General features: G+C 45.5%; 66 protein-coding genes (1 of these 66 only partly in view). 41 read left to right on the top strand and 25 right to left on the bottom strand.

All coding sequences use genetic code 11. From position 1 onward, the window contains the following. Together B1A98_RS06535 and B1A98_RS06530 are read left to right on the top strand one after the other, a co-directional pair. Positions 1 to 174: the final stretch of a spore coat protein gene (locus B1A98_RS06535; protein WP_087903742.1), read on the top strand. 456 nt of this gene lie to the left of the window's left edge; 174 of the gene's 630 nt are visible here — the last part of the coding sequence; its start codon lies beyond the left edge, outside the window; its stop codon occupies positions 172 to 174. A 173-nt stretch (positions 175 to 347) separates the two neighbouring features. Next, positions 348 to 1,565: a DEAD/DEAH box helicase gene (locus B1A98_RS06530; protein WP_063384803.1), complete on the top strand. Its 1,218-nt coding sequence runs from the start codon at positions 348 to 350 to the stop codon at positions 1,563 to 1,565. A 65-nt stretch (positions 1,566 to 1,630) separates the two neighbouring features. Here B1A98_RS06530 and B1A98_RS06525 read toward each other — a convergent pair whose 3' ends face one another. After that, the gene (locus tag B1A98_RS06525; protein WP_063384804.1) at positions 1,631 to 3,781 is read right to left on the bottom strand and encodes an MMPL family transporter; all 2,151 of its coding nucleotides are present in this window, start codon (positions 3,779 to 3,781) and stop codon (positions 1,631 to 1,633) included. Positions 3,782 to 3,943: 162 nt separating this feature from the next. Here B1A98_RS06525 and B1A98_RS06520 point away from each other — a divergent pair, with 162 nt between their 5' ends. The 8 genes from B1A98_RS06520 (at position 3,944) to B1A98_RS06485 (ending at position 10,007) form a co-directional block, all read left to right on the top strand. After that, the gene (locus tag B1A98_RS06520; RefSeq protein WP_063384805.1) at positions 3,944 to 4,459 is read left to right on the top strand and encodes a DUF3231 family protein; all 516 of its coding nucleotides are present in this window, start codon (positions 3,944 to 3,946) and stop codon (positions 4,457 to 4,459) included. Positions 4,460 to 4,900: 441 nt separating this feature from the next. Further along, complete coding sequence (locus B1A98_RS06515) at positions 4,901 to 5,851, top strand: ABC transporter permease (RefSeq protein WP_041094716.1); 951 nt, start codon at positions 4,901 to 4,903, stop codon at positions 5,849 to 5,851. Beyond that, complete coding sequence (locus B1A98_RS06510; RefSeq protein WP_063384806.1) at positions 5,844 to 6,794, top strand: iron chelate uptake ABC transporter family permease subunit; 951 nt, start codon at positions 5,844 to 5,846, stop codon at positions 6,792 to 6,794. The genes B1A98_RS06515 and B1A98_RS06510 overlap by 8 nt, the downstream gene beginning before the upstream one ends. Then, entirely contained in the window at positions 6,788 to 7,546 is a 759-nt protein-coding gene (locus tag B1A98_RS06505) for an iron ABC transporter ATP-binding protein (protein ID WP_041094711.1), read from the top strand. Before B1A98_RS06510 ends, B1A98_RS06505 begins: the two co-directional genes overlap by 7 nt. 18 nt (positions 7,547 to 7,564) lie before the next feature. Then, positions 7,565 to 8,521 (top strand): siderophore ABC transporter substrate-binding protein, encoded by a 957-nt coding sequence (locus B1A98_RS06500; protein ID WP_063384807.1) that lies wholly within the window; start codon positions 7,565 to 7,567, stop codon positions 8,519 to 8,521. 209 nt (positions 8,522 to 8,730) lie between these two features. Continuing rightward, positions 8,731 to 9,555: a manganese catalase gene (locus tag B1A98_RS06495; RefSeq protein ID WP_063384808.1), complete on the top strand. Its 825-nt coding sequence runs from the start codon at positions 8,731 to 8,733 to the stop codon at positions 9,553 to 9,555. Positions 9,556 to 9,578: 23 nt separating this feature from the next. After that, the gene (locus B1A98_RS06490) at positions 9,579 to 9,743 is read left to right on the top strand and encodes a DUF1540 domain-containing protein (RefSeq protein ID WP_065849524.1); all 165 of its coding nucleotides are present in this window, start codon (positions 9,579 to 9,581) and stop codon (positions 9,741 to 9,743) included. Between the two features lie 108 nt (positions 9,744 to 9,851). Then, positions 9,852 to 10,007 carry a DUF1540 domain-containing protein gene (locus tag B1A98_RS06485; RefSeq protein ID WP_065849525.1) on the top strand — a complete coding sequence of 52 codons (156 nt, stop codon included), beginning with the start codon at positions 9,852 to 9,854 and terminating at the stop codon, positions 10,005 to 10,007. Between the two features lie 81 nt (positions 10,008 to 10,088). Here the strand turns inward: B1A98_RS06485 and B1A98_RS06480 are convergent, their stop codons facing one another. The 3 genes from B1A98_RS06480 to B1A98_RS06470 all read right to left on the bottom strand — a co-directional run bounded on the left by B1A98_RS06480 (position 10,089) and on the right by B1A98_RS06470 (position 12,629). Then, entirely contained in the window at positions 10,089 to 11,510 is a 1,422-nt protein-coding gene (locus tag B1A98_RS06480) for a HAMP domain-containing sensor histidine kinase (RefSeq protein WP_063384881.1), read from the bottom strand. Beyond that, on the bottom strand, positions 11,497 to 12,186 hold the full coding sequence (locus B1A98_RS06475) for a response regulator transcription factor (protein ID WP_063384809.1): 690 nt from the start codon (positions 12,184 to 12,186) through the stop codon (positions 11,497 to 11,499). The genes B1A98_RS06480 and B1A98_RS06475 overlap by 14 nt, the downstream gene beginning before the upstream one ends. 80 nt (positions 12,187 to 12,266) lie before the next feature. Next, positions 12,267 to 12,629 (bottom strand): hypothetical protein, encoded by a 363-nt coding sequence (locus B1A98_RS06470; RefSeq protein ID WP_041094703.1) that lies wholly within the window; start codon positions 12,627 to 12,629, stop codon positions 12,267 to 12,269. A gap of 301 nt (positions 12,630 to 12,930) precedes the next feature. Between B1A98_RS06470 and B1A98_RS06465 the strand changes: the two genes are divergently transcribed. From B1A98_RS06465 to B1A98_RS06455, 4 genes are all read left to right on the top strand, one after another. Further along, positions 12,931 to 13,986 (top strand): S-layer homology domain-containing protein, encoded by a 1,056-nt coding sequence (locus B1A98_RS06465; protein ID WP_063384810.1) that lies wholly within the window; start codon positions 12,931 to 12,933, stop codon positions 13,984 to 13,986. A 179-nt stretch (positions 13,987 to 14,165) separates the two neighbouring features. Then, on the top strand, positions 14,166 to 14,336 hold the full coding sequence (locus tag B1A98_RS20390) for a hypothetical protein (protein ID WP_156136528.1): 171 nt from the start codon (positions 14,166 to 14,168) through the stop codon (positions 14,334 to 14,336). A 79-nt stretch (positions 14,337 to 14,415) separates the two neighbouring features. Beyond that, positions 14,416 to 14,838, top strand: coding sequence for a GlcG/HbpS family heme-binding protein (locus B1A98_RS06460; protein WP_063384811.1), 423 nt, complete (start codon positions 14,416 to 14,418; stop codon positions 14,836 to 14,838). Between the two features lie 28 nt (positions 14,839 to 14,866). After that, complete coding sequence (locus B1A98_RS06455; RefSeq protein WP_063384812.1) at positions 14,867 to 15,844, top strand: S66 family peptidase; 978 nt, start codon at positions 14,867 to 14,869, stop codon at positions 15,842 to 15,844. A gap of 66 nt (positions 15,845 to 15,910) precedes the next feature. On the opposite strand, the gene B1A98_RS06450 is transcribed toward B1A98_RS06455, so the two are convergent. Then, positions 15,911 to 16,459: a methylated-DNA--[protein]-cysteine S-methyltransferase gene (locus B1A98_RS06450; protein ID WP_063384813.1), complete on the bottom strand. Its 549-nt coding sequence runs from the start codon at positions 16,457 to 16,459 to the stop codon at positions 15,911 to 15,913. A gap of 2 nt (positions 16,460 to 16,461) precedes the next feature. After that, on the bottom strand, positions 16,462 to 17,040 hold the full coding sequence (locus tag B1A98_RS06445; protein ID WP_063384814.1) for a bifunctional transcriptional activator/DNA repair enzyme AdaA: 579 nt from the start codon (positions 17,038 to 17,040) through the stop codon (positions 16,462 to 16,464). A 352-nt stretch (positions 17,041 to 17,392) separates the two neighbouring features. Between B1A98_RS06445 and nagB the strand changes: the two genes are divergently transcribed. The 3 genes from nagB (at position 17,393) to adh (ending at position 21,035) form a co-directional block, all read left to right on the top strand. Continuing rightward, positions 17,393 to 18,139 (top strand): glucosamine-6-phosphate deaminase, encoded by a 747-nt coding sequence (nagB, locus tag B1A98_RS06440; protein ID WP_063384815.1) that lies wholly within the window; start codon positions 17,393 to 17,395, stop codon positions 18,137 to 18,139. Positions 18,140 to 18,452: 313 nt separating this feature from the next. Beyond that, complete coding sequence (gene adhP, locus B1A98_RS06435; RefSeq protein ID WP_063384882.1) at positions 18,453 to 19,463, top strand: alcohol dehydrogenase AdhP; 1,011 nt, start codon at positions 18,453 to 18,455, stop codon at positions 19,461 to 19,463. Positions 19,464 to 19,517: 54 nt separating this feature from the next. Next, on the top strand, positions 19,518 to 21,035 hold the full coding sequence (gene adh / locus B1A98_RS06430; RefSeq protein ID WP_063384816.1) for an aldehyde dehydrogenase: 1,518 nt from the start codon (positions 19,518 to 19,520) through the stop codon (positions 21,033 to 21,035). Between the two features lie 36 nt (positions 21,036 to 21,071). Here the strand turns inward: adh and B1A98_RS06425 are convergent, their stop codons facing one another. The 4 genes from B1A98_RS06425 to B1A98_RS06410 all read right to left on the bottom strand — a co-directional run bounded on the left by B1A98_RS06425 (position 21,072) and on the right by B1A98_RS06410 (position 26,008). Beyond that, entirely contained in the window at positions 21,072 to 22,493 is a 1,422-nt protein-coding gene (locus B1A98_RS06425) for a sigma-54-dependent transcriptional regulator (RefSeq protein WP_063384883.1), read from the bottom strand. Between the two features lie 8 nt (positions 22,494 to 22,501). Next, the gene (locus tag B1A98_RS06420; protein WP_063384817.1) at positions 22,502 to 24,136 is read right to left on the bottom strand and encodes a sensor histidine kinase; all 1,635 of its coding nucleotides are present in this window, start codon (positions 24,134 to 24,136) and stop codon (positions 22,502 to 22,504) included. 9 nt (positions 24,137 to 24,145) lie between these two features. Then, a complete protein-coding gene (locus B1A98_RS06415; protein WP_041094687.1) occupies positions 24,146 to 25,288 on the bottom strand; it encodes an iron-containing alcohol dehydrogenase in 1,143 nt (380 codons plus the stop codon). Between the two features lie 120 nt (positions 25,289 to 25,408). Beyond that, positions 25,409 to 26,008 (bottom strand): nitroreductase family protein, encoded by a 600-nt coding sequence (locus B1A98_RS06410; protein ID WP_082821738.1) that lies wholly within the window; start codon positions 26,006 to 26,008, stop codon positions 25,409 to 25,411. Positions 26,009 to 26,209: 201 nt separating this feature from the next. Between B1A98_RS06410 and B1A98_RS06405 the strand changes: the two genes are divergently transcribed. Together B1A98_RS06405 and B1A98_RS20385 are read left to right on the top strand one after the other, a co-directional pair. Beyond that, positions 26,210 to 26,521, top strand: a complete 312-nt coding sequence (locus tag B1A98_RS06405) for a winged helix-turn-helix transcriptional regulator (protein WP_041094683.1) — start codon at positions 26,210 to 26,212, stop codon at positions 26,519 to 26,521. A gap of 161 nt (positions 26,522 to 26,682) precedes the next feature. Beyond that, positions 26,683 to 26,820: a hypothetical protein gene (locus B1A98_RS20385; RefSeq protein WP_158286020.1), complete on the top strand. Its 138-nt coding sequence runs from the start codon at positions 26,683 to 26,685 to the stop codon at positions 26,818 to 26,820. 177 nt (positions 26,821 to 26,997) lie between these two features. Here B1A98_RS20385 and B1A98_RS06400 read toward each other — a convergent pair whose 3' ends face one another. Beyond that, positions 26,998 to 28,311, bottom strand: a complete 1,314-nt coding sequence (locus B1A98_RS06400; protein ID WP_158286019.1) for a globin-coupled sensor protein — start codon at positions 28,309 to 28,311, stop codon at positions 26,998 to 27,000. 196 nt (positions 28,312 to 28,507) lie between these two features. Here B1A98_RS06400 and B1A98_RS06395 point away from each other — a divergent pair, with 196 nt between their 5' ends. Then, positions 28,508 to 28,909, top strand: a complete 402-nt coding sequence (locus B1A98_RS06395) for a hypothetical protein (RefSeq protein ID WP_063384819.1) — start codon at positions 28,508 to 28,510, stop codon at positions 28,907 to 28,909. Between the two features lie 125 nt (positions 28,910 to 29,034). Here B1A98_RS06395 and B1A98_RS06390 read toward each other — a convergent pair whose 3' ends face one another. Further along, positions 29,035 to 29,349, bottom strand: coding sequence for a thioredoxin family protein (locus B1A98_RS06390; protein WP_041094679.1), 315 nt, complete (start codon positions 29,347 to 29,349; stop codon positions 29,035 to 29,037). A gap of 166 nt (positions 29,350 to 29,515) precedes the next feature. Between B1A98_RS06390 and B1A98_RS06385 the strand changes: the two genes are divergently transcribed. Continuing rightward, positions 29,516 to 29,983, top strand: a complete 468-nt coding sequence (locus B1A98_RS06385; RefSeq protein ID WP_063384820.1) for a hypothetical protein — start codon at positions 29,516 to 29,518, stop codon at positions 29,981 to 29,983. A gap of 133 nt (positions 29,984 to 30,116) precedes the next feature. Then, positions 30,117 to 31,286: an FtsW/RodA/SpoVE family cell cycle protein gene (locus B1A98_RS06380; protein WP_063384821.1), complete on the top strand. Its 1,170-nt coding sequence runs from the start codon at positions 30,117 to 30,119 to the stop codon at positions 31,284 to 31,286. A gap of 207 nt (positions 31,287 to 31,493) precedes the next feature. Here B1A98_RS06380 and B1A98_RS06375 read toward each other — a convergent pair whose 3' ends face one another. Next, positions 31,494 to 31,934 carry a universal stress protein gene (locus tag B1A98_RS06375; RefSeq protein ID WP_063384822.1) on the bottom strand — a complete coding sequence of 147 codons (441 nt, stop codon included), beginning with the start codon at positions 31,932 to 31,934 and terminating at the stop codon, positions 31,494 to 31,496. A 184-nt stretch (positions 31,935 to 32,118) separates the two neighbouring features. Here B1A98_RS06375 and B1A98_RS06370 point away from each other — a divergent pair, with 184 nt between their 5' ends. Both B1A98_RS06370 and B1A98_RS06365 read left to right on the top strand, forming a co-directional pair. Continuing rightward, entirely contained in the window at positions 32,119 to 32,439 is a 321-nt protein-coding gene (locus B1A98_RS06370) for a YnfA family protein (protein WP_063384823.1), read from the top strand. Positions 32,440 to 32,512: 73 nt separating this feature from the next. Beyond that, positions 32,513 to 32,644 (top strand): YfhE family protein, encoded by a 132-nt coding sequence (locus B1A98_RS06365; protein ID WP_087903741.1) that lies wholly within the window; start codon positions 32,513 to 32,515, stop codon positions 32,642 to 32,644. 40 nt (positions 32,645 to 32,684) lie between these two features. On the opposite strand, the gene B1A98_RS06360 is transcribed toward B1A98_RS06365, so the two are convergent. Both B1A98_RS06360 and B1A98_RS06355 read right to left on the bottom strand, forming a co-directional pair. Beyond that, positions 32,685 to 33,563: an alpha/beta fold hydrolase gene (locus tag B1A98_RS06360; protein WP_063384824.1), complete on the bottom strand. Its 879-nt coding sequence runs from the start codon at positions 33,561 to 33,563 to the stop codon at positions 32,685 to 32,687. Positions 33,564 to 33,616: 53 nt separating this feature from the next. Continuing rightward, on the bottom strand, positions 33,617 to 34,486 hold the full coding sequence (locus tag B1A98_RS06355; RefSeq protein ID WP_063384825.1) for an alpha/beta fold hydrolase: 870 nt from the start codon (positions 34,484 to 34,486) through the stop codon (positions 33,617 to 33,619). Between the two features lie 204 nt (positions 34,487 to 34,690). Between B1A98_RS06355 and B1A98_RS20380 the strand changes: the two genes are divergently transcribed. Beyond that, complete coding sequence (locus B1A98_RS20380) at positions 34,691 to 34,990, top strand: DUF3888 domain-containing protein (protein ID WP_158286018.1); 300 nt, start codon at positions 34,691 to 34,693, stop codon at positions 34,988 to 34,990. Positions 34,991 to 35,196: 206 nt separating this feature from the next. Here the strand turns inward: B1A98_RS20380 and B1A98_RS06345 are convergent, their stop codons facing one another. The 3 genes from B1A98_RS06345 to B1A98_RS06335 form a co-directional block, all read right to left on the bottom strand. Then, positions 35,197 to 35,607: a DUF3021 domain-containing protein gene (locus B1A98_RS06345; RefSeq protein WP_063384827.1), complete on the bottom strand. Its 411-nt coding sequence runs from the start codon at positions 35,605 to 35,607 to the stop codon at positions 35,197 to 35,199. Further along, the gene (locus B1A98_RS06340; protein WP_063384828.1) at positions 35,604 to 36,062 is read right to left on the bottom strand and encodes a LytTR family DNA-binding domain-containing protein; all 459 of its coding nucleotides are present in this window, start codon (positions 36,060 to 36,062) and stop codon (positions 35,604 to 35,606) included. The genes B1A98_RS06345 and B1A98_RS06340 overlap by 4 nt, the downstream gene beginning before the upstream one ends. Before the next feature lie 285 nt (positions 36,063 to 36,347). Then, a complete protein-coding gene (locus B1A98_RS06335; RefSeq protein ID WP_063384829.1) occupies positions 36,348 to 36,803 on the bottom strand; it encodes an OsmC family protein in 456 nt (151 codons plus the stop codon). A 187-nt stretch (positions 36,804 to 36,990) separates the two neighbouring features. Between B1A98_RS06335 and B1A98_RS06330 the strand changes: the two genes are divergently transcribed. Next, positions 36,991 to 37,125 carry an FbpB family small basic protein gene (locus B1A98_RS06330; RefSeq protein WP_082027987.1) on the top strand — a complete coding sequence of 45 codons (135 nt, stop codon included), beginning with the start codon at positions 36,991 to 36,993 and terminating at the stop codon, positions 37,123 to 37,125. A gap of 5 nt (positions 37,126 to 37,130) precedes the next feature. Here the strand turns inward: B1A98_RS06330 and B1A98_RS06325 are convergent, their stop codons facing one another. Beyond that, on the bottom strand, positions 37,131 to 37,595 hold the full coding sequence (locus B1A98_RS06325) for a nucleoside deaminase (protein ID WP_063384830.1): 465 nt from the start codon (positions 37,593 to 37,595) through the stop codon (positions 37,131 to 37,133). Between the two features lie 164 nt (positions 37,596 to 37,759). Here B1A98_RS06325 and B1A98_RS06320 point away from each other — a divergent pair, with 164 nt between their 5' ends. Continuing rightward, the gene (locus tag B1A98_RS06320) at positions 37,760 to 39,046 is read left to right on the top strand and encodes a glycoside hydrolase family 18 protein (RefSeq protein WP_063384831.1); all 1,287 of its coding nucleotides are present in this window, start codon (positions 37,760 to 37,762) and stop codon (positions 39,044 to 39,046) included. Positions 39,047 to 39,078: 32 nt separating this feature from the next. Further along, positions 39,079 to 39,594: a ferritin gene (locus B1A98_RS06315; protein ID WP_041094651.1), complete on the top strand. Its 516-nt coding sequence runs from the start codon at positions 39,079 to 39,081 to the stop codon at positions 39,592 to 39,594. Positions 39,595 to 39,666: 72 nt separating this feature from the next. Here B1A98_RS06315 and B1A98_RS06310 read toward each other — a convergent pair whose 3' ends face one another. Both B1A98_RS06310 and B1A98_RS06305 read right to left on the bottom strand, forming a co-directional pair. Next, positions 39,667 to 40,293, bottom strand: coding sequence for an FMN-dependent NADH-azoreductase (locus B1A98_RS06310; protein ID WP_041094649.1), 627 nt, complete (start codon positions 40,291 to 40,293; stop codon positions 39,667 to 39,669). Positions 40,294 to 40,497: 204 nt separating this feature from the next. Further along, entirely contained in the window at positions 40,498 to 40,716 is a 219-nt protein-coding gene (locus B1A98_RS06305) for a hypothetical protein (protein ID WP_063384832.1), read from the bottom strand. 162 nt (positions 40,717 to 40,878) lie between these two features. Here B1A98_RS06305 and B1A98_RS06300 point away from each other — a divergent pair, with 162 nt between their 5' ends. From B1A98_RS06300 to B1A98_RS20885, 5 genes are read left to right on the top strand one after another with little or no spacing between them, the layout of a single operon-like run. Beyond that, positions 40,879 to 41,682, top strand: coding sequence for a formate/nitrite transporter family protein (locus tag B1A98_RS06300; protein ID WP_063384833.1), 804 nt, complete (start codon positions 40,879 to 40,881; stop codon positions 41,680 to 41,682). Between the two features lie 2 nt (positions 41,683 to 41,684). Beyond that, a complete protein-coding gene (gene fdhF, locus B1A98_RS06295) occupies positions 41,685 to 44,666 on the top strand; it encodes a formate dehydrogenase subunit alpha (protein ID WP_063384834.1) in 2,982 nt (993 codons plus the stop codon). After that, the gene (locus B1A98_RS06290) at positions 44,641 to 45,138 is read left to right on the top strand and encodes a helical membrane plugin domain-containing protein (RefSeq protein ID WP_063384835.1); all 498 of its coding nucleotides are present in this window, start codon (positions 44,641 to 44,643) and stop codon (positions 45,136 to 45,138) included. The genes fdhF and B1A98_RS06290 overlap by 26 nt, the downstream gene beginning before the upstream one ends. Positions 45,139 to 45,156: 18 nt before the next feature. Next, positions 45,157 to 45,372 (top strand): heavy-metal-associated domain-containing protein, encoded by a 216-nt coding sequence (locus B1A98_RS06285; protein WP_063384836.1) that lies wholly within the window; start codon positions 45,157 to 45,159, stop codon positions 45,370 to 45,372. 24 nt (positions 45,373 to 45,396) lie between these two features. Continuing rightward, positions 45,397 to 45,528, top strand: coding sequence for a hypothetical protein (locus tag B1A98_RS20885; protein WP_256682625.1), 132 nt, complete (start codon positions 45,397 to 45,399; stop codon positions 45,526 to 45,528). Between the two features lie 82 nt (positions 45,529 to 45,610). On the opposite strand, the gene B1A98_RS20880 is transcribed toward B1A98_RS20885, so the two are convergent. Then, positions 45,611 to 45,742 carry a hypothetical protein gene (locus B1A98_RS20880; RefSeq protein ID WP_256682624.1) on the bottom strand — a complete coding sequence of 44 codons (132 nt, stop codon included), beginning with the start codon at positions 45,740 to 45,742 and terminating at the stop codon, positions 45,611 to 45,613. A 138-nt stretch (positions 45,743 to 45,880) separates the two neighbouring features. Next, positions 45,881 to 46,657 (bottom strand): DUF7225 domain-containing protein, encoded by a 777-nt coding sequence (locus B1A98_RS06280; RefSeq protein ID WP_063384837.1) that lies wholly within the window; start codon positions 46,655 to 46,657, stop codon positions 45,881 to 45,883. A gap of 140 nt (positions 46,658 to 46,797) precedes the next feature. Between B1A98_RS06280 and B1A98_RS06275 the strand changes: the two genes are divergently transcribed. The 5 genes from B1A98_RS06275 (at position 46,798) to B1A98_RS06255 (ending at position 49,649) form a co-directional block, all read left to right on the top strand. Continuing rightward, on the top strand, positions 46,798 to 47,193 hold the full coding sequence (locus B1A98_RS06275) for a secondary thiamine-phosphate synthase enzyme YjbQ (RefSeq protein ID WP_063384838.1): 396 nt from the start codon (positions 46,798 to 46,800) through the stop codon (positions 47,191 to 47,193). Positions 47,194 to 47,320: 127 nt separating this feature from the next. Beyond that, a complete protein-coding gene (locus B1A98_RS06270) occupies positions 47,321 to 47,935 on the top strand; it encodes a copper amine oxidase N-terminal domain-containing protein (protein ID WP_063384839.1) in 615 nt (204 codons plus the stop codon). 13 nt (positions 47,936 to 47,948) lie between these two features. Then, positions 47,949 to 48,206 (top strand): hypothetical protein, encoded by a 258-nt coding sequence (locus B1A98_RS06265; RefSeq protein ID WP_125474354.1) that lies wholly within the window; start codon positions 47,949 to 47,951, stop codon positions 48,204 to 48,206. After that, on the top strand, positions 48,172 to 49,101 hold the full coding sequence (locus B1A98_RS06260) for an FAD:protein FMN transferase (RefSeq protein WP_158286017.1): 930 nt from the start codon (positions 48,172 to 48,174) through the stop codon (positions 49,099 to 49,101). The genes B1A98_RS06265 and B1A98_RS06260 overlap by 35 nt, the downstream gene beginning before the upstream one ends. Further along, positions 49,098 to 49,649, top strand: coding sequence for a ferric reductase-like transmembrane domain-containing protein (locus B1A98_RS06255; RefSeq protein WP_063384842.1), 552 nt, complete (start codon positions 49,098 to 49,100; stop codon positions 49,647 to 49,649). Before B1A98_RS06260 ends, B1A98_RS06255 begins: the two co-directional genes overlap by 4 nt. Positions 49,650 to 49,678: 29 nt before the next feature. Here B1A98_RS06255 and B1A98_RS06250 read toward each other — a convergent pair whose 3' ends face one another. Together B1A98_RS06250 and B1A98_RS06245 are read right to left on the bottom strand one after the other, a co-directional pair. Then, positions 49,679 to 50,908, bottom strand: coding sequence for a sensor histidine kinase (locus tag B1A98_RS06250; protein WP_063384885.1), 1,230 nt, complete (start codon positions 50,906 to 50,908; stop codon positions 49,679 to 49,681). Beyond that, positions 50,901 to 51,578 (bottom strand): response regulator transcription factor, encoded by a 678-nt coding sequence (locus tag B1A98_RS06245; protein ID WP_063384843.1) that lies wholly within the window; start codon positions 51,576 to 51,578, stop codon positions 50,901 to 50,903. Before B1A98_RS06245 ends, B1A98_RS06250 begins: the two co-directional genes overlap by 8 nt. A gap of 315 nt (positions 51,579 to 51,893) precedes the next feature. On the opposite strand from B1A98_RS06245, the gene B1A98_RS06240 reads away from it, so the two are divergent. The 3 genes from B1A98_RS06240 to B1A98_RS06230 all read left to right on the top strand — a co-directional run bounded on the left by B1A98_RS06240 (position 51,894) and on the right by B1A98_RS06230 (position 53,308). Beyond that, positions 51,894 to 52,187: an SAV0927 family protein gene (locus tag B1A98_RS06240; RefSeq protein ID WP_063384844.1), complete on the top strand. Its 294-nt coding sequence runs from the start codon at positions 51,894 to 51,896 to the stop codon at positions 52,185 to 52,187. 106 nt (positions 52,188 to 52,293) lie between these two features. Further along, a complete protein-coding gene (locus tag B1A98_RS06235; RefSeq protein ID WP_063384845.1) occupies positions 52,294 to 52,749 on the top strand; it encodes a GNAT family N-acetyltransferase in 456 nt (151 codons plus the stop codon). 118 nt (positions 52,750 to 52,867) lie between these two features. Further along, positions 52,868 to 53,308 (top strand): GNAT family N-acetyltransferase, encoded by a 441-nt coding sequence (locus B1A98_RS06230; RefSeq protein WP_063384846.1) that lies wholly within the window; start codon positions 52,868 to 52,870, stop codon positions 53,306 to 53,308. Positions 53,309 to 53,439 lie beyond the last annotated feature (131 nt).

Genomic DNA, 53,439 nt, shown 5'->3' with positions numbered 1-53,439 from the left:
CGCGTGTTGGCTGATTCGATCCCGAACTGTATTGAGATGGCGTACGAGCTTTCCATTTACCAAAACAAACATCATTATTACCAAGTACCGCAATTTGCCCAGCAGGACATGCAGCAAATAATGCAGTCATATGCGCCGGCAACTGGTACACCAGGAAATATGTCAGCTCATTAAAAGAGAGAGCGCCATCTCGATCAGGAGATGGCGCTTTATGCTTTCTGGAAAACGGTTTTTCTCCTCGTCTTACTCCTTCAACTTGAAATATATTCATAAGTCAGCAGAGCCGTGTATAATGGAAAGACTCTGTTCATTAGCATATAGAGAAAATAAAGAAAGAGGTGAATGGCTTGTCATCATTTATACAATTAGGAGTAAACCCGGCATGGGCCGGAAAATTAAAGGAAAAGAGCATAGAATCGCCCACCCCTGTGCAAGAAAAAGCAATTCCGCTTTTGATGAAGGGAGAAGATGTTATTGCCCAGGCAAAAACAGGAACAGGAAAGACGTTTGCCTTTTTACTGCCAATGCTTGAAAAAATAACAGAAGAAAAGCAGGAGGTTCAGGGATTGATCGTCACGCCAACGCGAGAGCTTGCGCTGCAAATAACCGAAGAGCTGAGAGGCCTGTTGGAAGCAGAGAGCGGCATACATGTGCTGGCAGCTTATGGAGGCCAAGATGTAGAGCAGCAAATTCGGCGGCTTGATAAGCAAGTTCATATTGTGGTCGCCACGCCTGGGCGGCTTCTTGATCATGTGCGCCGCGGAACGATTGATTTAACTGAAGTGTCAATGCTCGTGCTTGATGAAGCGGATCAAATGCTTCACATCGGATTTTTAGATGAAGTGGAGGCCATTATAAAGGAAACTCCTTTTACGAGACAGACAGCTTTGTTTTCAGCAACCATGCCAAAAAACGTCCGCCAGCTGGCAAAAAAATATATGAAAAACCCGCAGTCAGTACATATCAAGAGCAAAGAGGTGACAGTCGAGCAAACGAAGCAATTTGTAGTTGAAACGACGGATCGACGCAAGCAGCTGGCGCTTTGTGAGGTAATTGATGAGGTGCAGCCGTTTTTAGGCATTATTTTTTGCCGGACAAAACGCCGTGTCAGCAAGCTGTGCGATGAGTTAAAGGCGAAAGGCTACAACATTGATGAACTGCACGGGGACTTGTCACAGGCAAAGCGGGAACGGGTAATGAAAAGATTTCGCGAAGCGGAGCTGCATCTGCTGGCTGCAACAGATGTCGCCTCCCGCGGACTCGATGTGGAAGGAGTCACTCACGTATTCAACTATGATATTCCTCATGATATGGAGAGCTACATTCACCGGATCGGGCGCACGGGGAGAGCCGGCGAAGACGGAGTGGCGTATACCTTTGCGGCTTTGAAGGATAAAGAATTTCTCCGCCTCATCGAAAAAGAGCTGGGCCGGCCGCTTGAACGGAAAACCGTTGCGAATGGCGTTTCATCTGCGGAAGATCAACAAGAGCGGGAAGGCCGTGAACGGCTGAAGCCGGAAAGAACTTCGGCAAGAAGAAGACCAATGAACAAGAAAAGAAAATGAAACAAGGGGCTGGCCCAAATGGTCATGAAACATGACTTTTGGTCCAGCCCCTCTTTTTAGTTAGATTAAAGTTCCTTTGTCTGCTTGCTTTTTGTGCGGAACGGATACCACCAATTCCAATCGCCAAGCAGCTTCATCAAGCTCGGCACAAGCAGCAGGCGAATAATAGTGGCATCAATCGCGATGGCAAGGGCGATGCCGATGCCAATCTGCTTAACAGGCACGACACCGGTAAAGGCAAATGCTCCGGTAATGACGATCATAATGAGGGCAGCAGCCGTAATCACCTTGCTCGTATTAGCCAGGCCCTCCACAGTAGAATAAGTGTTATCTCCCGTTTCCAGGTAGTATTCACGGATGCGGGAAATTAAAAAGACTTCATAATCCATGCTTAAGCCAAAGACAAGACTAAAGACGAGCACAGGCAAGAGCAGAGAAATGTCCATCTCATGAAGGCCAAAGTGACCGCCTTGGAATAGCCAGACGAGAATGCCGAATGTGGAGGTAAGTCCAAGAACATTCATTAAAATGGCTTTGAGCGGAATAATAATCGAACGGAAGGCGAACATTAGAATCACAAACGTTGATAACAAAATGATCGCGAGAATCACACCGATTTTATCGAAAATTTCATCATAAATTTCTTGGTTGAATTTTGGATGCCCTCCAAATTGAATCGAGACAGGCCAGTTTTTATCGCTCCATTGACGGGCCAGCGTTTGGGCAGCGTCCGAATTCGCTTCCACATCTAAATGAATCGGGATCATCAGCTTTTCCCCGCGCACGAACGGCTTGATGGCCGGCCGAAGCTGTTCCTTCATTTGCGGCTGTTTCAGGGCGGCCGCCAGCTGCTCCGGTTCTTTTATATTGCTGGCAGAAAAAACAGTATCCACTTCATTCACATGTTTTTCAGAGAGAAAGGAAGCCGTGAGCTTTTTCATTTGTTTTAATCCGGCTTCGGTCAGCCAGCCATCTTTTCGTTCAGCAATCGCATAAATGGTGCTTTTGTTTTCTCCCATAAATTCCTGTTCGATTTTTTCATAAGCGATCCGCGAATCAAAGGTTTTTGGCAAAGCGTCGGCCGTTGGAATGGCGAGCTTCATGTCCTTGACAGGGAGGACTCCGGCAATCAAAATGGCGATCGCTGCAATGGTGATTAATACAGGCCGCTTCATTACAGCAGCCGCAAATGCCCGCCAGCGTCCGCTGGTGTCTTTATCTGTACGCAGCAGCCGCCATTTATAAATCCGCTTATCCAGCACATATAGAAGGGCTGGAAGCAATGTAAGAGATCCAAGCACAGCGATGGCAATAACCACCATTCCGCCGATGGCCACATTTTTGAAAATATCAATATCGATCAGCAGCATAGAACCAAGGCCGATAAATACACAGACAGCGGAGAAGAGAATTGAATGGCCGGCTGTCGTAATGGTTGTGATTAAGGCGTCTGTCTTTGTTTGTTTTTGAAACTCTTCCTTATAGCGGTTGATAAATAAAAGCGAAAAGTCAATCGACAAAGCCAGGCCAACCATCGGCGCGATGTTTAAAATGAAAATTGCGAGATCTACTTCCTTGCCGATCAAGGCAAGCAATCCAAAACCAATGACGATAGTAATGCCGCCAACAATCAATGGCAGAACAGAAGCCGTAACGGTGCCAAAGGCAAGCAAAAGCACGAGCAAGGCAACCGGAAGGCCAATGAGCTCTGCTTGTTTCAAATCATTCTGGCTCGCTTCGTTAATATCTTCCGAAATGACAGGCTGCCCTGTTAATTTGATTCCTTCCTTGCCTTTGATTTGCTGCTTTAAATCATCAATCACAGCTGCCGCATCTTCCGCTTTATCATCTATGTGTATAAGACCGTAAGCGGTATCTGCTTTCAAAAGCGACGGGTTGTTTAAAGGAGACTCAATGGCAGAAACAGCTTTTAAGCTGTCGGCTTTAGCGAGCGTTTGGCCGATGGTTTCTTTAAAGTCCGCTTCTGATTGGCTTTTCTCTTTTTCAAACAGCATCATAATAGTGGATTCCGGGAAATCAAAGGTGCTCGTCAGCTCTTTTTCAACTTGTTCATATTCTCCGTCCATCCGAAATCCATCGCCTTCAAGCAGAGAGGGCAGCTTAAGGGCGAACATGCCCATAATCACTGCGGCTGCCAGCCACAACACAAGAATGACTTTATGAAAACGGACGAGGAAAGAAGCAATTGTCTTCATGGTGAATCGTCCTCCTAATTTTTTTTCATACATATAATCATACGATACTGCCTTTCATTTTTGAAATGAAAAATCATTGCCGGCACATAAGACGGAGCGTTCGGGTGAAACTATATTTGTGTGCTGAGACACACAAGCAATCGATAAGTCAGGGGGATGAATATGGGAATTCTAAGCGGAAATCCGAAAAATGAGCCGATGCATTACGGAGAAGTAATGAGCGTATGGTCTTCCTTATTTGCAGCAAATGGCATGATCGGCAGTTACCAGACATTGCTGAATCATGCAGGGGATAAACAATTGAAAGAGCTCATAGAAGAGTCTATCCAGCAAGCACAGATGGAAGCAGAGCAGCTTGCACAGCTATTGAAAGCGAATGGCATTGGACTTCCTCCGGGCCCGATGGAGCGGCCGCTTGCGGATGTTAACAGCATTCCTGATGGTGCCCGTTTCCAAGACCATGAGATATCCACGATCATCTCCAGCAATATCGCAGCGGGATTGGCTGCCTGCAGCCAGGTGATTGGCCAATGTATCCGCGAAGATATTGCAGCGATGTTTTTGCAATTTCATAACCAGAAAGCGGCATTGGGCGGCCGTTTTCTTCAATTGAATAAAAATAACGGCTGGCTTGTGCCTCCGCCGCTGCATCACGGCGAACCGGTTGTAACGGGCTAAAGAAGTACAGGGGACTGTCCAATACGGCTTTAAAATAAAACCAGGTAGAGAAAAAGCCGGATCTTTCTCCGCTGATTGAGGTGAAGAGGGCGGCTCAAAAAGTCATGTGTCATGACTTTTGGGTCGCTCTTATTTTTAATGAACGGAAACAAGCCGAACAGGGGGGCGTTAACTTGCTAATTACCAGAACTGCCAATTAGCTATTGACAATGATAAGCATTATCATTTAACATTATTAATGAGAATAAATATCAGTTAACAGAAAAGGCGAGCAATGAATATTCGTGACTGCTTTTGTTGAAATATACGAGCGGCGTTCGGCCATTTTACTGGAGAGCCTGTTCCACAATTAATAAGGCTTATTTTTTTAACCCTTATTGATAATGAATTTCATTTTCGCTTTTCTTTTGAACTGACAGCTTTTATGTAGGGAATGTGGTTATGAAAAAAAGATACTTAGTGATGGCGCTGATCGTTTTGTCCATTGGTTCTTTATTTATTGGAGTGACGCATATTTCTCCGCTTCATTTATTTAATCTGACAGATGATCAAACGCAGATTGTATGGAAGAGCCGGATTCCGCGCCTTGTCAGCATTATTATTGCCGGAATGAGCCTGAGCATCAGCGGTCTGATCATGCAGCAATTAAGCAGAAACCGGTTTGTTTCACCGACTACAGCAGGAACGCTTGATTCCGCCCGGCTTGGGATTTTAGTCTCGCTTATTTTATTTACAGCCGCAAGCCCAATTGAAAAGATGGTGGTTGCATTCCTTTTTGCACTGGCCGGCACCTTTTTATTTATGAAAATCCTGGATAAGATCAAATTTAAAGATACGGTGTTTATTCCGCTTGTTGGATTAATGTTCGGGAATATTTTAACATCGATTGCTACTTTCTTTGCTTATAAATATGATTTGATCCAGAATATGGCCGCCTGGCTGCAAGGGGATTTCTCCATGGTGATCTCTGGACGATACGAATTGCTTTATATTAGTATTCCGCTTTTAGTCATTGCATACATATATGCGGAACGCTTTACCTTGGCCGGCATGGGGGAGGATTTCGCCATGAATCTCGGCTTAAATTATAAGCGTGTCGTCAATATTGGCCTCGTTATCGTAGCCTTGTCCGCTACATTAGTCGTATTAACGGTCGGCATGATTCCTTTCTTAGGATTAATCATTCCGAACATCGTTTCGATTTACCAGGGAGACCATTTGAAAAAGAGTTTATCCCACACCGCGCTGCTTGGGGCAGTTTTTGTTCTGTTTTGCGACATCATCGGCCGTGTGATCATTTATCCATATGAGATTCCGATCGGACTGACTGTCGGGGTCATCGGCAGCGGCATCTTTTTATATTTGCTGATGAGGAGAAAGGCGTATGAGTAATGGGAAAAAACTGATCCTCCTGTCGGCAATGGCTGTCCTGTTGATTGTTGCCTTTTTGTTCACTGGACTGGGAAACAATTGGGATTATGCTTTGCCGCGCAGAGGAATGAAGATTTTCGCTATTGTTTTGACTGGAGCGGCGATTGCCTTTTCCACATTGGTGTTCCAGACCATCACCAATAATCGGATTTTAACGCCGAGCATTTTGGGCTTGGATTCGCTTTACATGCTAATCCAGACAGTGTTAATTTTCGTATTCGGCTCCGCCAACTTAACTTTAATGAACAAGCAGTTGAACTTTGTGATTTCAGTGATCCTGATGGTGGTGTTTGCCGGCATTCTCTATAAGATCCTGTTTAAGCGCGAAGGAGAGAATATTTATTTTCTTTTATTGATTGGCTTGATTTTTGGCACGTTCTTTCAAAGCTTTACGTCTTTTATGCAAGTGCTCATTGACCCGAATGAGTTCCAAATCATTCAGGACCGAATGTTTGCCAGCTTCAATAATGTTCAGACTGACGTTTTGACGATTGCGGTCATTGTGCTCGCGTTCACATCCCTTTATTTTATTCGCTTTATGAAATACTTGGATGTCCTGTCACTTGGCAAAGAGCAGGCGATCAACCTTGGTGTGGATTATGATTATACGGTTAAGCGCTTGCTGATTGTCGTCGCTGTTCTCATTTCTGTATCAACTGCGCTGGTAGGCCCGATTACCTTTCTTGGGCTGCTCGTCGTGAACGTGGCTTACGAAATGTTTCGGACGTTTAAGCATTCCTATTTATTGGCTGGTTCGATCTTAATTAGCATTATCGCTCTTGTCGGCGGCCAGCTGATCGTTGAACGGGTGTTTACATTCAGCACGACATTGAGCGTCATCATTAACTTTGTCGGTGGCATCTACTTTATCTACTTATTATTAAAGGAGAATAAAAAATGGTAGAGGTTAAAAATGTATCAAAAAGATATGGAAACAAGGCTGTGATTGACCAGGTTTCCGTATCGATTCCGAAAGGAAAGATTACTTCTTTTATCGGGCCGAATGGGGCAGGGAAAAGCACCCTTCTATCCATGATTAGCCGGCTGATTGCTAAAGACGACGGAGAGATATTGATTGACGGAGAGCATGTTAACCAGGCGAAAAGCAAAGAGCTGGCTAAGAAAGTGGCGATTTTAAAACAATCTAACCATCTAAATCTGCGCTTAACCATTCGCGAGCTGGTTTCATTCGGACGCTTTCCTTATTCTCAGGGGAAGTTGTCCCGGGAAGACTGGAAGCATGTAGATGAAGCCATTCGTTATATGGAGCTTGGCGACATTCAAAATAAGTATATTGATCAGCTAAGCGGCGGTCAGCGCCAGCGGGCATTTATTGCTATGGTCATCGCCCAGGATACAGAATATGTGCTGTTGGACGAGCCTTTGAATAACCTTGATATGAAGCATTCAGTGCAAATTATGAAAGTGCTGCGCCGCCTGGTCAATGAACTTGGAAAAACAGTCGTGATTGTGATCCATGATATTAACTTCGCTTCCTGTTATTCCGATTACATCGTTGCGTTGAAGGACGGCAAGGTTGCCAAAGAAGGTACGGTTGATGAAATGATGGAGTGCCAGGTTTTGAAGGAAATTTATGAAATTGATATGAAAATTGAAACAGTCAATAATGAAAAAATTTGTGTGTATTTTAAGTAAAAGACAGAGGAGAAGAGAATGATGTGGAAGAAATTATCTTTATTATTCATGATGGCACTGGTTGCCATGATTATGGCGGCCTGCGGTTCTAGTAACGAAAAAGAAACAGGCAGCAAGCCGGAAAAAGAAGCGGAAGAAGTAACTGTCAACCATGAACTGGGTGAAACGAAGGTAAAGAAAAACCCGGCAAAAGTAGTGGTATTTGATTTTGGTTCCCTTGATACGCTGGACAAGCTGGGTGTGGAGGTAACGGGCCTTCCGAAAGAAAATATTCCTAAGTATTTGTCCAAGTATGAAGAGGATAAGTATGAGAACACAGGGAGCTTGAAAGAGCCTGATTTTGAGAAGGTCAATGAATTGTCGCCAGATTTAATTATTATTTCCGGACGCCAGGCTGAATTGTATGATCAATTTGCGGAAATCGCTCCGACTATTTACTTAGGGGTGGATCCGGCTGATTATATGAATTCATTCAAAAACAATGCAACAACAATAGGTGAAATTTTCGGGAAAGAAGAGGAAGTAAAAACAGAATTGGCAAAAGTGGAAGAAGAAATCGGTCAATTGAAGGAACAGGCATCGAAGGAAGATAAAAAAGCTTTAGTTGTGTTAGCAAATGACGGAAAGGTCAGCGCTTACGGTCCAGGGTCCCGCTTTGGCTTGATCCATGATGTATTCGGAGTCCAACCGGCTGATGAAAATATCGAGGTGTCTACTCACGGACAAAGCATTTCCTTTGAATATATCGTGGAGAAAAATCCTGATTACTTGTTTGTTGTTGATCGGGGCGCAGTTGTTGCAGAGGGCGGCGGTTCCTCTGCCAAACAAGTGATTGAAAATGACTTGGTGAAGAATACAAACGCCTATAAAAACGATAATATTGTTTACCTCGACCCTGGTTATTGGTACTTATCCGGCGGCGGATTGCAATCCGTTTCTGAAATGGTGAAGGAAGTACAAGCAGGATTGAAGTAAGAGACATAACCTCCAGCAAAGCCTTGCTTTTGCGGAGGTTATTTTTTATTCTCAAGCCCCCGGTTGGAATTTCATCCTAAGAAGGTGAAATATCAAGGTCATTTTTATCTTAAGGGTTGTTTAAAAAAGGAAAAGCGTGGAATAACATACTATCTTGACAATAGCCGGATCTCATCGGCAGCTTACTAAAACAGCAAAGGTGGTAGTGTATGTTTTTCCATAAGAAAGAACTTCAATTCCACGCAAAACCAGATAAGCCGGATCCAGTATATGCAAAGCAATTGCAGGAAATTCTCGGCGGGCAGTTCGGTGAAATTTCAGTGGCTATGCAATATCTTTTTCAAGGATGGAACACAAGAGGCAACGAAAAGTATAAGGATTTGATTTTAGATACAGGAACAGAGGAGCTTGGACATGTAGAAATGATTGCGACAATGATCGCACGCCTATTAGATAAAGCGCCGGTTAATGAGCAGGAAAAGGCGGCTAAAGACCCCGTCATCGGTGCTGTAATGGGCGGGATGAATCCGCATCATGCGATTGTCTCAGGGCTGGGGGCCATGCCGGAAAATAGCACAGGCGTGCCGTGGAGTGCCGGTTACATCGTGGCGAGCGGCAATTTGCTGGCTGATTTCCGCGCCAACTTAAATGCAGAGTCTCAAGGACGGCTGCAGGTAGCCCGGTTATACGAGATGACTGAGGACCGTGGTGTCAAAGAGATGCTGTCCTTTTTGCTGGCGCGCGATACCATGCATCAAAACCAGTGGATAGCAGCAATTAAAGAGCTGGAAGAAAAAGAAGGGGTTGTCGTTCCTTCCACGGTGCCGGCTGAATATGAAGCAACAGATTTTTCCCATAAATTGTATAACTTTTCTGAAGGAGAAGACAGCAGAAAAGGAAGCTGGGCGGAAGGCACAGCACCAGATGGACAAATGTTTGAGTATGAAGAAATGCCGGTCATTTACGGAGAAAAACCAAAGCTTGCTCCTGCTCCGGCATATATGCATAGCACCCCGCCTCACGACCCGAAATAAAAACATTAGAGGAGGAGAGAACATTGAAGAAAGATGTATTAGACGGTGTCTTATGTGAAGTAAATAACTGTGTGTATTGGGAAAAAGGAAACCGCTGTTCCGCTGATGAGATCCTGGTTGTCAGCCAGCAAGGCCATAAGGCATCGAACGTAGAGGAAACGGACTGTCAGACATTTGAGAGAGCGTAACATCGAAAAAAGGGCTTGCCGGCAGCGGCAAGCCCTTTTGCCTGTCCAAAATAAGGAGGGAATGAAGCGGATATTTTTGTGGAAGCTACAAAGGAGGGGGTGTAAGTCTTGGCAAAAGACGTCTTATGTGAAGTAAACAACTGTGCTTATTGGGCCCAAGGAAATGAATGTACAGCAGACCGCATTTATGTTGTCAGCCATAAAGGAAACCAAGCGGCTACTACGAAAGAAACGGACTGCAAAACATTCGAGCCGGAAGTATAATCAAAAAGGCTGACTCTCTTGCTGCAGAGTCAGCCTTTTACTTTCCTGTTAGCGAAGCCGGCTGGCGGTTTAACTAAACAGCTAGGACAGCGGAAGCAAAATTTGAAAAGTCGTGCCAAAAGGCGAGCTTTGCTTTAATGTGAGCTCTCCTTTTAACGCTTGCGCCAGCAGCTTGCTGTAAGGAAGGCCAAGCCCGAGGCCGCGCACTTTATATTTTTTATGCTCGCCGCGGTAAAAGCGTTCAAAGATCAAATCCTGTTCAGCAGGAGGGATGCCGCTGCCGTTATCCTTCACTTCGATTGAAAGCATTCCATCTTCTTGTTCTGATAAAATAACCTCAATTTTCCCTTTGGCATCAACCGCATGCCGGGCGTTATTCAGCAGATTCACAATGATTTGCTGAAGCCGGACGGCATCAGTTGAAATGGAGCGTTTATCTGGCAACGGAGACAGCGAGACGGTGATGTCCTCAGTTTCTTGTCCTAAATGCCATTGGTGGACAATTTCTGATATTAGTTCGTTCACAGCATGTTCCTCAACAGCTACAGGCAAAGCATTTGCAGAAAACGAATTAAACTCTAATAAATCGTTGACCATTTTCTGCATTTTCGTTGTTTCTTTTAAAGAGATATCGATAAAGTTTTCGGCTTCTTCCCCTGTCACTACTCCGTCCTTCACCGCTTGCAGCAGGCCGCTGATAGACGTAACTGGCGTTTTTAATTCATGGGTCACTCCAGCCAGCAATTCTGCGCGCAGCGACTCCAGCTGCTGAAGCTTTTGGGCCATTTCCTTAAATGAATGAACAAGGTCATATACTTCCTGTTCCTTAATTTGCTCCGGAAGCCGCACTTCATAATTGCCTTCTTGGATTTGCTTGGCCGCTTTAGCCACTTGGCTGATTGGCGTTGCCAGCCGGCGCGACAAAATATAAATCGCCGCCCATCCAAATAAGCCCAGACTAATGATCAAGCCTGTCAGGAGGCGGTATTCCTCCGTCACATTTTCAAGCTCATTCTCCGGCTGAAGCATGACGACCCAGCCAAAGGTGATATCATCAACCATGATCGGCTTTTTAATCATCCACATGCGGGAGCCGTTTGCTGCTTCAGGAGAAAGCTTAATAACATCGCCTTTTTTCTGTAAAAGAGAGACGGCAAATGAGCTCGTCTCAATCCCGGAGGCCGGCTGGTTAGCTGAAAGCACCTGCCCCTTTGGATCTGTAATATAAATAGCCGGAGGGTGATCCGATTGTAAAAAAAGCTCGCGGCTTTTTAGCATGTTTTTATCAATAGTCGGAGAAACGGCCTTTCCTTCTTGGCTGCCGGCGATCCGGTTGGCTAATTCTTCAGCAATAAATTCTGATACTTCAAGCCGGTTGTTCAGCATTGTATGCTGCAGCCAAATAACTGTCAGCATGGCAGCGATCAAGAGGCCAAGGCAAAGGGCGGCGACATAACGTGTTGTCCAGTAACGCAGCAAAGAAATTCTTCTAGTTGTCTTCATGAACACAAAATTGATACCCCAATCCCCGTAATGTTTTAATTTCTCCTTCTGTTTCCGGCCAGTTTTGCAAGGCTTTGCGAAGCCGTTTAATGGATAGGTCTACTGCGCGGTCGCTTCCGTCGTAGTCTTGTCCCCAAACGTGCTCAATAAGCTGTTCGCGTGTAAACGTTCTGTTTGGCTGGGAGGCAAGAAACAGCAGGACCGATAAGTCACGCGGCGTCAGTGCCAGGTCCACGCCTTTCAATGTCACCCGGTGCGCCGAGCTGTCAATCGCTAAGGTCCCGTAATGTTTAACTGCCGAAGAAGCTGTGTCGCCGCCTGATCGCCTGAGTACGGCCTTGACCCGGGCAATGACCTCCTCGCCGTTAAATGGCTTGGCAATATAATCGTCTGCTCCATCATTGAGACCCTTCAGCCGATAGTTCACATCACCGAGTGCGGTCAGCATGATGACCGGGCAGGAGCTGGTTTGACGAATCTCTTTAAGCACCGTCCAGCCGTCTGCTTTGGGCATCATGACATCCAGCAGCACCAGGTCAGGCGGCTCCGAATAGAATAAATCAATCGCTTGCTGTCCGTCAAAAGCTTGGAAAACATGAAAGCCGGCTTTGACTAAATAGGCTTTTAATACTTGGCTGATGGCCAGTTCATCTTCTGCTAGCAGTACAGCTGTCACCTTGCTTCACCTCGTTTTTCTTCATTATAATGAAAAAGCAAATAAGCTGCCAAGGTGACAGCTTAAGGAAAAGATTCCATTTAGCGCTTTTCGTTCAGTGATTGCTGGGCTTTGCGGATTTCTTGCTTGAGAGTGTGAAAGTCTTTATTTGCTGTATCAATGCCAAAGGCAGCCGCCTGTTGCTGTACTTTTGCTTCCCGTACTTCTTTAGCAAGTGTTTCTATATCTTTGTTTTCAGAATGAATGCCCAATGCTTCTGCTTGCTCGCGCATGACGTCAGAAAAATCTTTGATCGGCTTTATTTGCTGGCCTTCTTTATATTTATAAGACGTCATTTCCGCTTTTGTCGTTGCCGGGCCTGCAGCTGTCATGGAAGGAGCAGATCCTAAAATGCCAATGGAGAGGGCGCCGCTCATTACATACGACATCGTTTTTTTCTTCATCTATTTATTCCTCCTATATGCAGAAAGACTTCAATAACGATTTGATATTCTTACTATAAAGGACAAATGTGTCAACAGCATGTCAAATAAAAAAATTTATGTTTATTTTTTTTATTTAAGAGAAAAATAGTTTTATACAGAAAGTGTAAAAAAATCGTTATTTTTTTGATGTCAATCAGAGCGGACTGAAATCTTTTTCCTATATGCATAATAGGTCAATCAGGCGATGAGGTTGGTTGTAGAAATTGATATAATAAGGCGGATTATTAGATCATCACTTACTTAGCAGAGGTGGACATTTATGAAACTATCAAAAAAAATGGGAGCGGCAGCAGCGGCGCTCATGCTTTCCGGCAGTCTTTGGGCTGCTCCTGCAGAAGCAGCTTTCAGTGATATTTCCAGCGGGTATTGGGCGTATCCGCAAATTGAAAAAATGGCAGAGCGGGGAATTATCACTGGGTTTAATGATGGGACCTTCCGGGCGGGCGCGAACGTAACCCGGGCAGAAAGCGCCATTTTTATTGGGCGGGCGCTGAATGTAAAGGCGCAACAGGCAAGCGGATTGCCGTTTAAGGATATTTCTCCTTCCGGCACAAGAGCTTATCCATATATTGCCGCCTTAACGCAGCAAGGGGTATTTTCTAAAACGGAGCATTTTTATCCGAACCGTATGCTTACAAGAGCGGAATTGGCCAAAATTTTAGTGACAGCTTTTGACTTGCCAAGAGCCAAAGGACCAGTGTTTGCTGATGTGCCAGCGAATCACTGGGCAGCTGAATACATCGGAACACTTGCGGGTGCAGGCGTAACATCGGGAACATCGGCCACTACCTTCTCACCGGATGGAAAAGTGACAAGAGGTCAGCTGGCTGTCTTTATTAGCAATATCCTTAAGCATAATGAGGCCAGCGGACAAGATCAGAAATTGACCGATCCGCAGCCGCCTGCCAAACAGCCAGTCACTGATCATCAGGCAGACATTTCACAGCAAATTCTGCAGCTCGTTAACCAGGAGCGGGCGAAAGCCGGATTAGGCGCGCTGCGCTATGCCGATGATGTCGCAAAAGTGGCCCGCCTAAAATCAGAAGACATGGCAAAGAACAATTATTTTGACCATACCTCTCCGACATACGGCAGCCCGTTCAAAATGATGGACCGGTTTGGCATTCATTACACCTTTGCCGGTGAAAATATTGCCGCTGGCTACAGTACGGCAGAAGCTGTAATGAAAGGCTGGATGAACAGTCCTGGCCACCGTGCGAATATTTTAAGCCCGGATTATGCTGAAATGGGGATAGGCATCGCTAAAGGCGGCGACTATGGCATTTACTATACACAAATGTTTGTGAAACGATAATAAATACAACCTTATTACATGATCTCATGGTCAAATGACAGGAGAAAAGAGGGCCGGACACAGATGCTGTTCGGCTTATTTCTTGCAAATGTGACACAAAAGGAAATAATTTGCTTTTTTCTTGGAAGTTTCAAAATTTTATAGTATGATAAACTTGTTTCGGCAGGGAAAGAAAACTAGTGGATAATCGAGGTAAACAAATGAAGGTGCAAGAACAGGAACAGTTATTGTTGCTCATGCAGGAAGCTTATGAAGAAGCTTATCGGGATGACAGTAAAGTTGAAAAAGTTATGCACATAATTAAAGAAAGAATGCAGGAAATGTACAAAGAGAATGTACATAGCAGGTAAAGGCGGCCACTGTGCCGTCTTTTCTTAATATAGCTAGAAAAGCAAGCTTCCTTTAGAACAAAGCAAGGGGGAAAGAGGCATGAAGGGGTTTATTGAACAAAAGACAATCTCCAGCGACTTGGCTGAGCAAATGGTTCAGGCGGCAAAGGGAAAGGCGAAGGAGCTGGGGATTGCTGTGAACGTAGCCATTGTGGATGGCGGCGGAAATTTGCTCGCTTTTTCCAGAATGGACCGGGCACCGTTATTAAGCATTGAAATTGCCCAGGATAAAGCCTATACGGCTGCTGCGTTTGGACGGCCTACACATGAATGGTATGATGTTATTAAAGATAAGCCGTCACTGAAAACCGGTATTGTGCATACGAAGCGGCTGACCGTGTTCGGCGGCGGCTACCCGGTACGCTGCGGAGAAGACTTGGCAGGGGGCATCGGAGTAAGCGGCGGTTCGCTCGAACAGGATCAGGCCTGCTGCGAAGCGGCGCTTAAATTAATTACATCATGAATTTGTCAGAAAGCTGGAGGGAAGAAATATGCAGCCACCGCGTTTGCAGCCCGGAGATGAAATTCGGGTCATTGCGCCGTCAATGAGCATGGCAATTGTAAAAGGAAAACAAATAGAACTGGCGAAAGAACGGCTGGAGGGACTTGGATTTCATGTTACTTTCGGCCGCTATGTTGATGAGCATGATCTTGTGTTTTCCACATCTGTGGAAAACCGGCTGGCTGATCTGCATGAGGCATTTGGCGATCCAAATGTGAAAGCCATTTTCACAGCCATTGGCGGTTATAATGCCAATCAGCTGCTCGCCCGCATAGATTATGAGCTGATTCGAAACAACCCTAAAATCTTAATAGGCTACAGCGACATTACAGCGCTGCAGCTGGCTATTTACCGCAAAACAGGATTAATTACTTATTCAGGTCCCTTCTTCTCCACCTTTGGCATGAAGCAGATGGCGGACTATACAATTCAGGGAATGCTGGCTGCCTTAACGAATGATGCGCCGTTTGAATTGGAAGCTCCAGATACGTGGAGCGATGATAAGTGGTATTTAGATCAGGAAGACCGCACATATTATCCAAATGAGGGCCCGTTGGCGGTCAACGAAGGAAAGGCGGAAGGAAGGCTGATCGGCGGCAATCTCTGTACGCTTAATTTGCTGCAGGGAACGGAATTTATGCCTTCTTTAAAGGGTGCGGTGCTGTTTATTGAAGATGACAACGAGACTCACTTAATGAAATTCGACCGCGATTTGCAGTCGATTCTTCATTTACCGGAGGCGAAAGACTTAAAAGCGGTCTTGATTGGCCGTTTCCAAAAAGAATCTGATATTACCGAAGCAGCCCTGGTCTCGCTTCTGAAAAATAAGCCGGAGCTTGACGGCATTCCTGTACTTGCTAATGTCAGCTTTGGCCACACAGATCCAATAGCCACACTGCCTGTGGGCGGCTATGCGGAGATTACGGCGGAACATGGCAGGGTGGACATCCTTGTTTACGGAGCATAATATTTATCAAAAAAAGCTTGCCTGGACCATCAGCAAGCTTTTTTCTGTTGAATTTTTATGGCTTCATTAAAGAAATCTGCGCGAAAGGCTGGCCGTGCTGCCTATGTTTGCTTCCAGCTCCAGCAATGCCTGCTTCATCTCAATGCCCCCGCGGTAACCGGTTATAGCCCCGTTCTTTGCGATCACCCGATGACACGGTACCGCGATTAAGACAGGATTGGCGCCGATCGCCGCACCGACAGCCCGGACGGCTTTAGGGTTTTCAATCAGGTTGGCAATATCCGAATAAGAGCACGTCTGTCCATACGGAATCTTGGTCAAGGTCTCCCATATTTTTTCCTGAAAAGGCGTTCCTTTTATATCGACAGGAAGTGAAAAAGCCTGCCGTTTTCCTTGCAAATACTCGGTCAGCTCCTCTGTAAACGGCTGCAATTCCTTCGCGTTTTCTGCCAAAACCGCCTGGGGAAAACGCTTATGAAGAGCCTGTTCGAATGAGGCATAGGATTGGCCGGGAGAGCTGACATAACAAAGCCCTTTCTCCGTTTTTGCTGCATACAACTGCCATTGTCCGCAAGCCATAGTCGTCCAGTGAATGATTCGTTCTGTTGGCTTCATCTTCATTCCTCCACTTTTTTATTATGAGCCAGCTTCCGATAAGCAGACGGCGTGCATCCGAAGGTTCTCTTAAACAATGTAATAAAATAAGGTGTACTCGAAAACCCGACATTTGAGCTGATGAGGGCAATGGATTGCTCTGTCTCCTCCAGCTGGTTCATCGCTTGTTTCAACCGGACTTGTTGAAGGTATTCCGCTGGCGATAGTCCCTTCAGCTGTTTAAATAACCGTTGCAAATAAAAAGGGCTGCCATGAAACGCCTCAGCTAACATGGATAAGGTAAGCGTCTGGCTGTAATGCTGATCGATCCATTTGGCGATTTGGCCAATCCACTCTTCGGCGGGCAGAAGAAGAGCATCAGGCTTGCAGCGTTTGCAAGGCCGGAACTGTTCTTGCAGCGCTGCGGAAGCATTTTTGAAAATGCGGACATTTTCTTGGTTAGGTGCTTTTGATTTGCAGGAAGGGCGGCAGAAAATTCCAGTTGTTTGCACGCCGTAAAAAAATACGCCGTCATATGCCTCGTCACATTCTATAATGGCTCTCCAGCATTCAGCCGGGATGCTTGTTTTGTCTTCCCTCATTAGCTTCACCTCTCCTTTTATTGTACACGATCATCTGGCTGGGTCAGCAAGTCAATAATATGAAAGCAAAATAACGTAATTTTCATAAAAAGCAACCAAACACCCCCATTAGGCGATAGCTTATTTGTCAGGTGTATGGTAATAATAAATAAAACGATAGAATCAGCCGTCGTTTTGTCTTTAGCTATGTTCAATCAGCCTGGTGATTGTCATTCTTTTTGCTGTATTGATGCAGAGGAGATGCTGCGCGCTTTCAGCCGGTCTTACTGGCACTGAGAGAAAAAACGAGTGAACGATCAGCAGCGAGCTTTTGGCATAGACTAATTTTTATATTTTTAAAGGAGTAAGGGATATGGATGTTATAAGAGTAAAAGACTACAAGGAATTAAGCGAACAAGCTGCCAAGTTCGTACTGGAAAGGGTAAAGAAAAACCCTGAGATGATCCTCGGACTGGCAACAGGGGGAACGCCGGAAGGAATGTATGAGCAGCTGGTGACGGATCATCGGACGGCCGGTACAAGCTACAAGCAAGTCACAACATTTAATCTGGATGAATATGCCGGTCTTCCGCGGAAAGACCGCAATAGCTACTATTCATACATGAGAGAGCAGTTATTTGACCATATTGATATTCCGAATGACCAAATTCATTTGCCAAATGGCGAAGCAGAGGATTGGCAGGAAGAATGTCTTCAATATGAGCAAGCTATCGCAGAAGCAGGCCAGATGGATGTCCAAGTGCTTGGTATTGGAGGGAACGGCCACATTGGGTTTAATGAGCCGGGTACTTCCTTTGACTCTACAACTCATGTTGTCACGCTGGATGAATCCACACGAAAAGACAACGCCCGCTATTTCTCCAATCTGGATGAAGTACCGACACATGCGCTGACGATGGGCATTCAAACGATTATGCGTGCCAAGGAAATTGTCTTGCTGGCTTCAGGCGAATCAAAAGCCGATGCCATGGCACGCTTACTGCAAGGGGAAGCAGATGAGAGCTTTCCGGCATCGGCTCTGCTTTCACACCCCAATGTGACAGTGATTGCCGATGAAGAAGCGCTGAAAAAAGTAACTACAAAAGAAGCGTTTGCTTAAGCCTGATTTTTTGGCAAATTGCTTATCAGAAAGGACAGTTCTGTTTTCCGTTGTTTAAGGAGGACAGAGCTGTCCTTTGTTTTCATTGGGCTGAAGCTGACTTTTAAGAGGAGGGCCGATTTGTTGTCTGACTAAGCCGAAAAATCGGCCCAAATAGCCGATTTGTTGGCTGCTGTTCGTTAAAGCCCTTATCATATCAGCTGTTTAAGGCTGGCACGCTCCTTGCAACAAAGAGACTGAATAATCAAACAAAGGGGGAAGCGTTATGAAGGAGACAATTGTGCAAGAAGGCAAAAAAGCGGGTACAAGCTTTATGAAGGCTGCGGTGGTCAATGAGTTTAAGCAAGATTTAGAGGTGAAGGACGTATCGAAGCCAAAGCCGGGACCTGGAGAAGCACTTGTGAAAATCGAGGCATGCGGTGTGTGTCATACCGACTTGCACGCTGCTCATGGCGACTGGCCGGTAAAGCCGAAACTGCCGCTTATCCCTGGTCATGAAGGAGTCGGAGTGGTCGAAGAGGTCGGGGAAGGCGTCACTTCATTAAAAGTGGGAGACCGTGTCGGTATTCCCTGGCTATATTCGGCGTGCGGCGAGTGTGAATACTGTTTGCAAGGACAAGAAACCCTTTGTCCAAATCAAGAAAACGGCGGTTATTCTGTTGATGGCGGTTATGCGGAGTATTGTCTTGCAGCAGCCGACTATGTAGCAAAAATCCCAGATGCGCTTAGTTCTGTGGAAGCAGCTCCGATTTTATGTGCTGGAGTAACCACCTATAAAGCACTTAAAGTGTCAGGAGCCAAGCCGGGAGATTGGGTCGCCATTTACGGCATTGGCGGTTTGGGGCACATCGCTCTCCAATATGCCAAGGCAATGGGCTTTAATGTAGTAGCTGTAGATATTTCAGATGACAAGCTTGAACTGGCTAAAAAACTCGGCGCGGATGAAGCGGTAAATGGCATGAAGGAAAATCCAGTCGAAGCTATTCAGAACCGGGTAGGCGGTGTGCAAGCAGCAGTCAGTGTAGCAGTTACGAAGAAAGCATTCGAGCAGGCTTACCAATCTGTTAAACGCGGCGGAACATTAGTGGTCGTCGGCCTGCCGAACGATGAATTGCCAATCCCGATTTTCGATACTGTATTAAATGGAGTAACAGTCAAAGGGTCAATCGTCGGCACGCGCTTGGATATGAAGGAAGCGCTTGATTTTGCCGCTAGAGGAAAAGTAAAGGCCCAGATTGAAACAGCTCCGCTTGATGAAATTAATGAAGTATTTGAGAAGATGGTACAAGGAAAAATTAACGGCCGGATCGTCTTGACCATGTAAAAACAGCAGGACAGCCGTTTAGCAGATATATTCAAAGTGAAAGGGCGAGGCGTAATGATCTATGCAAATCCAGGACAGGAAGGGTCAAAAGTAACCTTTAAGAAACGCTATGAAAACTTTATTAATGGACAGTGGCAAGCGCCTGTCGGCAGCCGATATTTTGAAAATGTGTCACCGGTAACGGGCGAGGTGTTTTGCGAGGTCGCCCGTTCGCAGGCGGAGGACATTGAACTTGCTTTGGATGCGGCTCATGCCGCCAAGGATGCCTGGGGACGGACCTCTGCGGCGGAAAGAGCCAACCTTTTAAATAAAATCGCTGACCGCATGGAGGAAAATCTGGACATGCTTGCGGTTGCGGAAACGTGGGACAACGGCAAAGCTGTCCGGGAAACGCTGAACGCTGATCTGCCGTTGGCGATTGACCATTTCCGCTATTTTGCGGGGGCCATCCGCGCGCAATCAGGCTCACTCAGCCAGATTGACGATGAGACGGTGGCTTATCATTTTCATGAGCCGCTCGGCGTGGTCGGACAAATCATTCCGTGGAATTTCCCGCTGTTAATGGGCGTTTGGAAGCTCGCCCCGGCCTTGGCTGCCGGCAACTGTGTCGTGCTGAAGCCGGCTGAGCAGACACCGGTCTCTATTCTCGTGTTTATGGAGCTGATTCAGGACTTGCTGCCGCCGGGTGTCGTCAATATTGTTAACGGATTCGGGCTGGAGGCCGGCAAGCCGCTTGCGTCCAGCCAGCGCATTGCCAAGATCGCCTTTACCGGCGAAACAACGACCGGACGGCTCATCATGCAATACGCTTCCCAAAATCTGATCCCGGTCACGCTGGAGCTGGGCGGAAAATCGCCGAACATCTTCTTTGAGGATATCATGGAGAAGGACGATGCCTTTTTGAATAAAGCAATTGAAGGATTTGTGCTGTTTGCCTTGAATCAGGGGGAAGTGTGCACCTGCCCGTCCCGAGCCTTGATTCATGAAAGCATTTACGATCAGTTTATGGAACGCGCCCTGCAGCGCGTCCAGCAAATCCAAACCGGCAACCCGCTGGATACAGACACGATGATGGGCGCACAAGCCTCCAGTGAACAAATGGAGAAAATCCTCTCCTATATAGATATCGGCAGCCAGGAAGGAGCGGAGTGCCTCGCGGGCGGCGGACGAAACACCATCGCCGGGCTGGAAAACGGCTACTATATCCAGCCAACTGTCTTTAAAGGCACGAATAAGATGCGCATCTTCCAGGAAGAGATTTTCGGACCGGTCGTCTCCGTCACCACTTTTAAGGATGAAGAGGAGGCGCTGGCGATCGCCAACGACACGCTGTACGGGCTTGGAGCCGGTGTCTGGTCCAGGCACATGAACCGGGCGTACCGCTTCGGCCGCAGCATTCAAGCGGGGCGTGTATGGACAAACTGTTACCATCAATACCCGGCCCATGCCGCTTTCGGAGGTTATAAAATGTCGGGCATCGGGCGTGAAAATCACTTGATGATGCTGTCTCACTACCAGCAAACGAAAAACCTGCTTGTGAGCTACAGCGAGGAGGCGCTTGGATTTTTTTGATTAAAAGCAAGCAGCCGGCACATGAGCCGGCTGCTTTTATTTTTCATTTAAATAGTAGCGTATTTGTCTTTTGGACAGGCCGAGCCGGGAAGCTGCCTGTTCACGGTTACCGGCAGTTTCTTTCAAGGTGCTGTGGATAACCGCTACAATGAGATCTTTTTCCATTCTTTTCATGGTCTGGAGCAGCTCGTTTAACTGAACAGTCTGCTCGCCTTTATATAGATGCTCTACTTTGCGGGACAGCTGTCGCCAGTCATTGAGAAAATCACCTTGTGTATTCAAAGCGGCCGTCTGGACAGCTGGATGCTGGCCGTTTACTTTTCCGGGCAGCAAGTGAGGAGGAATGATCATGCCTTCATGTGCTAGAGCAGCCGTGCGGCGGATCACATTGGCAAGCTCTCTCATATTTCCAGGCCAGTCATAGCGCACCATTTGTTCAATGGTTTCCTCGGCGAAAACGATCTTCTCATTTGTTTGCTGAATGAGTGATTGAATAAGAAAGGGAATATCCTCCCGCCGTTCCCTAAGCGGGGGAATGGTCAATTTCACGACATCCAGGCGATAGAGCAGATCCTCGCGGAAAGAGTTCTGGCGAACCGCTTTTTCCAGGTTGACATGTGAAGCGGCAATGATGCGAGCGGTGGTCCGTCTTGGGACAGTTCCCCCGATTTTCATAAACTCCCCCGTTTCGAGCACCCGCAGAAGCTTTACTTGGGTAGCTGGAGTTGCCTCCGCGATTTCATCGAGGAATAGCGTGCCGGACGAAGCAGCTTCAAAATAGCCGACCCGCTCAGCTGCAGCGCCGGTAAAAGCCCCTTTCACATGGCCGAACAGTTCACTCTCAAGCAAGGATTCCGAAATGGCTCCGCAGTTGATGCCGACAAATGGTTTATCCTTCCGTTCGCTCGCCGCGTGAATATAATTGGCCAGTACTTCTTTTCCTGTGCCTGTTTCCCCTTCTATTAAAATAGTAATATTCTTAGAAGCGATTTTATAAGCAAACTGATATAATTCATGCATTTGGGGGTTCGTGCCAAGAAAGCAGCCAAGCTGTTCGGCAAGGACTGCATAGCCGGCTTCCTTACTACTTAGGAAAGAGTTTTTCAACAGGCGATCAGCTAGCTGTTCAATGGCTTCAATATCTTCGAATGGTTTTTCAATAAAGTCAGCAGCTCCCTTTTTAATGGCTTCTACAGCCGTTTTCACCGTACTGTAGCCCGTCATGATGATGCAAGAGCAATGGGGAGCCCTCTTCTTTAAATCATGCAAAATATCAAGCCCATTGCGGTCAGGGAGCCGGATATCAATAAAGGCCAGCTGAAAGGACGAATAATCGCTCATTTGGTCAAAACGACGGCCACTTTCAACATGAGTCGTTTCATATCCTTTCAAGCGAAAGAGACGTTCTAGAAAACGGGCAACTTCCCGTTCATCTTCCACGATTAAAATGTGTTTCATCAGTTCATTCACAGCCTTTCATTTAAGAGGGGGATGGATAACGTGAATATTGTCCTGTGCGGCTGTATACTTTCTGCAAAGAGCCGGCCTCCATGTGATTTAGCAATTCCAAAGCTGACGGGCAGCCCAAGACCGGTCCCGCTGCTTGCTGCCTTCGTAGTAAAAAAAGGATGGAAAATTTCATTGGCAATAGCAGCATCAATTCCGCTGCCGTTATCTATTACTTTCAAAAAAGCTGACTGTTGATCAGTTGCTGTTTCAATGATCAACTTGCGTTTTCTGTCTGTTACTTCCTCTAAAGCATCCTTGGCATTAATAAGCAGGTTCACAGCAATTTGGCTCAGCTGCTGTAAATTTCCATTGATAAGAGGAAGGGAATCAGCCAGCCTGATATCTAATTGGATGTTTTGCTTTTCAATTTGCCGGCGCGTCAAACTTAGAGCCTCTGTCACAGCTTGATTTAAAGAACAGGGTTTAAAAGCAAACTCCTCCTGTCTAGAAAAAGCGAGCAAGCTGCGTATAATGGTTCGGCAGCGCTTTCCGCAAAGGTCGATGTCATCGAGCAGAGGCTTGATTTGTTCATTTATATCGTTCCTTCGCAACAGCAGCTGTGTGTTGCCGATGATGGCGGTTAACGGATTGTTCAGCTCATGCGCGACTCCCGCTGCCATTTCCCCGATTGCTGCCAGTTGGCCGGAATGAAGGAGCTGGGCCTCCATCTGCCGTTTTTCCGTGACATCTTTACTGTACAAAATAACAGCATGAAGAGCAGCTTCCTCTCCGAAAAGCGGGTAGCAGGAGCAGTCATAAAACTTATTTTGGAACCGCAATTCGGCATAGTGCGGCTTATGGGACTTCACGGTTTCTTCAAACGGATTGTTTGCAGATCGAGAGGCCTCTTGTATGAATGGGCGAATATCTTCAAAGTCTTCCAGTGGCCAGGCAGACACAGCGGCATCATTTTTTGATAAAACGGTCCCGTTCGGAGAAATAATCAAAATAGCATCAGAGACGGCGCGGAAGGTTTCTTCCCATTGCTGCTTGCCGGCAAAAACTTCTTCATACAACCGGGCATTTTCAACACAGACCGCAATCTGTCCGGCTAAATGCAAAAGGAACGCCTGGTCATTGGCATCGTAAGAAAAGGGAGAAAATCCGCCCAGTGACAGCACTCCAATGATTTTTCCCCGGCTTGTCAAGGGGAAGAGAAAGACAGATTGAAGGCTGAGCTGCTGAAAAGCTTCTTTTTCAAAGAACTCGCAGGCGTCCCCTTTCTGATAGATCCTTTCTTGTCCTGTGGCAAACACTTCATAATATAGAGAATTTTTGTGAGGAAAAGGCGTCTCCTTTTTTAAATAGAGCGCTTCTTCCGGAGAAACATAAGATAGACGGAGCTCTTTGCCATCAAACAGAGCAAGGCTGACACGTTTGATTGGATAGATGTCCCCGAGCCTTTTTAATGTTTTTTCCAGCATTTCTTGAACAGACATATTCATATTAAAGCTTCTCATCACTTCATTCATTAATTCCAGCTGGCTGTTTCGTTTCTTTAATTCCTCTACCGTTGTTTTTAATTCTGTATAGTAGTTTTGTTTTGATGATCGAACGCCTGTCAGCAATTCAATCATTTCCTGTTTTTTCATCGCTGTCACCTATAAAGCTTTGCGGAGAAGCGAGGCCACTTCCTCCGCAGTAATGTCGCGCGGATTGGTAATCATGCAGGCATCCGCTAAGGCTGTTTCACTAATTTCAGGGATAAAAGCTTCTTCAAATCCCATTTCTGATAATGTCAGTGGAGCGCCGATGTCGATGGATAGCTTTTTGACAAAGCTGATCGCCTTTTCCCCGGCCGCTGACGGAGAAAGTGATTGTACATCTTCTCCCATGAGAGAAGCGATTTCTTTAAATTTATCGGGTGATGCCAGCAGATTGAACTCCATGACATGAGGCAGGAGAACTGCATTAATATCGCCGTGAAGAAAAGGGTAACGGCCGCCGATTGCATGAGCCATCGCATGCACGGCGCCAAGAATAGCATTGGAAAAAGCCAGGCCCGCATGCAGGCTTGCCATTGCCATTTGCTCTTTCGCCTCTTTGTTGTATTTGGAGGCAACAGAAGGGCGCAAATAACGGGACGATAAAGCCAAGGCGTTTTTGGCGTGAACATCTGTAAGCGGAGTAGCCGCCACACTAACGAAGGATTCGATGGCATGAGTGATGACATCAAGGCCTGTAGAAGCGGTCAAATACGAACTTTTTGTCGAAAGAGCATCAGGATCCACTACGGCGATATCCGGAACAAGAGATTTAGAGACAATCGTCATTTTTTTCTGCCGGTCTGTATCAAGGATGACAGAAAATTGAGACACTTCAGAGCCTGATCCGGCAGTTGTCGGCACCATCACCAGCGGGGGGAGCGGTGAAGAAATACGGTCTACCCCTTCATAGTCACGAATATGTCCTCCGTTTGTCGCAAGCACGGCGGCTGCCTTGGCAGTATCAATTGCGCTTCCGCCTCCTACTCCCACTAGAGCATCGCACTCATAGTCCAGATAAGCGCGGGCACAGCTTTCCACTTCTTTATCCTTAGGATTAATGCTGACATTGGAAAAGAGAAACGAGGCGAGACCTGCTTCTCGACAGCTTGTTTCCACCAAGTCTGACCAGCCGGCCTGAGTGACTCCTTCGTCCGTAACAATCAGCACTCGCTTGGCCCCGAGGCGGGTACAGCTTTCCCCGGTATGCTTCATTGACCCGCTGCCAAAAATAATTTCGGGCATCACAAATTTATACATAAAGACACCGCCTTTTGTTTAATTTCTCTTTCCTTATTGTATCATTTCACCGAAAGGTTTTTTATATGGAAAAAGGGCTTATTCAGCCAAAATAGCTGGATAAGCCCTTGTTTATTGATCTTATTTGAACACTTTCATACGTTCGCTCAGCGGCTGGAATTCCTTGTCGCCAGCAGGTGCCACGGGCTGGCCGAATGGCATTTGAGCATGAAGTTTCCAAGAGGCAGGAATATTCCACTCGTTGCGGACTTTTTCATCAATAAGCGGCTGATAGTGCTGAAGGGTAGCACCGAGGCCCTCTTGTTCTAATGCCGTCCAGACAATAAATTGCAGCATGCCGGATGATTGCAGGGAGTATTCTGGAAATTTATCGCTGTATGTCGGGAATTGTTCTTGAAGAGCTCTTACTGCTTCTTCGTCTTCGAAAAAGAGAACGGTGCCAGAACCGGCTTTGAACATTTCCATTTTTTGTTCTGTTGGGCCAAAGTCTTTTGCTGGAACAATTTCACGCAAAGTTTCTTTCGTTAAATCCCAAAATTTGTCATGATGCTGATTAAATAAAACAACAACCCGGCCAGATTGGGAGTTAAAAGAAGTTGGTGTGTGTTTTACTGCGAACTCAACCACTTCTTGAATACGCTCGTTTGATACCGCGTGATCTTTGCTGATGACATAAATAGAACGTCTTTCTTCTACTGCAGTATAAAAGTCTTTTGCCATTTTCATTTCCTTCTTTCTTTTCATGATTTTCCGCCATAGAGGCGGCGAATATAGACTAAAGCTTAAAAACTTCGTTTGTTACATTTCGTAACTAAATATAAAATAAAAATAAAGGTATGTCAAGTAACTTTGTTCATTAAAGTAAATAGATTTCTTTTTAGAGAAAAAAGGGTATAATAAGGCTATGAAGAGGTGAAATTGATGGGAAATTTTCAGCTTTGCCCTAAATTTGAAAAGGGAATGCAGATGCTCGGAAAGCGGTGGACGGGCTTGATTATTAATCAGCTTCTTTCCGGGCCGCAACGGTTCTCGGAAATTAAAGCGGACCTTCCAATCAGCGGCAAGCTGCTGACAGAGCGTTTGAAAGAAATGGAAGAAGAAGAACTTGTTACCCGGAAGGTGTATGCAGAAGTGCCTGTGCGTGTAGAATATGAGCTGACGGAGAAAGGAAGAGCGCTTCAGCCTGTTATGAAAGAAATCTCTAAATGGGCGGAGGAATGGGTGGAAGTTTAAGCAGACTCTGTTTAAAAAGTGAAACAAGGTGGAAAAGGAGGAAAGGGAACAAGTAGTTCTCTTTGCATCAAGCTTACTTGCCGGGACGGAACAGAACAGCTTCGCCCTGGGCAGTACAAGGAAGCAGCCTAATCACATTTTAAACTAAAGGAGCTTAACACATGACACAAGATCTGCAGCAATTTCTTTCAGTTATGAGAGAGGCTTATGAAGAGGGCCAGAAGCAAGATGCTACATTAAATAGCGTGCTTAAGTTAATTGAAGAAAAAGTGGAATGGGCTGTTGTGCCAACTAATTAAAAATGAGTTTGCCCGGCTTATAGGGTTGGGCTTGAACGAAAAGAAAGCGTGGAGAAAGGTTATTTTCTCGACGTTTCTTTTTCGTTTCCGGGAGTGAAGAGGCAAACGTTCTTGTATCAGGGGGCTCAAAACCGCGAAAAAAACACTCCCATCGACTAGCGGAGTGCTTTTTCAGTATTAATTGTCATGGTGAAGGTCGTCGGTCGAGTCGCTCAAGGCAACAGCGGAATTAGCGACCTCCTGGGAAGCATGGTCAATTTCATCGACGATGCGATTAAGCTGAGCCATCTCTTCTTCAATACGATGATTTTGCTTTTTCGTATTAGTGATGAGCTCCAGTAATTCGTTAAAATCTTCATCTGTTTTTCCCATGCTTTCCATGCCTTCTATGACTAAATCATTTACTTTATCAACTGATTGGCTCATTTGGCCGATTAAGTGATTTGTTTTCATGATATGATCGGACACATTTGCAGTAGATGTTTTTGTTTGATCGGAAAGCTTGCGGATTTCTTCCGCAACGACAGCAAAGCCTTTGCCGTACTCGCCCGCGCGCGCCGCTTCAATCGAAGCATTCAATGCCAGCAAATTCGTCTGGCCGGCAATGTTGCCAACGATAGTAATGACTTCTGTGATGCTGGATGCGATGTGGTTCAGCTCAGTGGAGAATGCCTGAATGTCCAAGACAGCTGTTCGGATGTCTTGCAGTTTTTCTCCCTGATCTTTCAGCATGGTTTGTCCGCGAACGGAATGGCTGGCCGATTCGTCAGCGAGGGTCATTCCTTCTTTGGAAAGCTGCAAGATGGAGTCAGACTTTAAGCTGAGTTCCTTGAGCGAAGCACTTGTCTCTTCCGAAATAGCAGCAAGTTCTTGGGAAACAGAATGCACGCTCGCAATCATTGATTCTCTTTTTTGCTGGACGATCAGGCGGAGCCGCTCTTCTTCGTTTTCATAGGCTTCAAGAACGAGCTGCTGTTCTAAATTTAATAGCTTGGAGACAGAGGAAATAGCTTCGATTTTCTCATCAGTTGTTCGGTCTTCTTGGGAAATCAGCCAAATTAAAGAGTTGAAAAGCTCTTGAAAGGCGGACATGTACCATTGTGTTTTCAGTCCGATGCGCACGTGTACGTTGGCAATGCGCCGCCGTTTTTCAATAAACTCTTCATTAATTTCTCCGTTGAATAACTCTTTCATATGCTGTCTTAGTGTTTTTTTTAATCGATCCACACTGCTGTGTTCATTGATAATATCCAGCAGTTTGGGCTGTTTGCCGATGGCATCGTAAAATGTGTTAACGATACAATCCAGGTGCTCTTCCACGAGAGGCTGAAGCGTTTTAACGATGCCTAGGTCCCGTTCAGACAAGTTGATCATATTAATTTGATTCATCAGCTTGTCTCCCGGACGTATCGACAGCCGCCCGGCTGCCGGCACTGTTGAAGAACCACTTCTTTCAGCGGTTCTCCTCGGCTTTATTCTCAAAAAGTTCATACTTCCACTCCTAATAATTCCCATCCTTTAAGGCAGCAGAGCCTTGTGGATTTGTGAAGGAATTGTTTCTTCTTTTGTTATCGGAGGTTTACAAAAATTATTAACAGAATTGAACAAAATGTTGTGTCTTTTTTGTTGCGTGTCTTTATATCGGGCTGCGCGCATAAGGTATAGAAAGAAGAGAGGAGCAAAAAACATGAAAATCAGAGAATTTCTTATAAACCCTTATATTCTTGTTGTCTTTGGTGTGTGGTTTTTCACTTCTTTTCTTATTGCTTTTTATATGGATTGGGCCTTTGCTGGAGTCGCTCTGCTAGGAGCCGTCTGTTTCTTTTTGTATATTTCCGCTGTTTACCGGTTTGTTCTCTCTAAAGGCATCCTTTGGAGGGAACGGGGAGAGGATCATCTCTTTATGTCGCTTTGGTATGCATGGCCGGTTTATGTCCTTTTGTCACTCACCATCTTTTTGTTATCAGATGAATTGTGGGCACTCGCTTATGCGTCAGGGGGAGCAGCGGGCATCCTCGCTGGTGAATTCCGGCATGCTGGCTTGGCCGAAAAAAAGGAAAAGGAGCCTTTTAAAGCACAGGCTCAGTGATAAGGAGACAGGCATCGTCCTATCGTTTCTGAGCTTAGCGCATCGGCTGAGAGAGAAAAGCAGCCCTCCTCCCACAGCCTTGCGATGAAAAGCGTCCCGGCAGCAGGCACCGGGACGCAGAGGATTTAGATAGATTGCAGAAATTCAATGACTTGTTCTGGTGATTTGGCATTGGCACTGTGAAGATGGGCTTGCTTTTCGCTGTTTTTAAAGATTAACAAGCTTGGAATGCCCATCACATCATACTTTTCTGCGAGTTCAGGAAATTCATCACGATCGATTTCATACCAATCATATTGGGTATATTCAGCGATAATATCATCAATGAACATATCCATGCGGCGGCAATCCGGACACCAGCCGGCCGTAAATTTCATAATTACCGGTTTTTCTTGGGAAATTAGTTGTTGAAACTGATCTTTACTTTGCACTCTTTCCATTTTTCATTCTCCTTCAGTTATCATTCTGATTTCCATTGTATGACTTGGACAGGCTGGAGACAAATAAAAGATTTCAATTTCTTTAAGCTTTTGTTAAATGGGAGTGGAAAGCGGCTGCTTTTTTTATAATAAGGGAGAACTTCTACATATTGAGAGGAGCAGTGCGATGCATTTATCCTATGGAATCACAGGATTTTATAATAGCGGCGAAAATCCGCCCCCGCGAAATGACGGGAAGCTCTTTAAGAGATTGTGTTTTGAAGCTGCACGGAGCATAGAGGCGGAGCTGATAACCTTTCAGCCGCCGCGTGTCGATACGAATTTTTTTGAAGCTGTTCTTGACAATGGAACGAAGCGAATCCATATTTTGATGAATGCCCACTATCCAATTATCGCTTTTGCGGCCTCGGTGTCTTTTAAGCATATTATTTTTTACGATGAACCGGTGTTAAGTGAAATCTTTAAAGGCTTTTATGTTTGTGAAGCGAAAGAATTAAATCAATTGTTAAAGATAAGAACTGCCCCCGTGTTTTCAGTTGGGCAAGAAAATGACTTGAATAGCGCGGAGATGGGACAAATTGTCCACTGGCAGCCGTGTACTGTAGGGGAGCTTGTGTTCAATCATTGGGATTAGCGGCAGGAAAAGAAAAGGACGCTCCATTTTTTCCAGCAGTTTTCTTATACTAGTCAATGTTAAACTGTTGTGAAATTACACTTTAACGTTATAATGTAAGATGTGTAATTTTATAAGAAAGAGGCATCCTTTCATGACTTCTCCAAATAAAAACTCCAGCCGTATCGATTACGGCTTGATATTAATATTGTTAATGATGTTTATAACAAGTTGCATTGCGATTTACAGCGCCCAGACAACAGGCCAGTATGACAGCAACTTCGTCTTGAAGCAAGTTCTTTACTATATGGTCGGCATCGGGATCATTTTGGTTGTTGTCCGGTTTGACTCCGAGCAGTTAATGGGCATGGCCTGGTATTTATATGGTCTTGGCCTTGTGCTGCTGATGCTGTTGATCGTGTCTCCGCCAAGCATTGCTCCCCGAATTAACGGCGCAAAAAGCTGGTTTCAGCTGCCGGGATTGTCGCTGCAGCCATCGGAATTTATTAAAGTTTTTTTAATTTTGACGCTTGCCCGCGTGCTGATCGTCCATCATCAAAAAAATCCGGTGAAGACGATTCGCTCCGATATGTGGCTGCTTATTAAGCTGGGGCTTGTTACATTGTTTCCGCTCCTGCTTGTTATGCAGCAGCCTGACCTTGGAACATCACTTGTGTTTTTATCGATCCTGCTCGGCATGATCTTTGTTTCTGGTATTACCTGGAAAATTCTGTTGCCGCTGTTCGGCTCGGCCGCCGCGCTGACTGCTGGTATTTTCTATATGGTGCTTTGGCATCCGCTCCTGTTGGAAAAATATCTTGGCGTGAAACAGTACCAGTTCGGCCGTATTTATTCGTGGCTGGACCCCTACACGTATGAGAGCTCCACCGGGTTTCACTTAACGAGATCGTTGCTTGCGATCGGCTCGGGACAGACGATGGGAAAAGGGTTTGGCTACCGGGAAGTTTATCTTCCGGAAAGCCATACGGACTTTATCTTCAGCATCATCGGTGAGGAATACGGCTTTATCGGCGCCAGCATTGTCGTCAGCCTGTTCTTTTTGTTAGTCTATCATATTACTAAACTAGCTTTAGGCACAAAGATTCCTTACTATACGTATATGTGCGCCGGAGTTATTGCGATGATTACGTTCCATGCGTTTCAAAACATTGGCATGACGATCGGACTTCTGCCGATCACAGGTATTCCGCTGCCATTCATCAGCTATGGGGGAAGTTCACTGATGGGGAACATGTTTGCCATCAGCTTGATTTTCTCCATGACCTTCAATGAACGGCAATACATGTTTTCTTCAGATCGATAGCGATCTTCATAAAACGGAGCCCGACAAAGCTTTCTGTCGGGCTCCGTTTTTGTGTATAAGGAAGAAAAGGTTCATGCAGATATGCCGCCGATGAGGCTGCACAATAGGAATACTTAGGCGGAGGTGATGGAATAAATGCTCCAGCCAGAATGTAATCGACAGCTGGCTGGAGCACGGGTGGTGAAGGAGGCTTTTGCTGTTTTTTCTTTAGTTGCGAACGATTAATACATCGCATTTAGCCGTGCGGGTGATGCGTTCCGAAACGCTTCCGAGGAACACCCGCTCCATGCCATGAATGCCAGTTGCCCCGCAGATGATTAAGTCAGCTTGAGCCTGATCGGCAATTTTATTTGGAATCAGCGATTTGGGCGAACCCGTTTCCATGATAGTGTGAACGCTTGGTGCTCCGGCTGCTTCTGCTGCTTCCTTGTACTCTGCAAGCAGTTTTTCCCCTTGCTTTTCGTTGTAGTCTGGAATAGAGGCGTGGGCCAGTGCTTCCACGGAAGCAAAATAGCCGTTGTCCACGATATGTACGATATGAAGAGCCGCCTCATTGCGCTTGGCAATCTCTACTGCTTTCTCAAATCCACTTTTTGCTTCATCCGATCCATCTACTGCAATTAAAATGTTTTTGTAGGTCATGTCCATTGTTCATCCCCCTTTTCTTTCATTGTACCTAATCCGTTAACCGGAAACATCAGGAAATTTCTAAAAGTTGTGGACACTTTGAAAACATCCACTGTGAATGATTATACAAAAAACGACGAGGTTTACGCGTCGCATTCCATCGTTTAACATGAGAAGAAAATGCCAAAAAGGAGTTAGAAAAGCGATGAGAGCAACAGCTTTGTTTGTTTTAGCAGGAATAGCTGAAATTGGCGGCGGCTATTTAATATGGCAGTGGCTTCGAGAAGGCCGCCCTGGCTGGTACGGTTTGCTTGGCGGAATCGCCTTGGTATTATACGGAGTGATTGCTACGTGGCAACTGTTCCCAAGCTTTGGCCGGGTATATGCTGCGTATGGCGGCGTTTTTATCGTTTTGAGCTTGCTTTGGGGCTGGCTTGTTGATAAAAAGACGCCTGATTCTTTTGATTGGACGGGTGCCTTTATTTGTCTGCTTGGAGTAGCGGTTATTTTATGGCCTCGAAGCTAATGATGCCTTTGTCCGATTAAAGCCTCCTTCCTCTGGGAAAGGTAAGGGATAAACAGAGGAAAGGAGAAGGAAAATGAGAAAAGAACCGCACAAGCAAATGACGGACAAAAGCAACGGGCTCAGTGATACGCAAGAGGTGTTATACCAGCATGAATTCAATCGCGCCGATGCGGCCAATAAAGAGAAAAGTAAAAAGAAAAAATAAGCTGAGCAAGGGCTGTTTGGAAAAACAGCCCTTGCTTTTGCTAATAGTGCTTTATTAGAAAGCTTTCTATATCAGTGTTTATCTTCTCCATGTGCGCGGGCGAAGGGAAGTGGCCCATATGGTAAGCGCGCCATTCCAGTAAGTCGCCGAAAATAGCGGCCGCTCTTGGAAATAGTTTCTCCGCAGGAAAGAAGATATCGCCTTCTCCTGCAACGACCAAAGCAGGGAAGCGAGCACCTGCCAGTTCTTTTTGGGTTGTTAATTTAGGCATGTTCTGTTCCAGGGAAACGTGTGTAAAAATCAGTCCGATCATTTCCTTGTCGATTGCCTGCACGCTGCCGTTAGACAAGGAAGCGGCAAGTGTTTCGAGAGGCTGGGATGAATGGCCTGCTTTATAAAGAAACAAAGGAAGCAAGATCTCTTTTATCATTTTAAGTTTTGAGCCGATGCTGACGCCGGCTGGCGATACCAGCGCTGAACAGGCAATTCTCTCAGGAAAAAAAGCAGCGAGCCGTAAAATAATTCCTCCGCCATAAGAAGGGCCAATGAAGGCTGCCCGCTCGATATCATAATAATCAAGAAGATCGCTGAGCCATAAGGCAAAGCTGTCATCTTTGGCTGAGATCCGTGTTTCATCGCTAAAGCCCGGATGGCCGATTGTATCAGGGGCATAGACTTTATAATCCTTCAGCAACGGGCTGAACCAGGACAAGGTCATCGGATGAATACAATTGCCGCCTTGGAGAATAAACAGCGGCTTTCCATCCTCTTTTCCCATTCTTAAAACATGTGTCCGGCCAAATCTTGTTGGTGCATAGTCTCTTGTTATATGTAAAGGCAAGGTCTGCAAATATTGTTCATATTGCTGCAGAATCAGCTGTTTTCCTTGATCGCTTTTGTAGATGCTCTGTTTTTTCATCTTTTTCCCTACTGTAACAGAAATTCCCATTCAGCAGTAGAGGAAAAAGTTAGTTAGTGATAATGGCGAAGCAGAAAGGCCTTCATATCTTCATTCATTCTTTCCAGATGATGAATAGCAGGGAAGTGCCCCATATTATAAGCCCGCCATTCCAGCAAATCGCCAAAAAGAGGAGCCGCCCTTTGGAAGAGCTGGCCTTCCGGAAAAAATACGTCCTGCATGCCGGCGATGATAAGCGTTGGAGAGCGATAACGCTGCAGTTCCGCTTTCGTCGTCAATTTTGGCAAATCATGTTCGAGTTTGACATGCTGAAAGATCGTAGCAATAATTTCCCGGTCAATTGTTTTCATTTTGCCGGCAGACATTGCATCAGCCACTGCATGGATTTGTTTTGTTGAATCGTTCAGCTGATACAAAGTAAAAGGAAGCAGCATTCGTTTAATCGTCCACCATTTAGAGAAGGGGCTAATGCCGGCGGGAACGACAAGAATAGAACTGCTGATTTTCTCTGGAAAAAAAGCAGCAAGCCGCAATACAATGCCTCCTCCGTAAGAAACACCAGCGAAGGCACAGGAATCGATGCCATAATGATTTAATAAATCGTTCGTCCAGAGGGCGAAGCTGCGATCCTCAGGATTGATTCTTCTTTCATCGCTAAAGCCCGGATGGCCAATCGTATCTGGCGCATAAATCTTATAATCCGCAAACAGCCCCTCAAACCAGGAAAGGGTCATCGGGTTCAAGCAATTGGCCCCGTGAAAAATGAATAAAGGCCGTCCGTTCTCTTTTCCAAGCTGCAATACGTGCGTCCGTCCGAACCGGGTTTGTACATACTCTCTTTTTATTTTGCCGTCGAATAACTGCAAATATTCTTCGTACTGCTGCAATACATACTGCTTAATTCGGGGATGCTCATAAATCATGCTTTTCTTCCTCCTGTTCGTCTTTCTTTTAGGATAGCCACTTTTGGCAAGTGGCATAAGTTAACGCTCATAAAGGCAAAGCATTTAGAAAAAACTAAGCGTGAAAGAAAGGTGAGACTGTTGAAAAAGACCGTTTATTTTATGATGTTATTGTTTTTAACCCTTTTTGCGGGCACCTGTACTGCAAATGCCGAGAAGGTAAGCATGGAGGATATGGAAGACGTGCTTATTTCTCAATTCCATCCGCAAATATCGCAATCCATAAGAAGCGTCTACCATGTCAGGCTTCCGCAGTTTGAAAATGCGTATATTGTTTCTATAGAAAAAGCGGCCCTTCCTGAGCCTTCAGAAGAAATGAAGCCTGGCATTGAATATGAAATCACCCTAAAAGTAACCGTGCTAAATGTGCCGAGGAACGCTAATTCACTCCTTATTACACTTAGTAATAGCCAGTCCAGCGGGGAATTTGTTGTGAAGCAGGTAAAAAAGGGTAGGTGTTTATAAAAGGCTTGCCGGCGTGCGTATCCGTATGGATTTCGCGCATAACGGCTGCAATTGCGTGCATAAAAGCAGACTTTACGCGCATAACAGACAAAATTGCGAGCATAAATCTTTCCGTAAAAAAACTGCCCGGCTGTTAGCTGCCGGACAGTTTTTTTTACCAAATTTTCAGCTTTATGCGATACAGCTGCCTTCATTCACGCAGATAATTAAATGTGCTGTAAGTCGTCGTTTAGTTTTTTTGCTTCATTCTTAAAATAAAGGTAGAAGCAAATCCAAATGATTGCATATAGGCCAACGAACAGGCCGGCAAATGAGAGAACGCTCTCTATACTTAGGGTAACCCAGCCAACTCCGAAGGAAAGAACGAAGTAAAGAAACGTGACAGTGACGAAATGCAGGGCTGTTTGCTGCCAGAGGTGAAGAGACTTTATTTCAAAATAGAGCGGGGTAACCGAGAAAAACCATCCGCAAAACATGTTAGCGAAGGCATTCTTAATGAATAGCTGGCCTTCAAGTATTTCTTTATTTCCGAAATAAATGAGGCAAATGGTGATCATGACAGTAAGGAAGGCGCCGAAGAAGATGCCGGCTATACTTCTGACTGCAAAGGTTTTCATAATGATTTCCTCCTGTTAATTTTTAACGCAGCTTTGATGGAGCTGACATAGTGCCGTGTGACATATTCTTTTTTTCCAGACTTGAAGTGAACACAAAGTGTGCCGTTAAATGACGCCTCGAAACGGCTGAGCTCATGCAGATTAGCAATCACCGATTTAGAGAGGCGGACAAACTGCTTGGGGGACAGCAGCTGTTCCAGTTCATACAGCTTTTCTCTTACTTTAAATTCACCATCATCTGTGACAGCGAACACTTCATCTTTACTGGCATAAAAGCAGTGAATAACAGCCGGCTTTAGAATGTGCTGCATTTCGCCATTTTTACCGACAATAAACTCTATCTCTCTGCCCTTCAAAAAATCGAGTATATCTTTAATGGAATCATCTACCTCCTTGCACTGAATGGTTACTCTCGTTTCCTCATAATCGCTATCAATATCAAGTGATACCTTCATTGCCGTTCCCCCTTGCTGTTGTCTTTGTTAGTTCCATTGTATGACAAATCCAATTGCTTGTATCTCTTATACAGACAAGACGCGTAAGAATGCTAGTAACGTACAGATTTCTTCCGATAACATGCAGAAAAAGATGGCTGTTTGTGAATAAATAGCCTGTCTGCGAGTACAACAGTATGGTTTGCGCGCATAACGGCTGAGATTGCGTGCATAAAAGCAGACTTTGCGCGCATAACAGACAAAATCGCGAGCATAAATCTCTCCGCAAAAAAAACTGCCTGGCTGTTAGCTGCCGGACAGTTTTTGGATGGAAGGCTCTAGTTGGATGTCGACATTGCCCTGAAGCGCGCGGCTGATCATACACGATGTTTCAGCTTTTTTGGCGAGCTTGCTTGCTAGAGACATATGCTTGTCCGTGGCGTCGGCTGTCAGTGTAATGGCGGGGCGATGGATAATGGTTTTGTATGTAATTACTCCGTTCGTTACTTCAACGATGCCTTCTGATTCCATTGTCAGACTTTCTTTCTCCAGTCCGCTGCGCTCCATCATTGCTGCTAGCGTAATCATGTAGCACGTAGCGGCAGCCCCAAGCAGCATTTCATCGGGATTCGTCCCGATACCAGGACCATCCATTTCCGGCGGAATCGATACCTCGGTTTTTAACTGGCCGGCTTCAATATAGCCTACGTCATTGCGCAGTCCCGGCCAATTTGCTTTTAAATGAAAGCTGTGTACAGTCATTATTTTCTGCCTCCTTAGTAATTGGTCGCTTGATGTGTAAACTTCATACAATTGTCAAAATCCGAACGTTTAAAAACAATGAAAATGGTATATATTAAGGGTAGATAGTATTTTTCAGAAAATTCTATCACAGTTATTCTTTAATTAAAGGTCCAACGGCCAAATATAGATAAGGGAGTGTAAAAACTTGCGTATTAAACACAAAAAGTCTCTTGAGGAATTGATTCGAGAGAATAAAGAACAATTGCTGAAAGACAAGCAAGCGATTGAAAAAATTGAAAAACGTATTGAAGAACGCCATGAGTTGAAAAAGCTAGCTTAAATGGGCTAGCTTTTTTCTTTTGTCCATTTTTTCCAAAGGATCAGCGGATTTTCCTGATCTTGATCTAAAGGCATATGGACCATAGAAAGGGTTCGCTCTTCTTTTGATTTTTTCAAGTCTTTATAAATCAGTCCGGATGTTGCCAGTCCAGCATCAGCGGCTTCTTCAACAGGCACGCAATAAAAAGCGTCTGTAATTCCGGCAAAGTACATGGCAGCGAAGCACATTGGGCAAGGCTCTCCGCTCGCATACATGGCATACCCGGCTAAATTGTTCGTTGCCAATTTTTCCTGTGCCCTCCGAATGGCGAGCATTTCCGCATGCGCGCTTATGTCATGCTTTTTATGAAGCTCATTGACTCCTTCAGCGATGATCCGGCTATCTTTTACAAGCACAGCTCCGAACGGCTGCCCGCCATTTTTGACATTCTCCGCCGCCAGCTCCACGGCTCGTTTCATAAATGAATCCATTTTGTGCACTCCTTTCCAATGTTTATGCCGTTATTATAAGTCATTTGCCCGGCATTTGGCTGCTATCTAGTCCGCAAATAAGAATTTTCACTGAATACTAGGCCTGTACGAAAAATATACTTGATTATGAAGCGAGCTTTCACTTAGAAAGGCGGGTGTTTATTTTGCAAATTCATGTTGTCCGGCGAGGGCAAAGCTTATACAGTATCGCTGCTATTTATGGAACTTCCGTGCAATCGATTGCACAGGCGAATGAATTGCCTGATCCTTCGCGGCTGGTCGTAGGTCAGGCATTAGTCATTCCCATTACGGGAAGCTATCATTGGGTGCAACGGGGACAATCCCTTTCCTCTATTGCAAGGATATATGGCCTGTCCGTCAATGAACTTGCCCGCATTAATAATCTTCCTGCTTCGTCTTTTCTCCGAATCGGCCAGCGCCTGTATATTCCTCCGCGGCCAAAGCCGACCATTGATGCGCTGCTCTACGTGGAGCCGCAGGCAACAGTCAGTCAGGCAATGATTAATGAGGTGCGTAACCGTGTCGGCTCTTTAACGTATCTTGCTATGTTCAGCTACCAGATGAACCGTGACGGCTCTTTGATTGCACCGTCGATTGATGGCATCCCGGCGATCGCCAGTGCGGCTGGAACCGTTAATGCCATGGTTGTCAGCAACCTTGAAGAATATCGTTTCAGCCCTGATTTGGCTCATGCCATTTTTACAAATGATGCGGCCCAGAACCAGTTGTTCGGAAACATTATCCAAGTCGCCAATGAAGTGGGCTACGGAGATATTCATTTTGACTTTGAGCTGCTGCTGCCTGAAGACCGGGAGTTATACAATACATTTTTGCGGAGAGCCAGGGACCGGTTTCATGCAGCTGGATTGATGCTGTCGAACGCCATTGCTCCTAAAGCGAGCGATGTGACGACAGGCATTTACGGCGCGCACGATTATGCGGCAATCGGCAGCATTGTTGATCTTACTGCGCTGATGACTTATGAATGGGGATACACATATAGCGAGCCGCAAGCAGTCAGCCCGATCGGACCGGTCCGCAATGTAGTGCGCTATGCGGTAAGTGTAATTCCGCGCGATAAAATTTTGCTTGGCCAAAATTTATACGGCTATGATTGGACCGCGCCTTACCCGCCGGCAGGAGGTCCTCCGGCAAGAGCGGTCAGCCCGCAACAGGCGATTGCCATCGCTTTAAGGGAAAATGCGGAAATTCAATATGATAATGAGGCACAGGCTCCATTCTTCCGCTATATTGATGCTGCCGGCCTGCAGCATGAAGTATGGTTTGAGGATGCCCGCAGCATTCAGGCGAAGTTCGATTTAATTAAGCAATTTGGACTGAGGGGAATGATGTATTGGAAGCTCGGCCTTGCCTTTCCGCAAAATTGGCTGCTGCTTCAGGATAACTTTACCGTCCGCAAGCGTGCATGAGGAGAAGCAGGACTTACTGAGGGAGGATCGCTATGCTTAATGAACAAATTCAAAAGCTGCTCAACAATTTAATTCAAGTCGAGCATGTTTCCACTACCTTATATTTAGCTATGTCTGCTTACATGGCCAGCCGCAATTATACGGGGATGGCCAGGTGGCTGAGACTGCAGGCTGAAGAGGAAAGGACGCATATGCTGAAGTTAATCGATTATGTAACCGACCGCGGCGGACAAGTGGAAATTCAAGCGCTTCCGGCTCAGCCGGCTGCATTCGGCACGCCGCTGGAGACGTTTCAAAAGGTGCTGGAGCATGAACGATTTGTTACAAATTCTTATCGTCAGGCTTATAACTACGCAGCTCAGCATGATCAGCAAACAGCCGTCCTTTTCCAAGAGTTTTTAAGAGAGCAGGTAGATGAGGAAGCGCAAGCACAAACGATTGTCGACCGGTTAAAGCTTGCGCAAAACAATCCAGCCGCTTTATTGATCTTAGACCAGGAGCTGGGAAGAAGAACGGCTGCGGCTCCCGGTCCTGCAGCAGGAGGATAAATACTGGATCTTCTTTGCGGCGTGTTTCGGAAAGAGAAAGAGGATGACCTCAGGTCATCCTCTTTGTTTTGATTAAAAGGAAGCAGCCGCCGTTGCCGCTTGTTTCATTCCTTCTTCAATTATTTCTTCTGCTCTGTCAGGGAATTGGTTGTGGCCTTCAACAACCACCGTTGTCATATCTGTGATTCCCCAGAAGCTAAGCATGTTTCTTACATAATTCAAAGACATTTCTGTTGCCTTGGCCGGCCCTTCAGAATAAATGCCGCCGCGTGCTTGCAGAAGTGCCACTTTTTTATCAGTAAGCAAGCCGACAGGACCCTCTGGCGTGTATTTAAATGTTTTTCCAGCCTGTGACAAATAATCTAAATACGTGTGCAGGGCTGCCGGAACCGTGAAGTTCCAGAGCGGGAAGGCGATCATTACTTTATCTGCCTCAAGAAATTGGTTTAAATATTTATTCACTGTCGCTGTGGCTGCTTGTTCCTCTGCTGTCAGCTCTAAGCCGCGCGCAGTCTTGAACATGCCGTTAATCATCTCCGTGCCGTAATAAGGCAGCTCTTCTTGAAATAAATCAAGCTCGGTTATTTCATCATGAGGATGTGTTTCCTTGTAGCTGTCTACAAAAGCATGATACAGCTTTACGCTGACCGACTGATCAATCGGGCGCGGATTTGCTTTAATAAATAAAACCTTTGACATACAAAACCCTCCATCTAAACCATTCGTTATATCGATAAGATAAATAAAAAGTAAGCTTATTGACTTTATTAGTTTAAAACGATAAAAAAGCCGCTGTCAAACAATTGGATTTATCAGATTTTAATCTTAGAAGCTTCTTTATGAACAAGGAGCTCGAAAAAAAGGCTGTATCACGACAGCCTTTTTATTCGGGTCCCGGCAAGCTTAAGGCAAAGAATAAACCTCGCTATGCGGCGCTTCTTCCAGCTTTGATTTAATAAGCTTGCCCTCGTGAACAAGTCTTTGCAATTCTTCCTCGGCATCGTTCGGTCTTACACCTAGAATGTCAGCAACCTTTACTGTGGAGATAGACATATATTTTGGCTTCTTGGAGGAAGATAGGATCATCCCCTTTATTCTCTCAAATAACAGCTCTTTTTCCATGATGTATGTCCTCCTTATTCCTTGGCTTCTGAAAAAGATTCCTATGTAAAAAGATAACCTGTGTTCTTTTGTTATATACCAAAGAAATCACCCTTGATTTATTCATGAAGTTTCGATTGCAGGAGATACTATACCAAAAAAGCAAAAGAAAGGAGGAGGGAGGTGGCTTATCACAATCCTCAGCATATTGCGCGTCTGGCAATAGAAGCCGGAACAAAAAAAGTACACTTGCCGTTTCTAAGTGTCCTGTTGTTAGGGTTTTTAGGAGGGGCATTTATCTCCATTGGTTATCTCGCGGATATACGGGTGATTGCCAGTCTGCCTCATGAGTGGGGCTCTTTCTCGGCCTTTTTAGGAGCTGCGGTGTTTCCGGTGGGGCTTATGCTGATTATCATTGCCGGAGGAGAGCTATTAACAGGCAACATGATGGCTGTTTCGATGGCTTGTCTTGCCAAGCGTATCACGGCAGCACAGCTGATAAAGAATTGGTTCTGGATTACAATAAGCAATTTCATAGGAGCCCTCTTCGTTGCTTATTTTTTCGGCCATATAGCTGAATTGACGGCATCTGGGCCATATTTAGAAAAAACCGTCTCCACAGCGGCAGCGAAATTGGAATCTGAGCCGCTGGCAGTTTTATTTTCGGCGATCGGCTGCAACTGGCTCGTCGGGATGGCTGTTTGGATGGCGTATGGAGCGGACGGCATCGGCGGAAAGATATTGGCGATTTGGTTTCCTATCATGGCATTTGTCGCCATTGGTTTTCAACATGTGGTCGCCAATATGTTTATTATACCGGCTGCTATCTTTGAAGGGCACTTTAATTGGATGGACTATTTTCGCAATTTTATTCTTGTATTTATTGGGAATGCTATAGGAGGAACTTTATTTGTTTCCGTGTTTTATTGGACAGCTTATCGGCAGGAGCTTGTGCCAGACAGCAGTTTTGAAAGCAAGGAGGAATAAAAATGTCAGGATCTTCATTCTCCATTCGCATCAATGATAAGGAGTTTACAGCTACACCTGGGCAAACAATCTTACAAGCCGCTCAGTCAGGAAACTATTTCATCCCTAGTATTTGCTACCATCCGAACCTGGGAACCATTCAAACGTGTGATACGTGCTTTGTGCAGGTAGGGGGAGAGATGGTGCGGGCCTGTTCTGTAAAAGCGGAACCAGGCATGCAGGTGGATACCCTGTCAAAGCCAGTGCGGGAAGCTCAATATGAAGCGATGTCGCGCATACTGAAAAACCATGAGCTCTATTGTACGGTTTGTGATAATAATAACGGGAATTGCACAGTTCACAATACGGCCGAGTATTTAGAGATTGAACATCAAAAGTATGAATTTGAAGCGAAGCCTTATCCCCCGGATCATTCGCATCCTTTTTACCGATACGAGCCTGACCAGTGTATTTTGTGCGGAAGGTGTGTCGAGGCTTGCCAGGACTTGCAGGTCAACGAAACGCTCACTATCGATTGGAGCCGGAACGCTCCCAGGGTGATTTGGGATAATGATGTTCCGATTGATGAATCCTCGTGTGTATCATGCGGGCATTGTGTAACTGTTTGTCCATGCAATGCATTAATGGAAAAATCCATGCTCGGCGAAGCTGGGTATTTGACGGCGATTCCCCCGAAAATCCTGGAGCCGATGATCGACTTAACTAAAGAAGTAGAGCCTGGCTATAAAGAGATCTTTGCGATATCCGAGGTAGAGGCGGCCATGAGGAAATCACGCATTAAGCGGACGAAAACGGTTTGTACATATTGCGGGGTCGGCTGCAGCTTTGAAATGTGGACAAAGGACCGGCAGATTTTAAAAATTGAACCTTCCGCTGAGGCGCCTGTCAACGGTATCTCAACTTGTGTAAAAGGAAAGTGGGGCTGGGATTTTGTCAACAGCGAGGAGCGGCTGACAAAGCCTTTAATCCGGCGGGAGGATGAATTTGTCGAAGCGACATGGGAGGAAGCGCTCGACTTAATCGCCAGTCAATTGACCGCCATTAAGGAGCAGCATGGGGCTGATTCCATTGGCTATATCGCTTCCTCCAAATGTACAAACGAAGAAAACTTTTTATTCCAGAAACTGGCACGTGCCGTTATGGGCACCAACAATGTGGATAACTGTTCACGATATTGCCAGTCTCCGGCTACTGCGGGACTGATGAGAACAGTGGGTATCGGCGGAGATTCCGGAACGATACAAGACATTGAGCAATCAGAATTGATCCTTGTAATCGGAGCGAATGCGGCAGAGTCGCATCCGGTATTGGCCACGAGAGTGAAAAGGGCTCACAAATTAAATGGGCAAAAGCTGATTGTGGCGGATTTAAGGGAAAACGAACTGGCGCAAAGGGCAAATCTGTTTTTCCGTCCGAAGCCAAGCACCGATCTTATTTGGATCTCTGCCGTCACAAAATATATATTGGACCAAGGCTGGGAAGATCAAGAGTTTCTAAACAATCGGGTGAACGGCTTGGACGAGTATATTCTATCGTTGGAGAAATTCACGCTGGAGTATGCCGAGGAGGCGACCGGTCTTGCGAAAGAACAGCTGATTCAGGTAGCTACCATGATTCATGAAGCAAAATCAGTGTGCGCTCTTTGGGCAATGGGCATTACACAGCATATGGGAGCAACCGATGCCAGTACAGCGATTGCCAATTTGCTGTTGATTACTGGCAACTTCGGCCGCCCTGGCACAGGAGCTTATCCGCTCAGAGGGCATAATAATGTGCAGGGAGCTTGTGATTTCGGAACGATGCCGGCCTGGTTTCCTGGATATGAGCCTGTTCAGGATGAAGGCGTAAGAAAACGTTATGAAAAAGCATGGGGCGTTGATTTGCCGGCAGAGCCAGGCTTTAACAATCATCAAATGGTGGAAGGAATTCAAACAGGCCAAATTAAGGCGATGTATTTGTTTGGAGAAGAAATGGCTCTTGTAGATTCTAATTCCAACCATGTAGAAGCGCACTTTGAGCAGCTGGACTTTTTTGTTGTTCAAGATGTTTTCTTCAGCCGCACCGCCCAATATGCCGATGTTATTCTCCCGGCTGCACCAAGCCCTGAGAAGGAAGGAACCTTTACGAATACAGAGCGGAGAATTCAAAGGTTTCATAAGGTAATGGAGCCGCTGGGCGACTCTAAACCAGACTGGATGATTTTTCAGGAGTTGGCTAGAAGGCTGGGAGCTGACTGGAATTATCAGCATCCAAGCGAAATTATGGACGAAGCGGCCCGGCTTGCTCCGATTTTTGCCGGGGTAAGCTATGAGAGGCTAGAAGGATGGAATAGCCTTGTATGGCCGGTGGCTGCTGATGGAACGGATACACCTCTTCTTTATCGGGAGCGTTTTGCCTTCCCTGATGGCAAGGCAAGATTGTATCCGGTTGACTTTACACCTCCTTATGAAGCAGGAGAGGAATATGATTTGCATTTGAACAACGGCCGCTTGCTGGAGCACTTCCATGAAGGAAATATGACCTATAAATCAGAAGGGCTGACGCATAAAGTTCCGCATCCGTGGCTGGAAATATCGCCTGAACTTGCTGAACAGAGAGGTGTTTCAGATGGAGCGCTAGTGCGGTTAACTTCTCCTTACGGGCATGTGAAAGTCAGAGCGATAGTCACAGACCGTGTAAGGGGCAACGAGCTGTATTTAACGATGAATTCCATGGAGGAACAAGAAGCGGTTAATCGTTTAACGAGCAGCTATCACGATAAAATTACCCACACACCGAATTATAAAGAGATGAGTGTCAAGATGGAGGTTATCGAAGAAAGCGGAGAATCTCCGCTGCCCCATGTGAATCACCGGTTTGGAAACCGCGTTCCCCAGATCAGCGTAAGAGTGGAGGAAAAGTGGAAACGGCCGGATTTCACGCCGATTAATGAGATGATCCAAATAAAGGGGGATGAGTATGGCGAAGGCAGTCAGGCAAATTAGCAGAAGCCTCCCGAATGAGCAGGAGGAACAGTCCCAGGCAGCAGCGGCGATCATGAAAGAATTAGCGGACAACCAAGAGGCGATTATCAGTATGATCGCCATCGTAAAGAACCTTCACGAGATGGGCGTTCTCAACATGATAAAAGGCTTGCTTGAGCAGCGTACAGACGTAGGAGCTATTGCTATCCAGCAGATGAACCAGCCGGGGATGCACAACGTGATTAAAAATGGAATGAATGCGGTGAAGTTTTTAGGAGCGATTAACCCGGAGCAATTGGCGAATACTCTAGATGGCGTAAATCACGGGCTTCAAAGAGCTTCAAAAAGTCTGGAAAACAATGAGGAGCCCAGCATGTGGCAGCTGGGAAAAAGCATGCGCACTCCCGAAGCCCGCGCTTCCCTGGCAGTGATGATGGAGTTTTTGCAAGGAATGGGACAGTCTTTCCATCAGGACAAGAAGGAATCCCAGTAATTGAAGGAGGTGCCTGTCATGCAAAAAGGAGTTATTAAAATAAAAAATCAGCTGACCGAGCAAGAGGCAGAAAAAGTCTCTCAAGCTCTGGAATCAGTATGGGGAGTCAGAAGAACGGAAGTCCATGCGGCCAGCCGCGAAGCCTCCTTCACCTACAATGAAGAGGCAGCTTCCTACACGGACTTCCAGCAAGCTATCACCGACTTGGGCTTTGAGGTAGAACCCAATGTGTAATGGTTTAAGAAAGGGTGATGGACAATGAAGGTCTGTGAAGTTTGCGGACAGGAGGAAACGCTGGAAAGCAGTGAAGATCAATGGCAGGCCAGCAGGCTGCATATTTGTGAGAGCTGCCGGACGGACCGCCAATCGCCGTCAACTGGCGACGAATAATGCCAAAATAGACTGCCCCCTGTCAAGTGGTTCTTTGCAGGGGGTTTTGATGTGCGGATTAAATGGGATCAGATACCTGTCTTTAAATCAGCTTTCGCTCCATCGTTTGAGCCAAATCAGCGGGACAATCACGGCAAAAGGCAAGCCAATCACCAGTAAAGCCACAGGAATAACCAATAAATATTTGGCAAAATAAATTATCTTCCTCTTTCAACCCCCTGGTAAAGCGAACAATTTCTATGCTTAATAAATGAATAATGTAAAGATGCCAGTAGGACTTGTTAAAAACTCGAAGTGGAATGCCTTGTACATCAAAATTAAAATTTGTGCGGGTGACTAAGTTATTGGAAATTCAACGAACAAGCCTGTGTTTGTTTTTTAATCTTTTTAGATCGATTTCAAGCTTGTTGTTGTACGTTCTGGCAATGTCCAGCAATTCTTCTTTAGGGCCATAATATGCAACTTTAAATTCACCATCAAGATAGTGCACGACAAAGAAATCATCAAAATGCGAAAATGTATTTTTGTTGACCGTAATAAACCCGTTTGTTTGGGCAGTCGTTTTTACGCTTATTCGCCTTCCTTTGCTGATCACATCGAAGCCGTGCTGATTAGCATGTCTTGATAAATTGCCGTTTGTATGAATGGCACATAGGAATTCGCCGATTCTGCCTATCAGGTGGCACAATTCCGTAGGTTGGCAGTTTAATAAACTCATTTCATATCTCAACATTTTGTTGTATTCTTCATAAAGCGTGATCATCTGCTCTTTGCTGATGAATTTAACCCCGTCTTCTCCATAGAAGCTCTGTTTATAAATTGTTTTTACGCCATTTTTCCATTCTCCAACAACTATGTCTTCTTTAGAACCTTTAGGTCTGTGAAAAATTAAGCCTGTGTATGGATAGCGTTCTCCTAGATAGTTATAAATCCCCCTATTGACGTACTCAAATAAATGATGATTGAAGATCGCTCCGTTATTCATCCGGTTATAGCAATAGTCGGATAAAATAACGCTTGCAGGATTCGAATGGAATTGCCTAAATAAAGCTGCTTTTACATCAGATGGCGTGAGTAATTGATTTATTTTGGAATCCAATACAGCTTTTATTTGTTCATAGATGATCATGTTTTCACTGCTTTCCTTTATAACTTCTTCAATTACTGAATCGGCTAAAGATCCGAAGCTTTAACTTTTATTTTTGAACCCTTCAAAAACATGAGATACGATAGATAAAAGAAAGAATGTAATCAGAAAGGAAGGGGCTTATGCTCAAAAAGTTCACGTTAACGACAACTAGCCGTGACCAGATGATTGAGGTGACAGAGCAGGTGCAGCAGTTTGTCACAGAGGAAGCGATCATAGAGGGAGCGGCGGTGGTGTATTGTCCTCATACGACGGCGGGTGTGACGATTAATGAGAATGCTGATCCTGATGTAAAGCAGGATATGCTTCGGCGGTTTGACGAGGTGTATCCATGGTCTCATGAGCTGGATCGCCATGCAGAGGGGAATACAGCTGCACATATGAAGGCGAGTACAGTCGGTTCGTCGCAGCATGTGATTATTGCAGCCGGCCGTTTGTTGTTAGGGACCTGGCAGGGCATTTATTTTTGTGAGTTCGATGGACCGCGGATACGCACGTTTTATGTGAAAATTTTATAAAAGGATGGAGAAGAAAAGGGGAGCGGAATGGGCGCCCCTTTTCTTTTTTTGAAGAGCGTTTTTTCCCTTCTCTTTCATTTTGTTTTCAGAAATAGAGAGTACATTAGTAAGCAAAGGGGGGAATAACATGCGAAAAAAATGGATGGCATCTCTTTTAATGATGTTCGTGCTCTTTTTCGGTTTTTCTTCAGGACAGTTGGCGAGCGCGGATGATGATGAGTATGAGCATGAATATGGTGAAGGCAAAGTAGAGGAGCATGAATGGGACGATGATGATGACGATTGGGAAGAGGAGGAAGGCTATGAATATGAGGCGCCTAGTCCGTCTTCTTATTGGAACATGTGGACGCGGGATACGGGTGTTGCGGCAGATAGCAGCCTGCCTTTTCAGGAAGCGCAGGAAGTCGCTGTTCAGTTAAACAAGGAGAGCGAACAGCTTTACGTGATTCCCCGAAATGGCCAGCTGCTGGTCTCAGGGGAAAAGATGGCGAATCTGCTTCAGGCGGATTATACGTATCATAAACAGAGCAGAATTCTAGAGGTGTCCAAAGGGAGAGATGAGCTGATCGTGCGTTCAGGCTCAAACGCAGCTTATGAAAATATGGTAAAGACACCTATGCCTTCAGAAGCGTATTTTTTCGAGAAGTCCGTGTACTTGCCAGTTTCGGTCATAGCTAATACATTCGGTTACCGGGTGAGCTGGAATGAAGGCAGCCAAACGATCGTGCTGCAGTCTATTTGATGAATGAGGTGAAATGATGAAGAAAAATGCGAAGGCTAAGTGGATAGTAGGTATGTCGGGAATTGCCTTCTCCGCTTTTATTCTTGGACAATTGGACGATTTTCAAGCAGAGGGTAATGATACAAATACATTGGCAGCAGAGGCAAATGATACGATGAGCCAGCGGGAAAAAGAACTTTTGAAACTTGATTGGAGCAGCTTTTCGGTTCAAGCAGCCAATGAAGGGAATGGGGAAAGTGATCGCATGTCAAGAAAGTCGAAAAGAGACTAATACACTTGAAGTGGAAGTCATGGACAGTTCGTTTTTTGTCTCAATTTCCAATAGTGAACAGCCGGATTGGAAAGAAACTATTCGTTCGTTGCTTCACTATTTTGATTGCGCTTTTTCAAGATTTCGCACGCACAATGAATTGTGGATGTTCAATCAAGCTGCAGAGGGAGCCGTTGTTTCTGTCTCTCCTGTTTTGTACGATTTGTTGAAAACAGCTGAGAGTTATCGGTTGAAAACAGAAGGATGTTTTTCTCCTTATATGCTCAACCAGATGGAGGCTCATGGGTATAAACAGTCTTTTCCTTTTGTCACAGCCCCAAAGGAACAAGGAGAGGCATTGACCGAAGAACTGGAAGCAGAGCCGCTGATGTTTCACAGTAACGGCACCATCACAAAGAAAACGAAGCACAACATCGATCTTGGAGGAATAGCCAAAGGCTATGCGGTGGAAGCGGCAGCCAGATGGCTGCGAATCCATGCACGGAGCCGCTTTGGAATTGTAGATGGCGGAGGGGATATACAGGCTTGGTCAAATGGAGAAAAGACGTGGAGAATCGGTGTAATGGACCCATTTCAAGAAGGGCGCGAGATCGGCTCATTCAGCTTTCAAAATGGAAGCATCGCCACCTCTAACCTCGTCTACCGCAGCTGGTGGCAGGGGGAAGAGAAGAAGCATCATTTGTTAGATGGAAGAACGGGAAAGCCGGTTGAGCCGGTTATTGTCCAATCCACTGTTTTGGCTGAGTCATGTCTGGATGCTGAGGTAGGGGCTAAGCTTTGTTTCATGGCCGGTCTTGAACAGGCGGGCGGTCAGTTGCAGAAGCTTGGCGGCCGTTTTCAATTTGTGCTTGTTCAGCCGGATGGACGATTGACAACAGGAGGTGTTGGCGTATGAGCCTGGAGTTTTTTTCTACTTGGCATTTCATCCGCTTTTCGGGGCTTCTTGCCTTCTTTCTGATGACTTTTTCCGTTTCTGCCGGCTTATTAAGCAGCATGACGATGTTGAAGAAAAAAAAGCCGCTGATGCTTGAACTTCATCAAACGAGCGGCTGGATCGGATTTCTAGTTATGTTGTTTCATATGGTGATGCTCTGGAAAGATGAGTACGTTTCTTATCAAATTGCAGAAATAATTATACCTTTCATGGATGACTATGCACCTGTGTATTCGGCTTTTGGCATTTTTTCCTTCTTTCTTTTCCTGATTGTGCTGGCGACATCCGATTTCTTTATGAAGAAGCTGGGAAGAGGACTTTGGAAAAAGGTTCATTTACTTGTACTGCCTGCCTGGGTGTTTATGATGCTTCACGGTTTGTTCATCGGTACGGACACAGAACAGCTCGGCATTGCCTCTGTTTATGCAGGAAGCGCGGTTCTTGTTGCGTTGCTGCTTGCGCTTCGGTATGCAGAGGCTCTTTTTCAGCCCACAAAAAAAACGCCATAACGGCGTTTTTTTTGTGGCTTTTGTGAATGTTAAGCAAAAGTAATTGTAAATTCAGTCCCATTGTCGAGCTCGCTTTTTACGGTGATTTTTGCGCCGTGGGCTTCTGCAATCATTTTGGCAATGGAAAGGCCGATGCCAGAGCCATTTCGATTACGTGACGGGTCTGCCCGGTAAAAGCGGTCAAAGATATGAGGCAAATCATCTGGCGAAATGCCGCTGCCTGTGTCCTTTATCACTACGATTATTTTCTCTCCTGCTTTCTTTGCAGTACAGCTAATCACTCCCGTCTCTGTGTAATGGGAAGCATTATCCAATAAAATATAAAACAGCTGCTGGAGGCGTTCTGAGTCGCCTTTTATGTGAAGGCCGGCGGCAATCTCGCTTTCCAGCTGCAGGGAGGCAGGGAGCACACGTGAAAATCTGTCGAGCAAATTCTGTAACAGCATAGAAAGATCAAATTCCTTCAGTTCAAGTTCAAAATGACCTTGATCACTGCGTGCCAGCAGCAGCAGATCATTGAGCAGCTGATGCATCAATTCCGCTTCTTTTTTGACATCGTCTAAAACATCTTGGCTGAAAGGGCTTAAGTTTTCTTTTTCCTTATCGAGAATTTCGATCGAGCTGTAAAAAACGCTAAGCGGCGTCCGCAGTTCGTGGGAGGCATCCGAGACAAACTTTTTCTGTGTCAGATATGCTTGCTGAATCGGCCGCATGGCTTGTCCTGCAAAGAAATAGCCCATCCAAGCAAACAGGAGGCTGAATAAGACAGCAAGCGCGATAAGGATCCAAATGATTTTTTGGATTAAATGCTTCTCGGAGGTGATATCCATACCAATGATCACACTTCCAATCATTTGCTGGCCCTGTTGTAGATCGTAACGGACCAGCAGCAAATGGGCGCTTTCCCATTCCAGCTCTTTCACATATTCGTCCTCCTGCTGTTGCAGGTTGTTGCGTGTAATATAGAGCGAGAGGCCCTTAACTGTTTCATCCCCTTTGACTAGCCGGCCATTTTCATCAAACAGATAATAAAAAGTGCTGCGGTCCGGTTCAAAATCAATATCTTCATGATGGAGCTCAAGCAGCTCCTCTGCCCACTCATGCTCCTCTTCGCCATAGAACTGTGAAAGTTCATGTAGCTCATTGTTTTTGATGGCTCCTGAAATAAATATATACAAGGTAAAAATGAAAATAACAAGAATGACGAGCAATGATCCGGTAAACAGGAAAGTCAGCTTGGACTTGACGGAATTAAACATCAGCATTCCTCAAAATATAACCGACGCCTCTTACATTTTTAATGATAGATGGCTCTCCAGGCTGATCCACCTTTTTTCGGAGCAGCTTCACTAAGGCATCAAGGGCATTTTCAGTTACCTCCACATCAAATCCCCAAATTCTTTCAAGCAAAATCTCCCGTGTTAATACGTAATTCTGATTGCGAATAAATAATTCAAGCAAATCGTACTCCTTTTTGGACAGCTCAATGATTTCACCGCCGCGGGTCACTGTCCGCGTATTTAAATTTAACTTTAAATTACCGCAGGAGAGCACTTCTTCAAAGGGCTTGTCGATTCTCCGCGACAGGGCCCGCAATCTCGCGGCAAGCTCCTCAAACTTAAAAGGCTTGACGATATAATCATCGGCGCCGGCATCCAGTCCTTCAATCACATCCTCCAGTGAATCCTTGGCAGTCAGAAACAAGATGCCTCCTTTGTATCCATTTTTTCTTAGGTGCTGGCACGCTTCAATCCCGCTCATCTTAGGCATCATCCAATCAAGAATGATCACATCGTACTGCGTAAATTGCGCATAATCGCAGGCCGTTTTTCCGTCCTTGACCCAGTCGGCGCAACTGAACTCTTTTTGCAATAAATGGTGAATAAGCTTTCCTAAACGCTCGTCATCTTCCGCAAATAAAATATTCATCAGACCATCCTCCTCTGCAATCATGTTTTTTACTTTTAGAATAGCAGATTATCCTGAAAACCTCCTGAAAACCTCCTGAAAACGATAAAAGGTTTTTCTCTTTATTCAAAATAGGGTAAAGCCATCCAATTTTGAATAAACGTGACTGTTCATGGTTTGCTCGCGCCGACGTTGGAGGGTGTTCAGGCGCCAGGCCGCCTTGGCCTATGCCTTTGCTTTCAAAATGGCACAATTCTTGCTTTTATATTCCACAACAAAAAGAAATGAGCGCAAATAAATTTGTTTGCTAAAAAAACGAAAAAAGGAGGAATGGCCATGGATATTACTTTCCTGATGGATGAATCAGAGCTGCAATCCAATCGGTTTGTTTGCTTGATGACGGAGGAGCATCGTTATGATTTTGCCATTATTAACACGAAGCAATTTTTAGGCAACAGCATCGTTCTCTCGCTGCAAAACCACCGAATGGTATTGATGTGCGAAGAGGATATTGAAGATCGTGACTATTGGCCGCAGAGGCTGGGGATTGAAGAAGGGGATATAGAGGCTGTTCAAAGCTTTCTATATGGCGTTTTGGGAGCCTTGGAGCCGGCTGAGCTTTCTTATTAAAGAGAGAGCTTTGTTTGTAACAAAGGTGTGAGCCAAATGAAAAGACAGTTTTGCTGACAATCTGTTCGTTTTTTTAAATAAGAGGAATGAAGGAGATGGATAGGACATGGAAACCCTTCATATTCGACCTGCTGAGGAAAAAGATGTTCCGCAATTGATGGAACTGATGTATGAGTACATCGTCGACTTCTACAAGTGTGACCGCCCGAGTGAAGAATCATTGGAAACATTGATTAAGCATTTAATTCAACATCCTTACGAAGGCATCCAATTTGTAGCGGACAGGAGCGGAGGGGACCTTGCCGGTTTTGCGACATTGTATTTTACTTTCAATACACTTGAAGTAAAGAGAATGGCTTTTCTCTATGATTTATATGTGACGCCGAGAATAAGGGGACAAAAAATTGGAGAGCAGCTGCTGCAGACTTGCATCCGTTATATGAGGGAGAATGGCTATTCTCACATGATTTGGGAAACCGCTCATGATAATCTGGCTGCGCAAGCTTTATATGATAAAGTCGGTGCGAGTAAAGCTGCTTGGTTAAACTATGAAATCACTTGAGCGGCATATGCAAGTGCGTAAGTGATAGATAAACAGCTAAAAAGATAGAAAATTCTTTTTATTTCCAGTTGTAATGATATACTTTGAGTAGTAGAGACATTGCATAGGGGGAATAGAGATGAACGTCTATCAAGTAACACAGGAAGATGTACGCAGTGTGGCTGAGCTGTTCGATGCATATAGAGTTTTTTACGAGCAGCCTTCTAATAAGGAGGCCGCAGAGAGCTTTATCCGTGAGCGTCTGGAAAAGGAGGAATCGGTCATTTTTATGGCGGTTGAAAACGGCCAATCTATCGGGTTCACTCAGTTGTATCCAACGTTTTCTTCTGTGGCTATGAAGCGAGTATGGATTTTAAACGATTTGTTTGTCACAGCGGACAGCCGCAATAAAGGAGCAGGGAGAGCGCTGCTGCAGGCTGCCAAACAATTTGCAAAAGAAACGGGCGCCAAAGGATTGCAATTGCAGACAGCGGTAGACAATAAATCAGCCCAGCATTTATATGAATCGGACGGCTGGGTGAAAGATGAGAAGTTTTTTTATTATGAATTTAAGCTATGAGAGGGACCAGTTCGCAAAAAGACATCCTGAAGGCAATGATCTGAACCCAAAAAGTTAGACACAAATGTTAGGCTGCCTCAAGGGCATGATTCCGATAATCAACCGGGCTCATGCCCTTTAATTTTGCCTTA

Source organism: Pseudobacillus badius (genome assembly GCF_002189605.1).
GTDB lineage: Bacteria > Bacillota > Bacilli > Bacillales > Domibacillaceae > Pseudobacillus > Pseudobacillus badius.
The sequence above is the reverse complement of the archived record's forward strand: the minus strand, read 5'-3'. Positions and strand labels throughout refer to the sequence as shown.

Bases quoted from the DNA above. Each gene is read 5' to 3' on its own strand.
- B1A98_RS06525 (WP_063384804.1), bottom strand. From the start codon at position 3,781: ATGAAGACAATTGCTTCTTTCCTCGTCCGTTTTCATAAAGTCATTCTT.
- B1A98_RS06520 (WP_063384805.1), top strand. From the start codon at position 3,944: ATGGGAATTCTAAGCGGAAATCCGAAAAATGAGCCGATGCATTACGGA.
- B1A98_RS06515 (WP_041094716.1), top strand. From the start codon at position 4,901: ATGAAAAAAAGATACTTAGTGATGGCGCTGATCGTTTTGTCCATTGGT.
- B1A98_RS06510 (WP_063384806.1), top strand. From the start codon at position 5,844: ATGAGTAATGGGAAAAAACTGATCCTCCTGTCGGCAATGGCTGTCCTG.
- B1A98_RS06505 (WP_041094711.1), top strand. From the start codon at position 6,788: ATGGTAGAGGTTAAAAATGTATCAAAAAGATATGGAAACAAGGCTGTG.
- B1A98_RS06500 (WP_063384807.1), top strand. From the start codon at position 7,565: ATGATGTGGAAGAAATTATCTTTATTATTCATGATGGCACTGGTTGCC.
- B1A98_RS06495 (WP_063384808.1), top strand. From the start codon at position 8,731: ATGTTTTTCCATAAGAAAGAACTTCAATTCCACGCAAAACCAGATAAG.
- B1A98_RS06480 (WP_063384881.1), bottom strand. From the start codon at position 11,510: ATGAAGACAACTAGAAGAATTTCTTTGCTGCGTTACTGGACAACACGT.
- B1A98_RS06470 (WP_041094703.1), bottom strand. From the start codon at position 12,629: ATGAAGAAAAAAACGATGTCGTATGTAATGAGCGGCGCCCTCTCCATT.
- B1A98_RS06465 (WP_063384810.1), top strand. From the start codon at position 12,931: ATGAAACTATCAAAAAAAATGGGAGCGGCAGCAGCGGCGCTCATGCTT.
- B1A98_RS06460 (WP_063384811.1), top strand. From the start codon at position 14,416: ATGAAGGGGTTTATTGAACAAAAGACAATCTCCAGCGACTTGGCTGAG.
- B1A98_RS06455 (WP_063384812.1), top strand. From the start codon at position 14,867: ATGCAGCCACCGCGTTTGCAGCCCGGAGATGAAATTCGGGTCATTGCG.
- B1A98_RS06450 (WP_063384813.1), bottom strand. From the start codon at position 16,459: ATGAAGCCAACAGAACGAATCATTCACTGGACGACTATGGCTTGCGGA.
- B1A98_RS06445 (WP_063384814.1), bottom strand. From the start codon at position 17,040: ATGAGGGAAGACAAAACAAGCATCCCGGCTGAATGCTGGAGAGCCATT.
- nagB (WP_063384815.1), top strand. From the start codon at position 17,393: ATGGATGTTATAAGAGTAAAAGACTACAAGGAATTAAGCGAACAAGCT.
- adhP (WP_063384882.1), top strand. From the start codon at position 18,453: ATGAAGGCTGCGGTGGTCAATGAGTTTAAGCAAGATTTAGAGGTGAAG.
- adh (WP_063384816.1), top strand. From the start codon at position 19,518: ATGATCTATGCAAATCCAGGACAGGAAGGGTCAAAAGTAACCTTTAAG.
- B1A98_RS06425 (WP_063384883.1), bottom strand. From the start codon at position 22,493: ATGAAACACATTTTAATCGTGGAAGATGAACGGGAAGTTGCCCGTTTT.
- B1A98_RS06420 (WP_063384817.1), bottom strand. From the start codon at position 24,136: ATGAAAAAACAGGAAATGATTGAATTGCTGACAGGCGTTCGATCATCA.
- B1A98_RS06415 (WP_041094687.1), bottom strand. From the start codon at position 25,288: ATGTATAAATTTGTGATGCCCGAAATTATTTTTGGCAGCGGGTCAATG.
- B1A98_RS06410 (WP_082821738.1), bottom strand. From the start codon at position 26,008: ATGGCAAAAGACTTTTATACTGCAGTAGAAGAAAGACGTTCTATTTAT.
- B1A98_RS06405 (WP_041094683.1), top strand. From the start codon at position 26,210: ATGGGAAATTTTCAGCTTTGCCCTAAATTTGAAAAGGGAATGCAGATG.
- B1A98_RS20385 (WP_158286020.1), top strand. From the start codon at position 26,683: ATGACACAAGATCTGCAGCAATTTCTTTCAGTTATGAGAGAGGCTTAT.
- B1A98_RS06400 (WP_158286019.1), bottom strand. From the start codon at position 28,311: ATGAACTTTTTGAGAATAAAGCCGAGGAGAACCGCTGAAAGAAGTGGT.
- B1A98_RS06395 (WP_063384819.1), top strand. From the start codon at position 28,508: ATGAAAATCAGAGAATTTCTTATAAACCCTTATATTCTTGTTGTCTTT.
- B1A98_RS06390 (WP_041094679.1), bottom strand. From the start codon at position 29,349: ATGGAAAGAGTGCAAAGTAAAGATCAGTTTCAACAACTAATTTCCCAA.
- B1A98_RS06385 (WP_063384820.1), top strand. From the start codon at position 29,516: ATGCATTTATCCTATGGAATCACAGGATTTTATAATAGCGGCGAAAAT.
- B1A98_RS06380 (WP_063384821.1), top strand. From the start codon at position 30,117: ATGACTTCTCCAAATAAAAACTCCAGCCGTATCGATTACGGCTTGATA.
- B1A98_RS06375 (WP_063384822.1), bottom strand. From the start codon at position 31,934: ATGGACATGACCTACAAAAACATTTTAATTGCAGTAGATGGATCGGAT.
- B1A98_RS06370 (WP_063384823.1), top strand. From the start codon at position 32,119: ATGAGAGCAACAGCTTTGTTTGTTTTAGCAGGAATAGCTGAAATTGGC.
- B1A98_RS06365 (WP_087903741.1), top strand. From the start codon at position 32,513: ATGAGAAAAGAACCGCACAAGCAAATGACGGACAAAAGCAACGGGCTC.
- B1A98_RS06360 (WP_063384824.1), bottom strand. From the start codon at position 33,563: ATGAAAAAACAGAGCATCTACAAAAGCGATCAAGGAAAACAGCTGATT.
- B1A98_RS06355 (WP_063384825.1), bottom strand. From the start codon at position 34,486: ATGATTTATGAGCATCCCCGAATTAAGCAGTATGTATTGCAGCAGTAC.
- B1A98_RS20380 (WP_158286018.1), top strand. From the start codon at position 34,691: ATGGAGGATATGGAAGACGTGCTTATTTCTCAATTCCATCCGCAAATA.
- B1A98_RS06345 (WP_063384827.1), bottom strand. From the start codon at position 35,607: ATGAAAACCTTTGCAGTCAGAAGTATAGCCGGCATCTTCTTCGGCGCC.
- B1A98_RS06340 (WP_063384828.1), bottom strand. From the start codon at position 36,062: ATGAAGGTATCACTTGATATTGATAGCGATTATGAGGAAACGAGAGTA.
- B1A98_RS06335 (WP_063384829.1), bottom strand. From the start codon at position 36,803: ATGACTGTACACAGCTTTCATTTAAAAGCAAATTGGCCGGGACTGCGC.
- B1A98_RS06325 (WP_063384830.1), bottom strand. From the start codon at position 37,595: ATGGATTCATTTATGAAACGAGCCGTGGAGCTGGCGGCGGAGAATGTC.
- B1A98_RS06315 (WP_041094651.1), top strand. From the start codon at position 39,079: ATGCTTAATGAACAAATTCAAAAGCTGCTCAACAATTTAATTCAAGTC.
- B1A98_RS06310 (WP_041094649.1), bottom strand. From the start codon at position 40,293: ATGTCAAAGGTTTTATTTATTAAAGCAAATCCGCGCCCGATTGATCAG.
- B1A98_RS06305 (WP_063384832.1), bottom strand. From the start codon at position 40,716: ATGGAAAAAGAGCTGTTATTTGAGAGAATAAAGGGGATGATCCTATCT.
- fdhF (WP_063384834.1), top strand. From the start codon at position 41,685: ATGTCAGGATCTTCATTCTCCATTCGCATCAATGATAAGGAGTTTACA.
- B1A98_RS06290 (WP_063384835.1), top strand. From the start codon at position 44,641: ATGGCGAAGGCAGTCAGGCAAATTAGCAGAAGCCTCCCGAATGAGCAG.
- B1A98_RS06285 (WP_063384836.1), top strand. From the start codon at position 45,157: ATGCAAAAAGGAGTTATTAAAATAAAAAATCAGCTGACCGAGCAAGAG.
- B1A98_RS20885 (WP_256682625.1), top strand. From the start codon at position 45,397: ATGAAGGTCTGTGAAGTTTGCGGACAGGAGGAAACGCTGGAAAGCAGT.
- B1A98_RS06280 (WP_063384837.1), bottom strand. From the start codon at position 46,657: ATGATCATCTATGAACAAATAAAAGCTGTATTGGATTCCAAAATAAAT.
- B1A98_RS06275 (WP_063384838.1), top strand. From the start codon at position 46,798: ATGCTCAAAAAGTTCACGTTAACGACAACTAGCCGTGACCAGATGATT.
- B1A98_RS06270 (WP_063384839.1), top strand. From the start codon at position 47,321: ATGCGAAAAAAATGGATGGCATCTCTTTTAATGATGTTCGTGCTCTTT.
- B1A98_RS06265 (WP_125474354.1), top strand. From the start codon at position 47,949: ATGATGAAGAAAAATGCGAAGGCTAAGTGGATAGTAGGTATGTCGGGA.
- B1A98_RS06255 (WP_063384842.1), top strand. From the start codon at position 49,098: ATGAGCCTGGAGTTTTTTTCTACTTGGCATTTCATCCGCTTTTCGGGG.
- B1A98_RS06250 (WP_063384885.1), bottom strand. From the start codon at position 50,908: ATGTTTAATTCCGTCAAGTCCAAGCTGACTTTCCTGTTTACCGGATCA.
- B1A98_RS06245 (WP_063384843.1), bottom strand. From the start codon at position 51,578: ATGAATATTTTATTTGCGGAAGATGACGAGCGTTTAGGAAAGCTTATT.
- B1A98_RS06240 (WP_063384844.1), top strand. From the start codon at position 51,894: ATGGATATTACTTTCCTGATGGATGAATCAGAGCTGCAATCCAATCGG.
- B1A98_RS06235 (WP_063384845.1), top strand. From the start codon at position 52,294: ATGGAAACCCTTCATATTCGACCTGCTGAGGAAAAAGATGTTCCGCAA.
- B1A98_RS06230 (WP_063384846.1), top strand. From the start codon at position 52,868: ATGAACGTCTATCAAGTAACACAGGAAGATGTACGCAGTGTGGCTGAG.